This is a genomic window from Amycolatopsis silviterrae (genome assembly GCF_042684085.1).
Lineage (GTDB): Bacteria > Actinomycetota > Actinomycetes > Mycobacteriales > Pseudonocardiaceae > Amycolatopsis > Amycolatopsis silviterrae.
This window is the reverse complement of sequence record NZ_JBHUKS010000003.1, coordinates 1-55,584: the sequence shown is the minus strand read 5'-3', so window position 1 is coordinate 55,584 and position 55,584 is coordinate 1. Positions and strand designations below refer to the sequence as shown.

The following is a 55,584-nucleotide window of genomic DNA, read 5'->3' as shown; positions in this document are numbered from 1 at the left end:
GGGTGAGCCAGTCACGCTGGAGACGGTGGTGGTGCCCGATCCCGGACCGGGCGAGGCGGTCGTGTCGGTGCAGGCGTGCGGGGTGTGCCACACCGACCTGCACTACCGCGAGGGCGGGATCAACGACGAGTTCCCGTTCCTGCTCGGGCACGAGGCCGCGGGACGGGTGGAGCAGGTCGGCGCGGGCGTCACCGATCTCGCGCCCGGCGATTACGTGATCCTCAACTGGCGCGCGGTCTGCGGCACCTGCCGGGCGTGCAAACGCGGCAAGCCGTGGTACTGCTTCTCCACTTTCAACGCCGAGCAGCCGATGACGCTCACCGACGGCACGAAGCTGTCGCCCGCGCTCGGGGTCGGGGCGTTCCTCGGAAAGACTCTCGTCCACAGTGGACAGTGCACGAAGGTCGACGAGCGCGCCGAGCCCGCCGTCGCCGGGTTGCTTGGCTGCGGCGTGATGGCCGGGCTGGGCGCGGCGATCAACACCGGCGCGGTCGGCCGCGGCGATTCGGTCGCGGTGATCGGCTGCGGCGGCGTCGGCGACGCGGCCATCGCGGGGGCGCAGCTGGCCGGTGCGACCACGATCGTCGCGATCGACACCGACGACCGGAAACTCCAGTGGGCCAAGGACTTCGGGGCCACGCACACGGTCAACAGCCGCGGCCTCAGCGAGGAGGACGTGGTCGCCGCGATGCAGGACGCGACGAACTCGTTCGGCCCGGATGTCGTGATCGACGCGGTCGGCCGTCCGGAGACCTGGCGGCAGGCGTTCTACGGCCGCGACCTCGCCGGCACCGTCGTGCTGGTCGGCGTGCCCACGCCGGAGATGAAGCTCAACGACCTCCCGCTGATCGACTTCTTCTCGCGCGGCGGCTCGCTGAAGTCCTCGTGGTACGGCGATTGCCTGCCGTCGCGGGACTTCCCGATGCTCGTCGACCTGTACCTGCAGGGCAGGCTGCCGCTGGACAAGTTCGTCACGGAGCGGATCGGCGTCGACGGCGTGGAGCAGGCCTTCGAGCGCATGCACCACGGCGACGTGCTGCGCAGCGTGGTGGAGTTCTGATTCTCTTCGCCGACGCGGACTACCCGGCCGACCCGTACCCGGGCACACGGCCGGACTGTTCGTACGTGCACCACGACGGCGCTGGCCACGCGTTGGCCACCGCGCCGCCGGGGTGGCGTACGCGCACGCCGGTGCTCGCGTACGGGTCGAACGCGTGCCCGTCGAAGATCACCTGGTTGCGCACGCAGCTCGGGCTGACCGGCCCGGTCGTCGCGGCCCGGGTCCGGTGCACCGGGCTCGCCGCGGTGTGGGCCGCCGGGATGCGCGAACGCGACGGCCAGCGCCCGGCAACGCTCACCGCGCTGCCGGGCTGGACCGAGGACCACTTCGTGTGGTTCGCGACGCCGGAGCAGCTGGCCGTGCTGGATGTCTGCGAGGGCCGCGGAAACCGGTACGACCTGGCGGTGCTGGACAACGCCGACATCCGGCTGGACGGCGAGCTGCTGTCCGGGGTGCACGCCTACGTCGGAGCTGCGCCGGTCCGGTTTCCGTTGCTGGTCAACGGCTCTCCGGTCCTGGTCGCCGACGTCGCGCAGGCCGAAGCCGCGTTGCTCGCCGGTGAGCCAGCGGCGGGGCACGGTCTCGCCTGCACCGTCCTGCCGCCGGAGCACACCTTTAGCTGACCCGAGGGTCCGGAATCGCGCGCACGGTCAGGAAGCCCAGCGGTTCCTGGGCGAGCTTGGCGTGCCGTTCGGGATCGACCGCGGCCGCGGCGTCGGACGGACGTCCCTCGCTCAGCTGCTCGATCAGGAAACCGGCCTCGCGCAGCTCCTCGCAGGTGCGTTCCAGCGGAGCCAGCCAGTACCGGACCTTCCAGCCGCGGCTCCAGACCTCCTCGATCACCCGGACGTCGAAGTAGTTGCCGCCGTGGCGCAGCCAATCGCCGGTCGGATGCTGCCTCGACAGCACCAGCGCGCCATCCGGCCGCAGCACCCGGCGGAACTCGCGCAGCGCGCCGACCCGGTCGTCCACGTACTCCAGCGCGAGGGCGAACAACACCCGATCGACTGACGCGTCCGGCAGCCAGGTCAGCGGTTCGGCCAGGTCCTGCACGCGGAACTCGCCCTCGGGCACCCGCTCGCGGCTCAGCTCGACCATGCGCGGGCTGAGGTCGAACCCGGTCACTCGCGCACCGCGTCCGACCAGCTCCTCGGCGTACAGGCCGGGACCGCACGCGGCGTCGAGGACGTGCTGGCCGGCGACGTCGCCGAGCAGTTCCAGGCAGGCCGGCCGGTCGTAGTGCGCGTTATAGAACCCGTTCTGCGCGTGGTCGAGGAATTCGTCGGCGAACACTTCGTATTGCGGAAAGGAACCCACTGCATCACTCACCCGCGCCAGTCTGCCCGCGCGGGCGCGTTCAGCCGAGCAGTTTTCCGGGGTTCAGGATGCCAGTGGGGTCCACCGCGGACTTGGCCGCGCGCAGGACGTCCAGCCCGATCTTGCCGATCTCCGCCTCCAGGTACGGCGCGTGGTCGACCCCGACCGCGTGGTGATGGCTGATCGTCCCGATGCCGGTGATCGCCTCGCAAGCCGCGGCTTTCGCGCGCTGCCACTGTCCGACGGGATCGCGGTCGTCCCGCGAGGTCAGCACGGTGAAGTACAGCGACGCACCGGTTTCGTAGGCGTGCGAAACGTGGCACATCACGATCGCCTGGCCCAGCGAGGCCACCAAAGCCGCCCGCACGGCGTCGTGCAGTTCGTCCAAATTGGACCAGTAGGCCGCGGTCTCCAGGGTTTCCACGCAGACGCCGAGGTCCAGCAAGGCGTCCCGCTGCCGCGGACCGTTGAACCGCCCGTGCCGCCACGATTCGCCGAGCACCTTGCCGATCCGCAACGCACCCGAGCAGCGCAGCATCGCCGACGTCCGCCGACGCCGGACCACGTCGCCTTCCCATCCGACGATCAGCAGGCACGGGTTCTTGATCCCGCGCGCCTTGAGATAAGCCTTCAGCGCCGCGGTCTTCAGCCCGGCGTTGAGCGAGAACGACACATTCGTCTCGTCCACATCGGACAGTCGGGTGACGTCCGCCAAACCGTGGTCTTGTGCGAGCTTCCGCACCGCCGCCGCGCCGGCCTCCCAGCCGTCGACGATCCAGCCCTCGTAGTGCCGCTGCTCCGGCAACGGCCGGACCCGCAGCGCGACCTCGGTGATCACGCCGAGCGTGCCCTCGCTGCCGACCGCGAGCTGCCGCAGATCCGGCCCGGCCGCGGACGCCGGCGCGACACCGAGCCGCCACTCCCCCTTCGGCGTGGCCAGCCGGATCCCGGCGACCATGTCCTCGAACCGGCCGTAACCGGACGACGCCTGCCCAGCCGAACGCGTCGCCGCGAACCCGCCGATCGTGGCGCGCTCGAACGACTGCGGAACGTGCCCGAGCGTGTACCCGTGCGCCGCCAGCAGCCGTTCCGCCTCTGGACCCCGCACGCCGGCCTGCAGCACCGCGATCCTCGACACCGGGTCCACCGACACCAGTTCGTCGAGCCGCACCAGGTCCAGCACGACCACCGCCGCCTTGTCCCCGCGCAGCGCCGCGACCCCGCCGACCACCGAGGTGCCGCCGCCGAACGGGACCACGCCGATGTCGTGCCGCACGCAGAGGTCCAGCACCGCCTGGACCTGGTCCGGGTCCGCGGGCAGCAGCACCGCGTCGGGCACCGGCACCTCGTCGCCGGCCCGTGCGTGCAGCAGGTCCAGATAGGACAGACCACCGGTGCGCCCCAGCCGTTCCTGCGGATCGACCAGCACATAGTCCGCGCCGAGAAGGTCCTCGAATTCGGTACGGACGGGCACAGTCAGCGCGGACTCGGCGACCGGCGCCGCAGCGCCGGTTTTTCCGCCTCGATCCGGGCCGACCTGGCCGATACGCTGGCCAAGCCACCGGACCGCGCGATCGGGCAGACCGGCCGAGGCCGCGCCCTCCTCGGTCCACGAACGCCGGATGCGGTGGTTGATGAGATCGCTCACGACTACAGTGTGACACATGGACGTCAAACGTCACTCCCGACCGGGAGCGGCCCCCTCCGCGCTCGCGGACGCCCGCAGCCGCCCGACCTCGGCCCGCGTCGCCGACGACGAACTCCTCGACGCCGCGCGCCAGTGCGTGCTCGCCGTCGGCGTCCGGCGCACGACGCTCGCCGAAATCGCCCGAACCGCGCAGGTCAGCCGCATGACGGTGTACCGGCGTTTCCCCGACGTGCGCAGTGTCCTCGCCGCGCTGATGACGCGCGAGTTCAGCGGCCTGCTGCAGCGGGTGAACGAGTCCGGCGACCACACGGCGCACGCCCGCGCACGCATCGTGCACCTGGCGGCGGCGAGCGTCGGCGCGCTGTCGGCCGATCCGCTGTTCCGGACATTGCTGGATGTCGACGCCGAACTAGTGCTGCCGTACATCGTGGAACGGCTCGGCGCGACGCAGCACTTCGCCGAGCGGGTGCTCCTAGGCCTGCTCGAAGAGGGACACCGAGACGGCTCGGTACGCCCCGCCGAGGTGTCCGCACAGGCCCGATCGGTGCTGCTGGTCGTGCAGTCGTTCGCGTTCTCGCTGCGTCCGGCCACCGCGGATGTCGACGAGGCCGCGCTGCTCGCCGAGTTCCGACACCTGGTCGAAGCGGGGTTGAAACCATGAGCACCGGATCCCTCAACGCGCACCGCCGCGAACGCGAACTGTCCCGGCTGGTCGATGGCGAACGGGTGGACGTGCTCGTAGTCGGCGGCGGCGTCACCGGCGCGGGCATCGCGCTCGACGCGGCGGCACGAGGCCTCTCCGTCGCGCTGGTGGAAGCGCACGATCTCGCGTTCGGCACCTCGCGCTGGTCCAGCAAGCTTGTGCACGGCGGATTGCGTTACCTCGCCAAGGGCGAACTCGGACTGGCGCACGAAAGCGCCGTGGAGCGCGGGATTCTCATGACACGCACCGCGCCGCACCTCACACGCGCGATGCCGCAGCTTTTCCCGCTCTACCCGGGTACTTCCGCCGCCCAGCAGGCGTTGATCGCCACCGGACTCCGGGCTGGCGACGGGTTGCGCCGTGCCGCGCGTACGCCGTCTTCGGTACTGCCCGGGCCACGCCGGATTCCCGCTGCTGAAGCACTGGCGCTATCCCCCGGCCTCGCCCCCGCCGGACTGCGCGGCGCGTTGCTGGCGTACGACGGTGCGTTGGTCGACGATGCCCGGTTGGTCGTCAGCATTGCCCGTACGGCAGCCTTGCTCGGGGCTCGGATCCTGACGCACCTGTCGGCGGTTTCCTTGTCTGGCACCGAAGCTCGGGTAAGTGACGGCTCTTCTTCGTACACACTGCACGCACGGCAAGTCATCAACGCGACCGGCGTCTGGGCGGACACCCTGACCGATTCCGTCCAGCTGCGCCCTTCCCGCGGTTCTCACCTGGTCCTCGCGCCGGACACCGTGCGAGTCGGTGCGACGTCGGTGAACATCCCCGTTCCCGGCGAGACCAACCGGTTCGTATTCCTGCTGCCACAGCTCGACGGTCGAGTCTACTTAGGACTCACCGACGAACCGGTCTCCGGCGATGTCCCAGATGTCCCGACGGTTCCGGAGTCCGATGTGGACTTCCTGCTGTCAACCGCTTCTTCCGTTCTGAACCGTCCCTTGACCGCCGCGGACGTGATCGGCTCGTACGCCGGATTGCGGCCGCTGGTCTCCGGTTCCGCCGGACGCAGCGCTGATCTGTCACGGAAACACGCGGTGATCACCGGTTCCGACGGGGTGCTCACCGTGGTCGGCGGGAAGCTCACGACGTACCGGCGCATGGCCGAGGACGCTGTCGATGCCGCCCTGACGCACGCCGGACTGCCCGCTGGCCCGTCCCGCACGTCAAAGCTGCCGCTACTCGGTGCCGCACCACGCTCCCGACTGTCGCTTGTGGACGCTCCCGCGCGACTGGTGGCCAAGTACGGCACCGAAGCACCCCGAGTGGCCGCGCTCGGCGAGGTTGAACCGGAATTCGCCGCCCCACTGTGCGCGTCGACGGAAATCACCGCAGCCGAGGTGGTGTGGGCCGTCCGCCACGAGGGCGCGACGACCGTCGAGGACGTCCTCGAACGCCGCACCCGGCTGGCCCTCGTCCCGGCCGACGCCGAGGCGGCCCGCGAGCGGGTGGCCGAACTGGTCGAGAAAACCCTGGCCGGACTGCCCGGAAAACCTGGGTAACTACCGGCAAGGCAGCTTGACGGGTCGTTGGGTTTTTGCAACAGTGCGGTCCATGAGCCCGGTGCGGCGTGGCAACGAGCCGCCGATTCACAACCGGCTTTCGGTGCTGCGCGCGGAGCGCGGGATGAGCCGGGCGGATCTCGCCGAGGCGGTCGAGGTCAATCCGCAGACCATCGGCGCGCTGGAGCGCGAGGATCACTATCCGAGCCTCGATCTGGCGTTGCGCATTTGCGCGGTGTTCGGCCTGCCGGTGGAGGCCGTGTTCAGCCGCGCGTCGGTTCCGGGCCGGGAGGGGGACGCCTGATGCTCGAGATCGACCGGGTCAGCAAGCGGTTCGGCGCGAAAACCGCGCTCGACGGCGTGAGTTTCACCGCCGCGCCGGGCGAGCTGTTCGGGTTCGTCGGCAGCAACGGAGCGGGCAAGACCACCACGATGCGGATCGCGCTTGGCGTGCTGGCCGCGGACTCCGGTGAGGTGCGGTTCGCCGGCCGGCCGGTCACGCACGACACCCGCGCGCAAATCGGGTACATGCCGGAAGAACGCGGCCTGTACCCGAAAATGAAGGTCCTCGACCAGCTCGTCTACCTCGCCGAACTGCACGGCCTCAGCACCAACGACGCACACCGCGCCGCCGAACTCTGGATCGCCCGGCTCGGGCTCGGGCCGCGGCGCAAGGACGACGTCCAGAAGCTCAGCCTCGGCAACCAGCAGCGCGTGCAGCTCGCCGCCGCGCTCGTGCACGACCCGGCGCTGCTGGTGCTCGACGAACCGTTCTCCGGACTCGACCCGCTCGCCGTTGACGTGCTCAGCGGCGTCCTGCGGGAGAAGGCGGCGACGGGCGTGCCAGTGGTGTTTTCCAGCCACCAGCTCGACCTCGTGGAACGGCTGTGCGACCGGATCGGCATCATCCGCGACGGCCGGATGGTCGCGGTCGGCACGGTCGACGAGCTGACCCGCGACGCCGGACGCCGTCTGGTCGTCACCGCGCCCAGCGCGAATCCCGGTTGGGCCACAACGGTTCCCGGCGCGCGCGTGCTCGAAAACCACGGCCCCACCACCGTGCTGGAGCTTTCGCCAAGCGCCGACGATCAAGCTGTGCTCGCGGCCGCACTGGCCACCGGCCCGGTGACAGAATTCAGCCACCGACGCCGCACGCTGACCGACCTGTTCCGCGATTCGGTCGCGACCCCTGGAGCACCTCGATGAACCGGATCCGTCCTGCCCGCGCGGTGCGGCTGGTGGCCAAACGGGAACTCAACGCGCGGCTGCGCACCCGGTCCTTTGTGCTCAGTACCGCGGTGATGCTGTTGCTGCTGCTGGGTTACGTCACCCTGCAAGTCTTTCTCGCCGGTGACCGGGATACCACCAAGGTCGCGCTCGCCGGGCAGGCGCAGGGCATAGCCATGCAGCTGGAGAACAACGACCGGCACCTCAAGGTCGTCCGGGTCCAGTCCGAATCGGACGGACTGACCCAGGTCCGCGACGGCGACGTCGACGCGCTCATCTCCGGCAGCGCTTCCCGGCCACGGGTGATCGTCAAGTCCACTTTGGATCCTCAGCTGCGGACAGTGCTGGACAACATCGCGCAACAGCAGGTACTGGACGCTCAGCTGTACTCCGCCAACCTCGACCCCGCCGTCGTGCACCAGGCAGTATCCGCCGCCCACGCCGACGTGCAGTCTCTCGAACCGGCGGACCCGGAGGCCGGAGCGAAGCTCGTGACCGGGATCGTGATCGCGATTCTGTTGTACGCCAGCATCATGACCTACGGCATGTTCGTCGCGCAGGGCGTCGTCGAAGAGAAATCCAGCCGGGTGGTGGAAATCCTGCTCGCCACGGTCCGGCCAGCGCACCTGCTGCTGGGCAAGGTCATCGGGCTCGGCCTAGTCGGGTTGACACAGCTCGCGATCCTCGCCGCGGCCGGGTTGATAGCTGGCGGCGTGTCCGGAGTGTTCTCGATTTCCGGCGTCGCGCTGGGCACGCTTGGCTGGGGTCTCGTCTGGTACGTGCTCGGGTTTTTCCTCTACGCCATGCTGTACGGAGCGGCTGGCGCGCTGGTGTCACGGCAGGAGGACACGCAGGCGGTCGTCGGGCCGGTGAATATCGCGCTGGTGATCGGGTTCGTCGCGGGGATCAACCTGCTGACGCAAGCCCCGCACGGAACGGCGACGCGGATTGTGTCACTGATTCCGTTGCTGTCGCCGGTCCTGATGCCCGCTCGGATCGCGCTCGAAACGGTGGAGCCGTGGGAAGTCGCGCTTTCTCTGGCGCTGACCGTGGCGCTGATCGCCGTGGTCACCTGGGCGGGGGCGCGGGTGTATCGGAATGGCGTGCTGCGGGTCGGCAGCCGAATGCGGCTGGCCGACGCACTACGCCGTTGAGCCGAGGACGCACACCACCGGCGGCTCCAGGTCGAGGATTTCGATGCGGAGCTGCGCGAAACCGGCTTCGGTAAGCACTCCCGTCAACTCCTCGACCACCGCGGTCGAAGCGACCCCCGGCATGCGCGGTTGAGACACCAGCGCAACGCGCCCGCCAGGACGCAACAACCGGGCGAGTTCGCGCAGCCGGGCAACCGGATCCGGCCACATGCCTAGCGTGTTGACGGCCAGCGCGGCATCGAACGGCCCGTCACTGAGCAGCAGATTCTCCACCGACGCGCACACCAAACGCACTCGCCCGGCCCGGATCGCCGCCCGATTTCGCCGCTGTGCTTGACGAATCACCACCGCCGAATGGTCAACACCGACCACCCGTTCCGCGTGCGCAGCCAGCGCGGCAACGGCCACCCCGGGACCACAACCGAGTTCGAGAACCCGCTCTCCCGGCTGTACCTCAAGCAACTCGACGGCCCAGCGGTTGCGAACGACATTCGACGAACGCCGCCCCATGATCCAGCCCGCCACCCGCCCCGGAAACCCCGTCGGCCGGTGGAATTGCGCGATCCCGCCGCGCGGGCCCCACCAGCGCAGAACCCGGTCCATAACGTCCATGGGGCGAGCAAACCACTTCGAGTACGCTTGAAGTCAAATGAACGAGCCCACGTTGTCCATCGGCGAACTGGCGGAGCGCACCGGCGTGCCGACGAGCGCGCTGCGCTACTACGACGAACTCGGCCTCGTGCGCCCGGCGGAACGAGAAGCGGGCCGTCGGCGCTACGCCGAGTCCGCGGTCAAAGACGTCGGAGTGCTGCTCTTCTTCCAGGAGATCGGCTTCACGCTGTCCGAAATCGGACGGTTCCTCACCGGCGAACAAGACGGCCGGCAGGAGATGATCGACGGCAAACTCGCCGAACTGACCGAGCAGCAGCGCCGCATCGAGGTCGCCCGCGCCGCGCTCGAACACGGGAAGCATTGCCCGGCCAGCGATCCCCTGAAATGCCCGCGCTTCTGGGCGATCATCGAGGAACGGCAAAACGGCCTATCGCTCGCGGAAAGCCACGAGCGAGCACACGACACTAAGACCCCGTGATCGCCCCGTACCGCTGCAGCGCGACCTGCCGTTCCTCCGCGTGGTCGACGATCGGCTCCGGGTACGCCTCCGGGCGCTCCTTCAGCACGTGTACCGCTTTCCCTGCCACCCCACGCAATTCCGGCACATACCTCCGCACGTAATCGCCCTGCGGATCGAACTTCTGACCCTGGGTGGTCGGGTTGAAGATCCGGAAATAGGGCGCGGCATCCGTCCCGGAACCGGCGACCCATTGCCAGTTCAGCTGATTCGACGCGAGATCGCCGTCCACCAGATGCTGCATGAAGTGCCGCGCGCCCCACCACCACGGCAAATGCAAGTCCTTCACCAGGAAACTAGCCACGACCATCCGGACCCGGTTGTGCATCCAGCCCTCGGCCAGCAACTGCCGCATTCCCGCGTCGACGATCGGGTACCCGGTCCTTCCCTCGCACCACCGCGCGAACATCTCCTGCGCGGTTTTCCCGGTGTCGTAACGCATTCCGTCGAACCGACGGTCGTAGTTCCGCCGGGCGGTTTCCGGCCGGTTCCACAGGACGTCGGCGTGGAACTCGCGCCAGCACAGCTCAGACCGCAACGCCTGCGCTCCCTCTGAGGAGTCCAGGTCGGCCAGCATCGTCCGCGGATGGATCGCACCCCACCGCAAGTACGGCGAAAGCCTGGTGGTGCCGGAATGATCCGGCCGATCGCGTTCGGCCGCGTAATCCGCGATGCCGTCGGAGAGAAACTCATGCCACACCGACAGCGCGGCTTCCTCTCCCGCTGGCGGCAATGCACAATCCACCGAAGGAGATTCCGGCAACGACACCGAAGAAGAAGGCTTAACCCAGTCCACAATAGACACATCGGTGTCCGCCGGACGCGGCCAGCCGTGCTGCGCCCACGCGCGATAGAAGGGAGTGAAAACCCGATACGGGGTACCGTCCGGCTTAGTGACCCGCCCCGGCGTCACCGCATAGGGCGAACCCGTCGGAACCCACTGAATTCGGTGCTCCGCCAAGGCTTCCGCCACCGCTTCGTCCCGCGTTCGCCCGTATGGCGCAGTATCCGCGGAGACATGCACCGCCGCCGCCCGGATCTCCCGCGCCGCGGCGACGACCTCGCGCACTGGATTTCCGCAGCGCACCATCAACCGGCCGGACAACGCATTGTCCAGTTCCCGCAAGGAATTCAGCAGAAACGCGACCCGCGGCGAGCCGGCGGGCTTGAGCAGCCGGTCGTCCAGCACGTACAGCGCCAGCAGGTGTTTGCTGTGCTTGGCCGCTTCAAGCAGGGCGGCGTGGTCCCGCAGCCGCAGATCCCGGCGGAACCACAGCACGACCGGCGCTTCCATCGTCATGCCGCCCAACGATAAACGCCCCGCCGCGCGAAAGCACGGCGGGGCGTTTCACCACGGAAAACCGGGGACTCAGCGCTCCGACATCGGCGTGTAGTCCCGGGACGCGTGCCCGGTGTAGATCTGGCGCGGGCGGCCGATCTTCGTCTGCGGGTCGTTGATCATCTCGCGCCAGTGCGCGATCCAGCCGGGCAGCCGGCCGAGCGCGAACAGCACGGTGAAGAACTTCGTCGGGAACCCGAGCGCGCGGTAGATCAGACCGGTGTAGAAGTCCACGTTCGGGTACAGCTTGCGCTCGACGAAGTAGTCGTCGGACAGCGCGGTTTCCTCAAGCTTCTTGGCGATGTCGAGCAGCTGGTCGCCGCCCTTGAGCTTGCCGAGGATCTCGTCCGCGGTGTTCTTGATGATCTTCGCGCGCGGGTCGTAGTTCTTGTAGACCCGGTGCCCGAAGCCCATGAGCTTGACACCCTGCTCTTTGTTCTTCACGCGGTTGACGAACGTCGCCACGTCGCCGCCGTCGTCGCGGATGCCCTCGAGCATCTCCAGCACCGCCGCGTTCGCACCGCCGTGCAGCGGGCCGAACAGCGCGTTGATGCCCGCCGAGATGCTGGCGAACAGGTTCGCCTCGGACGAGCCGACGAGCCGCACGGTGGAGGTGGAGCAGTTCTGCTCGTGGTCGGCGTGCAGGATGAACAGCAGGTCGAGCGCCTTCGCGACATCCGGGTCGACCTCGTACGGCTCGGCCGGGAAGCCGAACGTCATCCGCAGGAAGTTCTCGACCAGGCCCAGCGAGTTGTCCGGGTACAGCAGCGGCTGGCCGACGGACTTCTTGTACGCGTACGCCGCGAGCGTCGGGACCTTCGCCAGCAGGCGGATGGTGGACAGCTCGACGTTGGGCTCGTCGAACGGGTTCAGCGAGTCCTGGTAGAAGGTCGACAGCGCGGAAACGGCGCTGGACAGCACCGGCATCGGGTGTGCGTCGCGCGGGAAGCCGGAGAAGAACGCCTTGAGGTCCTCGTGCAGCAGGGTGTGCCGCTGGATCCGCTCGGTGAAGTCGGCGAGCTGGGCCTCGGTCGGCAGCTCGCCGTAGATGAGCAGGTAGGACACCTCGATGAAGGTGGACTTCTCCGCCAGCTGCTCGATCGGGTAGCCGCGGTAGCGCAGGATGCCCGCATCACCGTCGATGTAGGTGATGGCCGACGACGCGGCTCCGGTGTTGACGAACCCGGGGTCGTAGGTGATGTACCCGGTCTGCGCCAGCAGCTTTCCCAGTTCGATTCCCGGGGCGCCCTCGACCGGCTTGACGACCTTGAACTCGTGCTCGCCGTTCGGCAGGCGCAGCGTCGCGGTTTCGCCGCCGGACTGCCCCGCATTCGTCGCGTCGGACATGCAGGTCCCTCTCACGTTGGGCACGGAGCGGCGGCGCCTGCAGGTTCCGCAGTAGCCACGTGTTCACGCGAGGAAACACGCGCCTCGCTGCACACCGCCCCGCTGGGTATGAATTCACCACTACGCTAGTCGAAGGGTGGGTCAGTCCGCACTCGCTGCGTTGCCCCAAAAGGCCCCATTGGGACCAGGTTCACACGGTGGCAGCCATATCCGCGACAGTCGGCGGCTCCGCCCCGCTGCGGGAGACCGTGATCGAGGCCGCTTTCGCCGCATAAGCAAGCGCTTCGGTCCACGCGCCGGCGTCGAGTGCGGCCAGGTCGCGCACGGTGCGTTCGTGCAGCCAGGCCAGCAACGCGCCCTGCACGGTGTCGCCGGCGCCGATCGTGTCCGCCACAGTCACCTTGCGGGACGGAACGTGTGCCAGCTCACCAGCCGAAGTGATCACAGCCAAGCCGTCCGCGCCGCGGGTGAGCACGACGGCGTCCACACCGGACTCCACCCACGTTTTCGCGGCGGCCACCGGGTCGGCTCCCTCGGTGAGCCACGCGGCGTCGTCGTCGGAGATTTTGAGCAGCCGGACGTCCGGCAGCCACGAGGCGAAGCGCGCGCGATAGGCCGCCGGGTCGGTGATGAGCGCCTCCCGGATGTTCGGGTCGAGCACCGTCAGCGTCCCACGCGCGGATTCGCGGCGCAGAATTTGCTCGTACGCGCTCGCGCCGGGTTCCAGCACCATGCCGAGGGTTCCGAGCGACAGCGCGGTAGTTTCTTCCGGCAGCGCACCAGGATCGGCGACCAGCCGGTCGGCGGTTCCCTCGACGTAGAAGGTGTATTGCGCGGCGCCGCGTTCGTCGAGCGCCACGACCGCGAGCGTGGTCGGCTCGTCGCCGCGCTGCAGCAACGAAGTGCCGACGTTCGAAGCGGAAAGACGATCCGCCAGCGCGACGCCGAACCGATCGGTGGAAACCCTGGACAGGAACGACGTCGGCACGCCGAGCCGGGCCGCCGCCAGCGCGACGTTGTATGGACCACCGCCGAGCCGGGGCAGCAGCGCGCGCAACCCACCGTCCACAGTGGAATCCAACGGTTCACCCGGAACGAGGTCGACCAGCGCCTCTCCACCCACCACGATCACAGTCGGCGAGTGTAGAGGAACCGGCGCTGACAATTCCTGTCCCAATGCGGACAAATCAGTTCTTGTCCAGTCCGCCGAGCAAAAGTTCGCCGAGCGCGGTGAACGCTTCCGCGTCGGACACGTCGGTGCGCCTGCCGAGCACCCCGGTCTGAATGCCCTCGATGATCAGTCCGGTCATTTCGGCCACGAGCCGCGCGTGCACGTCGCGGAACACTCCGTCGGCGACGCCCTTGTCGATGAACGCGCGGATCCGGCGGGCGGCGGCGCGGCTGTTGAGCTGATAGGTGTCGCGGGCGGGCGCGAACGCGGCGATGTCGGCCATGAACTCCGGTGACGCCCGGTTCAGGTGCTCGGAAACGCCGGAAAGGTACTCGCCGATCAGCTCGCGCGCGTCGTCGATGCCCGCGATCCGCTTCTCGAGGCGCTCCGCGGCGTCGCGGAAGAAGTGCGCGACCACCTTGACCGCGAGCTGCTCCTTGCTCGGCGCGAGCGCGTACAGCGTCGACTTCGAACAGCGCAGCCGGGCGGCCAGGTCGTCGAGCGTGAAGCCGGCGAAGCCCTCCGCCAGGAACAACGCCTCTAACTCGCGCAGCAGCGCCTGCTGCCGCGCGGTGGGCCGGCGACGGGCTTCAGGGGTGGACATCACGCAACTATCTCCTACCGATCCGGGACAGCCCCGCTCCGCATACGGTACTCTCTGATGGCCGTCAGTACTGTTTTCAGTACCGCTGTCTGGGAGGAAGCCATGCCGGTCGACCGTCTGCTGCCGACGCCGGAGTCCGAGGATCTGCTCGCACTCGTCACCGAAATCGCCCGTGACGAGCTGAAACCGCGCGCCGCGGCCGACGAGGAGGCCGAGAAGTTCCCGCGCGACCTGTTCACGCTGATGGGCAAGTCCGGCCTGCTCGGCCTGCCGTACTCGGAGCGCTGGGGCGGTGCCGAGCAGCCGTACGAGGTCTACCTGCAGGCGCTGGAGGAGATCGCCGGCGCGTGGATGAGCGTCGGCGTGGGGCTGTCGGTGCACACGATGTCTTGCTACGCGCTCGCGCACTACGGCACCGAGGAGCAGCAGGACCGCTGGCTGCCGGACATGCTGGGCGGCTCGCTGCTCGGCGCATACGCGCTGTCCGAAACGCACGCCGGCTCGGACGCGGCCGCGCTGTCCACTCGCGCCCGCCTGACCGACGACGAGTACCTGGTCAACGGCACGAAAGCATGGATCACCCACGCGGGGGTCGCGGACTTCTACACGACGATGGTCCGCACGAGCGACGACGGCGGCCACGGCATCTCGTGTCTGCTCGTCGACTCGTCGACTCCGGGCCTCTCAGCGGCCCCGCGCGAGCGGAAAATGGGCCTCACCGGCTCGCCGACCGCCCAGATGCTGTTCGAGGACGCGCGAGTGCCCGCCGACCGGCTCATCGGCGGCGAGGGCGCGGGCCTGAAGATCGCCCTGTCGTCACTCAGCTCCGGCAGGCTCGGCATCGCCGCGTGCGCGGTGGGCCTGGCGCAGGCGGCGCTGGACGAGGCCGTGGCGTACGCGAAGGGCCGCACGCAATTCGGCCGTCCGATCGCGGATTTCCAGGGCCTGGAGTTCCTGCTGGCCGATATGGCGGCGACCGTCGAATCGGCCCGCGCGACTTACCTGGACGCCGCTCGCCGCCGTGACCGCGGGCTGGACTTCCAGCGGCAGTCGTCGATCGCGAAGCTGGTCGCGACCGACGGCGCGATGAAGGTGACGACGGACGCCGTACAGGTGCTCGGCGGCGCGGGCTACACGCGTGACTTCCCGGTGGAGCGGTACATGCGCGAAGCGAAGGTGCCGCAGATCTTCGAGGGAACGAACCAGATTCAGCGGATGGTGATCGCGCGTTCGCTGAAGAACGCCTAGCCTCTTCGCTCGTCATAAGCCGCGCGGGCCGCTTGGACGCGGCCCGCGTTGGCTTTCGACCAGTCGGCGATCGCCCTGGTCAGCTCACCGACCTCGACGCCAAGGTCGGTGAGCGCGTACTCGACCCGCGGCGGAATCGTCGGGTAGATCGTGCGGCTGACCAGCCCGTCGCGTTCGAGATTGCGCAACGCCTGGGTGAGCGATTTCTGTGTCACGCCCTCGACGCCGCGGCGCAGTTCGGTGAACCGGAGCGGCCGGTCGTACTGCCGGAGCAGGCCGAGGACGTAGAGCGTCCACTTGTTGGCCAGCACGTCCATCACGGTGCGCGATGGGCAGCTTTTCGCATACTTGGTATCCACTAGGTACCTATAGATCGATGAGGTGCCTTCTTCACAAACGATACCGGCAGCGAGCAGTCTCTTTCTCATGATCTTGGTTACCGGTGCCACCGGCAAAATCGGCAGTGAAGCAGTCCGGCTGCTCGGACCCGTCCGAACGCTCGTCCGCACCCCCTCGGGCGGCCCCGACGAGGTGATCGGCGATTTCGACCGTCCGGGCACCCTGGACACAGCCCTGCGCGGCGTCGACACTCTGTTGCTGATCGGGCCCGCGGTGGCGGAGCAGCAGATCGCGGTCCTCGATCGTGCGGCCACGCACGGGGTACGGCACGTTGTGCGAGTCACGAACCACAAGGCTTACCCCGATTCGCCCGTCGAGCGACGGCGGGCCCATGCGCGGATCGATGCGCATCTCAAGGCGTCGGGGATGGCGTACACGCTGCTCGCGCCGAACTTCTTTATGCAGAACCTGCTGGCGATCGTGCCGGAGACCGGCAGTTTCTCGGGGTCCGCGGGCGACGGCCAGATCGGGATGATCGACGCCCGGGATGTCGCCGCCGCGGCGGCCGTGATCGCCGCGGCTCCGGAGGAGCATGCCGGACGGACCTATCTGCTGACCGGACCGGAGCTGATCACGTTCGCCGATATCGCACGGGAATGGACTGCGGCGACGGGGCGGCCGGTGGAGTATCGCCCGATTTCGGTGGAGGAGCACCGCGCGGCGATGGTGTCGCAGGGGGTGCCGGAGGCGGGGTCGAATGCGCAGGTCTTCGGGCTGCTGGCGGAGGGGGACGGGGCTTGGCTGAGTGCGGATTTCGCTGCGATTACCGGGTCTGAGCCGCGTGGGCTGCGGGAGTTCTTGGCGGACTTCGTTGGCGGAAAGTGTCGTACCCCTCGCTTACCGTGAGCGGCATGGACACCACGACCCTGCCTCGGCAACTGCTCTCGATCAAGGAATACCTCGCGCTCGGCGAGGTCGAGCCGGGATTCACCGAACTCGTGGAAGGCCGCCTGGTGTTCTCGCCGAGCCCGGGTGCCTGGCACAACCACGTGACGTACGCGCTCGCCTTCCAACTGCACGAGCAACTGCCGTCCGGCTTCTCCGTGGTGCCGCGCGTCGATATCGATCTAGGTCTCGCACCGGACGGGGCACCGGGTTTCTCCCGATGCCCCGATCTCCTGGTCACCACGTCAGCCGCGATCGCCAGGACTCCCGAAGAGGCCGCCCTCCGCGCCGAAGACCTCGTCTTGGTGGTCGAAGTCGCGGCACCGGATTCGAAGCGCACCGACTACGTCACGAAACACCAGGAGTACGCCGACGCCGGGATCCTGTTCTACTGGATCCTCGACCTCGACGACCCGATCTCGCTCGTCGCCTGCCACCGAGCCGGGGAACTCGGCTACCAGGATGCCCCGGCCGTCACCGGGAAATTCCGCGCTGCCGAGCCATTCCCGTTCGAACTGGACCTCGCCGCACTGCTTCGGTGAGGGTTTATCAAGCGTTGCGGGTGGCGGCCCCGCCAGGACGATGCGAAACACCCGGCTGCGGCAAGGCACGCCGCGCGGCTCCGTCTCCGAAGGTCCGTGAGGGGAACCCTGAGGGAATCTGATTCCCTCAGGGTTCCCCTCACAGACGACAAACCCCACCCCCCGCGAAAGGCCTCGGCCTCAGCGAGCTTCCCGGTACCGCCGATCCGCCGAAACCCCCTCGCCGGTCGCCTCGTCGAAGTGGTAAACCTCCTGCCCCCGCACGAACACCCGCATCGCGCGGTTCATCACGTCCAGCGGGTCGCCCGACCACACCACCACGTCGGCGTCCAGCCCAGGCGTCAGCGTGCCGACCCGGTCGTCGAGCCCCAGCATCTGCGCCGGGTGCAGCGTCAGCGCCTTCAAAGCGGTCTCCGGGTCGAGACCGTCCTTCACCGCCAAAGCGGCTTGGTACACCAGGAAGTTGATGGGAACGACCGGGTGGTCAGTGGTGATGGAAATACGAACCCCGGCCCGCGCGAGAATCCCCGCCGAGCGCAGGCTTCGGTTGCGCAGTTCCACCTTCGACTTCGTGGTGAACAGCGGGCCGAGGATCACCGGGACGTCGCGTTCGGCCAGCAGGTCCGCGATCAGGTGGCCTTCGGTGCCGTGGTTGATCACCAGTTTGTAGCCGAATTCGTCGGCGAGCCGGATCGCGGTCACCATGTCGTCGGCGCGGTGCACGTGCTGGTCCCAGTACAGCTCGCCGTCCAGGACCTTCGCCAGCGTTTCGTTGGTCAGGTCCGTTTCGAACGGCTTGCCCTCGGCCAGCGTGTGGTCGCGCTTCGCCTGGTAGTTGCGGGCCTTCGTGAACGCCTCGCGCAGGATCGCGGCCACGCCGAGCCGCGTCGAGGGCGTGACCTTCTTCTCGCCGTACACCCTCTTCGGGTTCTCGCCCAGCGCGCTCTTCACGCTCACCTGCTCGGCGAAGACCATGTCCAGAATGGACCGGCCCCACGTCTTCACGCCGATCGTCTGCCCGCCGATCGGGTTGCCCGACCCCGGCTTGATCACCACGCTCGTGACACCACCGGCCAGCGCGTCGTCGAAACCCGGTTCGTACGGGTCGATCCCGTCGACCGCGCGGAACCGCGCGCCGTTCGGGTCGGTCATTTCGTTGGTGTCGTTGCCCGACCAGCCTTCGCCGTCCTCGTGCACGCCGAGGTGCGCGTGCGCGTCGATGAATCCCGGCAGGACCCAGCTGCCGGACGCGTCCACCAGTTCCGCGTCCTCCGGGACCTCGACGTCGGCCTCAGCCCCGACGTGGGTGATCCGGCCGTCTTCGATGAGCACAGTGCCGCCCTCGATCGGAGCGGCGCCGACGGGGACGACATAGCCCCCGACAATCGCCTTGTAAGCCATAGTTTGACACGCTAACGAACTCACCCGGGTTCGCGCACCCGGGGTTTTTCCAGATGCACCAACTGATAGTCCGCCTCCGGCGACCGGTGCGTCTCGCGGTAACCGAGCTTTCGGTACAAATAGAGCGGCCCGGCCGAACGTTCGCCGGTGAACAGCCGGAACACCGTCACCTCCGCCGGGGTCGCCTCCTCCGCGGCGGCCAGCAGCGCGGTACCGAGTCCCTCGCCCTGGCGATCCGGTGCCACCACCAGCCGCCCGATCTCGCCGACCGGACCGTCCACCCGCATCCGCACGCTCGCCACGAGCCGTCCGCCGTCGAGGAAGCCCCAGACCGTGATCGACGGATCGGCGATGGCCGCCCGCACGTCGTCGAGGGTGTCCAGCAACGGCGGCAGCTCGAAGTTCTGGTGTGCCCGCGCCTCGGTGATGTACGCCGCCTGCTGCAGAGTCAACAGTTCGCCGGCCGCGGCTTCGGTCAGCAGCTCGAGTTTCACGGGACCCGGATCCCCCAGCTGCCCGTCCACGACGTGGCCGGCTCCAGTTCGATCAGGTCGGTGCGGGTGTTGAGCGCGTCCGCCGGGCAGGTCATCGGCTCGATCGCCACCGCGCGGCCGCGGCCGGTCAGATCGTCCGGGGTGAACACCTGCACCCAGCGGAAGTCCGGACCGGTCCAGACCACCAGCTGCCGGTCGCCGTGGGACAGCACGTGGTGATGGGTGCCGTCGGCGGCGAGTTCCAGCCCGCCGAACGCGGTGTCCAGGTCGACGCCTTCGAGCAGCTTGCCCTGGCGGAAGTCGTATTCGGTGCCCTCGACGTCCTGCTCGTCCGCGTACGGCATCTGCTCGTCGCCCTCGTACGGCCGGACGCGCGTGGCGGGCAGCGTGAGGGTCAGCTCGTCCGTCGGCGCGTCGCCGATCCGGAAGTACGGGTGGGTCCCGACGCCGACGCCGATCGGCTTCTCCCCCTCGTTGCGGATCTCGTGCGTGATCACGAGTTCGCGCGGCTGCAGGTCATACGTGATGGTGGCACGCAACGGGACCGGCCAGCCGGCCTGTGCCTCGATGTCGATGGCGAGCGTGATCGACGTTTCGGCGTGCTCCAGCAGCTCCCATTCGAGATGCCGGGTCAGGCCGTGGATGGCGTTGCCGCGCGCTTCCTCGGTGATCTCCAGCTGCTGCTCTTCGCCCTCGAACTCCCACTTGCCGCCCTTGGTCCGGTTCGGCCACGGCAGCAGCACCTGGCCAAGGCCCTTCGGCGGCTTCTCGTCCTCGGCGAACGTCTCGATGTACGGCACTCCGCTGATCTCGAACGCGCGCAGTCCGGCACCGATCTCGGTGATGACGGCGCGTGCGTTGCCGCGGGTGATCTCGAACTGCTCTCCGGTGGGGTTCGCCATGGCGCTGAGGTTACCGATCAGCGTCGCCACCCGGCCACGCCGCGAACTAACTAGACCGGTCGTCATAGTTTGAGTTACGGTGGGCGCATGGTCCACCGCACCGACACGCGCCGCCGGATGCTCGAATCGGCGGCCGAGCTGTTTCGCACCCAGGGCTATCACGCCACCGGGATGACCCAGCTCGTGTCCGAAAGCCGGGCCCCGAAGGGCTCGCTCTACTTCCATTTCCCCGGCGGCAAGGAACAGCTGGCTGCCGAGGCGGTCCAGCTTTCCGGCGAGCGGCTGGCCGAGCTGTTCCGTGAAATCACCGCCGGTGCACCGGATCCGGCCACGGCTATCGATCTCATCGTGACCGCGCTGGCCACCTCACTGTCCGAATCGGACTTCCGCTGCGGCTGTCCAATCGCGACTGTCGCGTTGGAAGCCGCCGAGAGCGAAACGATCCGCGCCGCCTGCGACCAGGGTTACGAAGGCTGGCTGCGCGACATTTCCGCTTACTTCACCGGGCGCGGTCTGCCCGAGGATCGCGCCGCATCGCTGGCGACGGTCGTGCTGTCCGCGATCGAAGGCGCGCTTCTGCTCGCGCGCACTCGGCGGGATACCGCGCCGCTGCAAGCCGTCGCCGCCCATCTGCACACCACTGTCGAACGGGAGTTCGCCTAATGCGCGTACACCATTTCAACTGCGGCACCATGCGTCCGATCGGCGGCAAACTGGTCGACGGAAAGCCCGGGCTGCTGCGCCGCGCCACCCTCGTGTGCCACTGCATGCTGGTCGAAACCGGCACCGGACTGACCCTCATCGAAACCGGAATGGGTTCGCCCACCGTCACCGATGCCGCGCGCTGGCTCGGCCCGCGCTTCCTTCGCACGTCGAACCCGATGAGGGATGAAAGCGAAACCGCGCTGAGCCGCATCCGCGCGCTCGGCCTCGACCCGGCCGACGTCCGCGACATCGTCCTCACCCACCTCGACCTCGACCACGCGGGCGGGCTCGTCGACTTCCCGCAGGCCCGCGTGCACCTGTACGGCAAGGAACTCGACGCTTACCGCACCGGAAACCCGCGCTACCGCGACGTGCAGTTCCGGCACGGTCCACAGTGGAAGTCCTATTCGGACACTGGCGAAAGCTGGTTCGGCCTCGACGCGGTCCGCGAGCTGGACGGGGTCGAGGGTGTCGCGCTCGTGCCGCTTGCCGGGCACACCGCCGGACACGCCGGGGTGGCCGTCGACACCGGGTCCGGCTGGGTGCTCAACGCCGGTGACGCGTATTTCTTCCACCAGGAGATTGACACCGATCCCTATTGCCCGCCCGGATTGGCTATGTTCGAACGGCGGGTCCAGACGCTGCCCGGGCCGCGGCGCGAAAACCAGCGCCGGCTGCGCGAGCTGCGCCGGGACCACGCCGACGAGGTGACCGTGTTCGCCTCGCACGACCTGACCGATTTCGTCCGGCTCAGCGAGAGGAGCACGGTATGAAGGTGCACCACCTCAACTGCGGCACGATGCGCCCGTTCGGGGGCAAGGCGCTCGACGGCCGTCCCGGCATGCTGCGGCGCAGCACGATCGTGGCGCACTGTTTGCTTGTGGAGACCGACAGCTCGCTCGTGCTGGTCGACACCGGATTCGGCACCCGCGGCGTCACCGAATCGCGGAGCTGGCTCGGCGGCCCGTTCATGGCGATGGTCGGCGCGAAGCCGACGATGGAAGAGACCGCCGTGGCGCAGATCCGGGCGCTGGGCCACGATCCCGCCGACGTCCGCCACATCGTGATGACCCACCTCGACGTCGACCACGCCGGCGGCCTCGCCGATTTCCCCGACGCCACCGTCCATGTCCGCACCACCGAACGCCGGGCCGCGGACCACCCGAAGAGCTTCCCGGAGAAAACACGGTACCGGGCCGAGCAATTCGCGCACAGTCCACTGTGGAGCACCTACGACGAGGCCGGCGAAAAGTGGTTCGGCTTCGACGCGGTGCAGCCGTTGCGCGGTCTGCCGCCGGAGATCCTGCTCGTCCCGCTGCCCGGGCACACGCACGGCCACTCCGGCGTCGCGGTCGACACCGGCGACGGCTGGCTCCTGCACGCCGGCGACGCGTATTTCTTCCACGGCGAAGTCGCCCCGGTGAACCCGCACTGCCCGCCGGGCATGCGCGTGTTCGAGGCGATTAACCAGATGGACGGAGCGACCCGCCGCGCCAACCTCGCCCGGCTGCAGACCCTCGCCCGCGAACACCAGGACGAGGTCTCGGTGTTCAGCGCGCACAGTCCGGTCGAGTTTCAGGCGTTGCGCCGGAATACCGCGCAGCCGTTCCCCGGTTGAGTACCCGCATGACGCTCATCCGGTACGTCGGCGGCCCGACCGCCCTCATCGAGTACGGCGGGACCCGCCTGCTCACCGATCCCACCTTCGACGCCCCCGGCGACTACCCGATCGGCGCTCGCAAACTGGCGAAAACCGCCGGCCCCGCGCTCACCGCGGCGGAGGTCGGCGCGGTGGACGCTGTGATTCTTTCTCACGACCACCACCCCGACAACCTGGACGCGGCGGGGCGCGAGTACGCCCTCGAAGCCCCGCTCATCCTCTCCACCGCCTCGGCGCGGGAACGGATCGGCGACCCCGTTCGAGCGCTGGCCAACTGGGAGTCGTACGACCTCGGCGGCGTTCGCATCACCGGAGTGCCCGCGCAGCACGGGCCCGACGGCAGCGAACATCTCGTCGGCGAAGTCACCGGTTTCGTGCTCGAAAGCGAGGGCCAGCCAACCGTTTACGTGAGCGGGGACAACGCTTCGCTCGACGTGGTCCGCCGGATCGCCGAGCGCTTCGACCGGATCGACATCGCCGTCCTGTTCGCAGGCGGAGCCCGGACGCCGCTGGTCGGCGACGCGTACCTGACCCTGCCCAGCGAAGGCGCGGCCGAGGCGGCCCGGATCCTCAACGCGCACCAGGTGGTCCCCCTGCACTTCGAGCATTGGGAACATTTCACACAGGGCCCGGACACCCTCCGTTCAGCGTTCACACAGGCCGGCCTCGCCGACCGGCTGCACCTGCTCCAGCCCGGAGAACAGGTCAGCTTCCCGTAAGCACGAGCCCTCCGTCGACGGTGATCACCGCACCGGTGACGAAACTGTTCTCCATCAAGTACACATTCGTCGCCGCCACCTGGTCTGCCTCGCCGACCGACTTGGTGAGCGTTCGTTCCGTGAACGCGGCGATCATCGCGTCCAGCTGCGGTTGCGGAAGGCCGTCCCACATCGGCGTATGGACCGGCCCCGGGCGGACCGTGTTGACCCGCACCGGGGCCAGCTCGACCGCAAGACCTCGGGCCAGCCCCTCGATGGCGGCCGCCGAACTGGCCGCGAGCGCCGCGCCGGGCGTCGGCCGGACGCCGATGATCCCGGAGGTCAGCACGATCGAACCGCCCGGCCGGATCCGCGGCGCGGCGTGCTTCACCGCCGCGACCACACCCCAGAAGCGGACGTCGAACAGGCTCCGGGCGGCATCGAGCGGCAGCTCCGCCAACGGCCGCTGATCCAGTACGTCGCCCGCGGTGTACACGAGGTGGTCCAGCGTGCCGACGTGCTCGAAGAGGGCCGCGACGTTCGCGTCATCGCGCACGTTGGCGACGAATCCGTCGCTGGTGTCCGGCAGTTCGGCCAGTGCCGCGTCCAGCCGTTCCTTGCCGCTCGACGCGATCGTCACGGACGCGCCCGCCGTCGCGGCGGCCTGAGCGGTCGCGAGCCCCATGCCGGAGCTGCCGCCGATGACGACTACCCGCTGGTCTGTCAAAGACATGATCGGTCCTCTCAAGGTTGATGACTCAGTGAGACATCAACAGTAGCAGTGATGACCCACTGAGTCATCACTGCTAGACTCGCCGCATGCCGCGCTGGGATCCGGAAGCCAAGGAGCGGCTCCGCGCGGCCGCGCTGGAGCTGTTCGCCGAGCACGGCTACGAGAACGCCACCGTCACGCAGATCACCGAGCGCGCCGGGCTGACCCGCCGCACGTTCTCGCGCTACTTCACCGACAAGCGCGATGTGCTATTCGCCGGGTCGGAACAACTCCCGGCCGCGATGGCCGACGCCGTCCGGCGTGCCGACCCCGTCCTCCCGCCCTTTCCCGCGCTGCTGGCCGCGATGATCGACGTTGGCGAATTGCTCGCCGACATGGCACCGCACGCCGCCCAACGCCGCGCCGTCATCGCGTCCAGCCCGGAACTGCAGGAACGCGAACGGACGAAACTCGCGGCCGTCACCGAAGCAGTAGTCGAAGCTCTACAGGAGCGTGGGGCGACCGAATCAAGCGCGAAGCTGCTCGCACAGGTCGGCATCGCCGTCTTCCAAACCGCATTTGAACGGTGGTCCGATCAGCCCAAGGACACGGATTTCGCCGCGCGAGTGCGAGAAGCGGCCGCCGAACTCACCGCCAACCTGGCCACTTGATCAGGCCTCCTCGCGCACCAGCGTCGAATCCTCCAGTTCCGCTTCAGCGGCCTGTTTCGTGCGCCCAGTCATGCGCAGCACCAGATAAACCAGCACCAGCACGACGAAGAACGGAATCCCGAACTTCCACGCCGGGTCGAGTCCTTCGATCCAGAACGTCGAAACCAGTACGGTGGCAAGGAAAGCGATCACGACCGCGTTCACCACTGGCCCGCCCCACAACCGCACCGGCGAAGGCGGCAAACCCGCGCGGCGACGGCGGATCCGGAACGCCAGGTGCGTCACCAGAATGATCATCCACACCACAAGCGCGGCGAAGATCGAAATGCCGAACAGCACGAGGTACGCGTTGGAATCGGAATTCTTGGACAGGATGGTCGCGATCACGAGGCCAGCGGTGGACAGCACCAGCGCGTTGCGCGGCACCCCGGACTTGGTCAGCCGTCCCGCCCAGGACGGGGCGAATCGGTGCTCGGCAAGGGAATGCAGCATGCGCGTAGTGAGGTAGAGGTTGGTGTTCGCGCTCGACAACGCGGCGGTCAGGACCACGAAGTTCATGATCGTCGCCGCGGCGGGAACTCCGGCCGCCTGGAAAACGCGGACGAACGGGCTGGCCGTAATGGATCCGCCCTCGCCGGTGACCGTCCACGGCACGACCAATACGACGATGAGCATGGCGGCGACGTAGAAGATCGCCAGCCGCACCACCATTGCCCTGGCCGCGCGCGGGATGTCGCGAGTCGGGTTTTCGGATTCGGCCGCGGTCACCGAAACCACCTCGGTGCCGATGTAGCTGAACAGCACGAACACCATGGCCAGCAACAGCCCGGACATCCCGTTCGGCAGGAACCCGCCGCCCGCCGTCAGATTCGCGAAACCGGGCGCGGGTGCCTTCGGCAGTCCGAAAAAGACGAGAATCAGGCCGAGCGCGACGAACACCAGGATCGCGCACACCTTGATCATCGCGAACCAGTACTCGAACTCGCCGAAAATGTGCACCGCAGCACCGTTGACCACGATCACCAGCAGCGAGAACACCGCGACCGGCACCCACAACGGAATCTGCGGCCACCAGAACTGGACGTACACGCCGGCCGCGATCGTCTCGCCGCCGATCGCGATCACTTGCATGGCCCAATACGCCCAGCGCACCACGAACCCGCTGCCCGCGCCGAGATACCGCTGCGCGATGCTGCCGAACGCGCCCGCGGTCGGATGCACCACCACCATTTCGGCCAGCGCCCAGGAAATCACCAGCGCCACGAGTCCACAAAGGACGTAGGCGAGCACCACGGCCGGTCCCGCGTGCGAGATCGCCAGGCTCGATCCGAGGAAAAGGCCGGTGCCGATGGCCCCGCCGATTCCGATCATCGTCAACTGCCTGCTGCGCAGCCTTCGCTGCAACCGGTGCGGGGACGGGGACTCGGCCACTGCTGCTCCCTACTGGCTCGCCCGGTACTCGGCGATCGCCGCGACAACGGCGTCGAGATCGGACTCGTCGTTGTAGTAGTGCATGGACATCCGCAGCACGTCGCCGCGGGCACTGCACACGATCCGCCGCCCGGCGAGGAACGCCGCCAGCGCGTCGGGATCCCGGTCCCGCAAGGCGACGAGCGGACCGCGCCGCGCGTCGTCCAACGGAGACCAGAGTCGCTCCCCAGCGTCGAGCAGCCGCTGCTGCAGCTGCCCGGTCAACCCTCCAATGTGGTCACGCACCCGATGCGCATCCACCTGGTGCACCAGTTTCAGCCCGGCGACCGCACCGTACGCGGACGGAATCGACGGCGTGCCGGTCTCAAACCGGCGGGCATGCTCGGGGTAGTCGAGGTGCCGCGGGTCGAATTCAAACGGGTTCGTGCGGCCGAACCAGCCGGTCAGCGGCGGGGAGACGGCGTCACGCAATCCCGGCCGCACATAGAGAAATGCGATCCCGGAGATGCCGAGCAGGTACTTCAGGCTGCCGCTGACGAGATAGTCGCACCCGAGTTCGGCGACGTCGACCGGCTCGACACCGAGTCCCTGGTACGCGTCGACAAAGCTGCGTGCGCCGTTTTCCCTTGCCAGTTCGGCAACTTCGCGCACCGGGAACCGCAAACCGTTGGCGTAGCTGACCAATGGTACGGACACCAGCTGCGTTTGCTCAGTGATGACCGCAGCGTAATCCTCGGTGTCGACCAGACTGTCGTGGTGCGCGGCGAACTGAACGTCCGCGCCGCGACCCTGCTGCGCCAGCCAAACATGACCCAGCGACGGGAATTCCAGGTCAGTCGTGACAATTCCCGACCGCTGCGTCCAGTCCTGAGTGGACGCGACCTGATACGCCCCTTCGGACGCGGACGGCACGACGGCGATGTCGTCGACTTCAGCGCCAATCAGCCGGGCGAACAACTCCCGCGCCTCGGCGACCTTCACCATCCACTTGTCCCACGGCGCCCCGTGCTCGCGAATCGTGTGCTGGAACTCGAAAAGCTCGGCGGTCAGCACGTCCGAAAGGGCACCCTGACTACAGCTCGCGAGATGCACCGAATCGGCGAAGGCGGGGAACTGCGCCCGGAAAGCGGCTGGGCTGGGCTGGTCGGTCACGACACTCCGTTCCGTAACTGGCGGGCGAGGCCGCGGAACCGGTCCGTTCGCCACCGTAACGGCGCGAGCACCATGCGTCGATGCTCCGTCTGGCGGTCGATCACCGCCGGACGCCCTGGTTGAGGCTCCGCGTTCACCCTGACTGATCTTCGGCAGCTATTCCGTCAGTGCTGCTGAAACCGGTACTGTAGATATGGCCTTCCGCGCTGTCAACGACCGTCAAGGATCCGCAATAGCGCGCCCCGCGACCGAGAGGACGCACCGATGAGCATCCCCGCCGAGACCGCGGTCGACCAGCTCCTGACTCAGCTGGCCGAGGGCCGGCTCCAGGTCGTCGACCTCACCAACAAACTCAGCGCCGATACCCCGACCCTGCGGCTGCCGGAGCCGTTCGCGAACCTGATCGACTTCAGCCTCGAATCGGTCAGCGAGTTCGACGACTCCGGCCCGCTGTGGCGGCACAACAACATCCACACCGGCGAGCACATCGGCACCCACCTCGACGCGCCGCGGCACTGGATCTCCAACCGCGACGGTGCCGACGTTTCGGAGCTGCCGGTCAGCAGGCTGATCGGACCCGCGCACGTCCTCGACATCTCCGCGCGCGCCGCCGAAGATCCGGACTTCCTGCTGGAGGTCGACGACATCCGCGCCTGGGAGGCCGAGCACGGGCCGTTGCGCGAAGGCGGCTGGCTGCTCGTGCACTCCGGATGGGACCAATACGCGCAGGACCGTGACGCGTTCCTCAACTTCTCCGACGGTGCCAGCCACACCCCGGGCATCTCGGCCGCGGCTGCCCAATGGCTCGCCGAAGAGACGCCGATCGCCGGCTACGGCGTAGAAACCGTCGGCATCGACGCCGGGAACGGCTTCGCGCTCGACCCGCCCATGCCCGCACACCACCATTTGCTCGGCGCGGACAAATACGGCATCACCTCGTTGCAGAACCTCGGTTCACTGCCGCCGACCGGTGCGCTCGTCGTGGTCTGCCCGCTGCCGATCGTCGGCGGAACCGGCAGCCCGGCGCGGGTGCTCGCGGTGGTGCCCGGGGGCCAGCTGTGAACGTTGCACAAGCCGTCGGGATCGCGTTGACCAAGTTTGGCGTCCGCAAGGCGTTCGGCGTGGTGGGCAGCGGGAACTTCCACTTCACCAACGGCCTGATCCAGGGCGGGGCCGAGTTCGTCGCGGCCCGGCACGAGGGCGGCGCGACCACCATGGCCGACGCGTATGCACGGTGCAGCGGCGAAGTCGCGGTGGTGTCGGTGCACCAAGGCTGCGGGCTGGGCAACGCGACCACCGGGATCGGCGAGGCGGCGAAGAGCCGGACCCCGTTGATCATCGTGACCGGCGAGGCGACCGACCCGCTGTCAAACTTTCACATCGACCAGGACGCGCTCGCCCGGTCCGTGGGAGCGAGCAGCATCCTGGTCCGCTCGGCGAAAACCGCGCTGGCCGACGTGCGCCGCGCGTTCACCCAAGCCCGGCGCGACCGGCGGACTGTCCTTTTGCGACTCCCGCTGGACGTGCAGGCCGAGCCGATCGAGGAAAGCCTTCTCGACGGCCTGGGCGCCATCTTGCCGCTGCCACAACCACGAGCCGCCGATCCGGAGGTGCAGGCCCTCGCGGAGATTCTGCAGCACGCCGAGCGTCCGGTATTCCTTTGTGGACGCGGCTCCCGGACAGCCCGTCCCGAACTGGTCGCACTGGCCGATCGCTGCGGAGCGCTGCTCGCCGAAGGCGCAGTCGCGAAAGGACTGTTCACCGGCGAACCGTGGGCGATCGGGGTGTCCGGCGGGTTTTCCTCACCGCTGACGACCGAACTCATCCAGGGCGCGGACGTCGTCGTCGGCTGGGGTTCCGCGCTCAACGACTGGACCACCGCGCACGGCCGGTTGCTTTCCCCGGAAACGACTCTCGTGCAGGTCGACCTGGAATCCGCCGCACTGGGCCGGAACCGGCCGGTCAACCTGGGCATCGTCGGCGACGTCGCCGGTACCGCCGCTGCGGTCGCCGCACTGCTCGAAGTCCACAGTGGATACCGCAACGATCAGCTCAAGGACCGGATCGCCCGGGAAATCCGCTGGCGCGACAACGCACACGACGACGCCGGGACCGCCGACGTCATCGACCCGCGCACGTTGTCCGCCGCCCTGAACGAGATCATTCCGGCCAACCGGGTCGTCGGCGTCGATTCCGGGAACTTCATGGGCTACCCCACGATGTACCTCGACGTCCCGGACGAGAACGGCTTCTGCTTCACCCAGGCGTTCCAGTCGATCGGTCTCGGACTGGCGACCACGACCGGCGCGGCACTCGCCCAGCCGGACCGCTTCCCGGTCGCGGCCTGCGGCGACGGCGGGTTCCTGATGAGCATCGCCGAGCTGGAAACCGTGGTCCGGCTGAAGCTGCCGATGCTGATCGTCGTTTACAACGACCACGCCTACGGCGCCGAGGTGTACTTCTTCGAGCCCGGCGGACACCCGGCCGACACGGTGACCTTCCCCGACACGGACATCGCCGCCATCGCCCGCGGCTACGGCTGTGATGCGATCACAGTCCGCGCCAAGGAAGACCTCGACGAAGTGGCAACGCGGATCGCAGCCGGGCTCGACCGGCCGCTGGTGGTCGACGCGAAGATCGCCGGGTTCAGCGCTTGGTGGCTCCAGGCCGCGATGACGCACCACTGACCGCGCGCTTCACCAGGAGGTTCACCACCCACAACACGACGCCGACGGCGAGCAGGATGCCGGCCACCCGGTAATCCTGCGCCGGACGGCCGGACAGCGGGCTCACCAGGTACAGGCAGAACACCGCCGCGAGCACCGGGATCGCCGTCGGCGCGCGGAAGTGCTTGTGCGCCACCTTGTCCTTGCGCAGCACCAGCAACGCGATGTTGACGATGGCGAACACCACGAGCAACAGCAACGCGGTCGTGCCGCCGAGCGCACTGATGTCCACAAAGGACACCAGGCCGATGGCGATGACACTGGTGAAGATGATCGACACCCACGGCGTCCGGCGAGCCGGGTGCACGCGACCGAACACCGGCGGCAGGACGCGTTCGTTCGAGAGGCCGTACAGCAGCCGGCTGGCCATCAGCATGTTGATCAGCGCCGAGTTGATCACAGCGAACAGACCGATCGCTGAGAAAATTTCACGCGGGAACCCGGGCGCGCCGACGTCGAGCACCTTCAGCAGCGCGTCGCTCTTCGCGCCGGCCAGCTCGGCGGCCGGGACGAGCAGCGAGGACGTCACCGAGACCAGCACGTAGATCGTCGCGGCGATGACCATGCCCCACAGCATCGCGCGCGGGAAAATCCGTACCGGGTCATGGCATTCCTCGGCCATGTTCACCGAGTCCTCGAAGCCCACCATCGCGAAGAACGCCAGCGAGGTGGCCGACGAGATGGCGACCAGCCACGTCTTGTCCGCGGTGTCGATCTCGACCAGCCGGGACGGTTCGCCGTCACCGTTCAGCACCGCCCAGACGCCGACGCCGATAATGATCAACAGCCCGGCCAGCTCGATGCAGGTGAGGACGACATTGGCCTTCACCGATTCGCCGATGCCGCGGAAGTTGATCAGCGCCAGCAGCACCACGAACGCGATGCCGACCAGCACCGTCGGCAGCTTCACGAACGCCGCGAGATAGGTCGCGCCGAAGGCCACCGCGGCCGACGACGCCGAGGTGATCCCTGAACACATCACCGCGAACGCGACCATGAAGGTCAGGAACGGCACCCCGAACGCCTTGTTCGTGTACAGCGCCGCGCCGGCCGCGCGCGGGTACTTGCCGACCAGTTCGAGATAGCTGAACGCGGTCATGAACGCGACCACGAAAGCCAGCAGGAACGGCAGCCACAACGCGCCGCCGACGCGTCCGGCGACCTGCCCGGTCAGCGCGTAGACGCCGGTGCCGATGATGTCGCCGACCACGAAGAACAGCAGCAGCTTCGGCCCCATGACCCGCAGCAGCGCCGGCTCGGCGACCTTGGATGTGTCCTCGCTCACGTCCGTCATGGGCGGTTAGTGTGCCTTGTCCGGACGCGCGCGGGAAGTGGGGGTGATCAGGCCTTGCCGACCGCCGTGTGCACTAGGGGGGTCATCATTTCCTTGGTCATCTTGACCGGTCCGGTGTAGTTGACCAGCACCGGAACGCCGTTGGACACCTTGGCCGCGGCGAGCGTGGCGGTCTTCTGCTGGTCCACATAGAACACCGCGCCGTCCGGGAAGCCCGGCACGTCGACCGCGCCCGGCTTGGCCTTCTTGATCGCCGCGATCATGTCGGCGGGCTTGGCCTTGCGCCCTTCGTAACGGGTCACCGCGAGCGCGCCGGCGGTCTTGCCTTCGACGACGTACTCGCAGCTCGTGGCCTTGCCGCCGTTGCTCGGGTTGTCGTGGGCGGGGCCGGCCTTCGAGGTGATGCCGGGGATCTTGATCGCCTTGCTGACGTCGTCGGACGACAGCAAGGAGCAGGTGTCCGCCGCCTTCGTGGCGGGCGCGGACGAGGAAGCCGGAGCCTTGGACGCGGGCGGCGGAGCCGGCGCGGCGGCCTTCTGCTCACCCGAGGAGCAGGCGGTGAGGACAGCAGCGGCGGAGATCAACAAAGCGATCGGGTATGCACGCATATCGGGCATGCTATTCCGATCGGAGTAACGCCACTGTCAGTGGTCCTCTTCGAGCGGCGCGCGATACCTCCAGAACCCAGGCAGAACCGCCAGCGAAGCCACCACCAACACGATCACCAGCACCCCGCCCCCAGTCGCCGCGGCCTTCGTCCCCCAGGCCGCGGCCGCCCAGCCGTGCGTGAGGTCAGCGATCCGCGGCCCACCCGCGACGACCACGGTGAACACCCCTTGGAGCCGCCCGCGCATCTCGTCGGTGGTGGCGGTCTGCAGGATCGCCTGCCGGTACACCGCGCTGACCATGTCCGCCGCGCCGCCGAGCGCGATGAACACCAGCGCCAGCCACAGCGAATGCGCGAGCCCGAACGCCGCCATCGCCGCACCCCAGCAGCAGATCGCGATGACGACCGCCGCGCCCTGCCGGTACACCCGATGCAGCCAGCCGGAGAACAACCCGATCAGCATCGCCCCCGCCGGCAGCGCGGCGTAAAGCATGCCAAGCGCCGGCCCGCCGCCGGGCGGATCGCCGAAGGTCCGCTCGGCCATCTCCGGAATCAACGCCCGAGGCATGCCGGCGACCATCGCGATAATGTCCACGACGAACGACGCCAACAGCACTTTTTGCTTGGCCAGATAACGGAATCCGTCGATCACCGAGCCAATGCCCGCCTTGCGCGCCCCCTCGCCAAGCGGCGGAATGGACGGCAGCCGCCACACCGCAATCAGCGTGATCATCAGCGCGCAGACGTCCACCAGGTACAAAGTGGACAGTCCGATCACCGGAATCAGCGCCCCGCCGAACAACGGCCCGAACACCGCGCCGAACGTGCCCATCGTGGTGTTGAGCGCGTTCGCCGACGGCAACAACGAGGCAGGCACCAACCGCGCGACCACCGCACCGCGAGTAGGGAAGTTGATCGCGAAAAACGCCTGGTTGAGGGCAAGCAGCCCCAGCACAAGCCACACCGAATGCAGCCCGGCGAACGCCTGGAGCCACAACAACGCGGACGTAACCGCGACCCCGACGTTGGTCACGAACAACAACTTCCGCCGGTCCACCGCATCGGCGATCGCCCCGCCCCACAGCCCGAACACAAGCAGCGGCACGAGCGCGACCGCTCCGGTCAACCCGACATATCCGGACGATCCGGTAATATCGAAGACCTGCTTCGGCACCGCGACCGCAGTGAGCTGCGACCCGACCGCAGTGACCGCGGTAGACATCCACAGCCGCCGAAAAGCCGGAATCTTCAGCGGACGAGTATCAACGACAATCCGGCCGAGGAGCTTGCGGGCCCCGTTACGGGGCGGGCGTATCCCCGGTTCTGAAGTCACGAGCTATCAGCTTAGTTGTGCTAACGAACCGGGCGCAGGTGATTTTCCCCGCACCCGGGCAGAGGTGATGGGACAGCGCCCCATGCCACCTTGAGGTCTCTCCCAGCAACTCCGCGCACGGCGGGGTCCGCACCCGCTAGGCGACCCACATGGCCCTCCCTCCTGCGGGAAGTCCGTGAGGGCCACCTTCACAGCCCCAGGGTTCCCCTCACAGCCCCCTACCGCCACCGGAGTCTGCGAGGGCCACCTTCACAGCCCCAGATTCCCCCGGGGTTCCCCTCGCAGCCCGCCACCGCCGCCGGAATCCGTGAGGGCCCCCTTCACGGACCCAGATTCCCTCAAGGAGTCCTTCACGGACCTTGACCGCCCGCCGGATGCACCCAATGCGGCATTGGGTGCATCCCACGCACCCAATGCGGCATTCGTTGCGCCTAACGCACCCAATGCCACATTGGGGCGCAAGCCCCACCCCCACCCAGCCGCCGCCGACGCACCCGCCCAACCCACCAAGGCACCCACACCCCCCGCACCCCGATACGAAGCCAAAAACACGGCGCGGGGGTGCTTGTCAAGGCATCTTTCCCGCCTTGACAAGCACCCCCGCGCCGTAGTCACAATCGGGCTTCGGGGTGCCCCACGCAAGAACCCAGAGCAATGTCGCCGCCAGGCGACGAGCCCAAGCCCAAGCCGAAAACCTCAGGGAGCCAACCGCTCCACCTGCCACCCATCAAGCGTCCGATGGAACCGAAGCCGGTCATGCAACCGGTCCTCCCGCCCCTGCCAGAACTCCACAAAATCCGGCCGGATCCGCCATCCACCCCAATGCGGCGGAGCAGGAATCTGCTCAACATCCGCAAACCGCCGCTCAATATTGCGCAGCGCGTTGTCCAACGCCCGCCGCCCCTCAACCACCCGAGACTGCGGCGACGCCCAAGCCCCCAACTGCGACCCACGCGGCCGCTGAGCCCAATAAGCAGCCGTCTCGTCCGCACTAACCTTCTCAACCTCCCCCCGCACCGTCACCTGACGATGCAGCGGATACCAAGGGAAGGTGGCCGAGGCGTAGCGAGTAGCCGTGAGGTCATGGCTCTTCGCCGAGGTGTAGTTCGTATAGAACACAACACCGCGCTCGTCGAAGCCCTTGCACAGCACCGTGCGCGAAGACGGCTTGCCGTCGGCGTCGGCGGTCGCCAGCACCATCGCGTTGGGTTCCGCGAGCGCTTCGGACACCGCCTGGCTCAGCCAGCTTTCCAGCTGCTCATGCCAGGTCCCCGCGAGCGCCGACTCGTCAAACGGCGCACCGTCGTACGCCACCCGCATGCCGGGCAGCCGCACGACCGCCTCGTCGATCTCCGGTGTCATCCGGCCCAACCTCCGTTACCCCTGGTGAGGGTGTCGAATCACGGCTATCCGCCGACGGTATTGGGTCGCCGGTCCCGGCGAAACCCACCGAACGGTGACTCCTGCCACGCCCGGACCGCCATCGGGCCGCAATCCGCTGTTCACCTGCTGGTCCATGATCGATCCAGAGCTGTGGCGGTCACGACGTCCGGGGCCAATGCGGTGGTCAGCATCCCGCCCGCGGCCAGCGGCGTCCGCGACCACCACGGGCCTGATTCCGCAGGTCCGGGCGGTCCGCCGAACTCGACGTCGGTCACCAGCACGCGATGTCCGGCCAGCACTGCGAGGCTCGCGTCCAGGGCGGCGTCGCCGACGGTCTGCGTTTGCCGGAGCGCGGGGACTCCACCGCAGGTCACGTGCACTGTCGAGGACAGCTGACCAGGCCGTTCACCTTCGCGGCCGAGGACGAGCACTTCCCGGGTACGGAACCGGGCGGTCGACGCCAGGTCGGCGCGCAGCACGGCGACGTGGTCCGCCCGGGCGGTGACGACAGTCGGCTCCGGCAGGTACTCGCACGAACCGCCGTCCTCGACGGTGACCTCCACAGTGGACAAACTCGGCCCGCCGCGCAGGCCAGGCAACGCGAGCGTCGCCGCGACCCCGGACAGCTTCAGCTCCGCGCCCGCCTCGACCCGGATCTCGAGCCGCAGCTCGTCTCCGCCGAGCGGGGCGGTCGCGGAGTTGACCAGGTGCACCATCGCGCCGAGGCCGCTTCGGCGACGCGGGACGAGCGTGAGCGGGGCCATCGATTTCAGCTCCCGCAGCGCCGTCCGTCCGCCGTCGAAGGCCGCGACCAGGCGCGCGTGCGCCTTCACCCCTGCCGGACCGGCACCAGCGAACGCACCCAGTCCGCCACGCCCGGGGCGTCCGGAGTGTCCACTAGCGACTGCGCGAGCACCGGCAGTTCGCCGCGCATCCGGTGCGCGTCCGAGGTCATCACGGTCAGGTCGGCGCCGACCAGCGGGGCGAGGTCCGTTTTGTTGATCACCAGCAGGTCAGCGGTCGTCACGCCGGGGCCGCCCTTGCGCGGCACCTTGTCCCCGCCCGCGACGTCGACCACGAAGATCTGGCTGTCGGCCAGCCCGCGGCTGAACACCGCGGTCAGGTTGTCGCCGCCGCTTTCCACGATCACCAGCTCCAGGCCGGGGAACTTCTCCTCCAGCCGCTCCACCGCGTCGAGGTTCGCGGTGATGTCGTCGCGGATCGCGGTGTGCGGGCAGGCTCCGGTCTGCACCGCCTCGATCCGTTCCGGGTCGAGGACGCCCGCCCGGCGCAGGAAGTCGGCGTCCTCGGTGGTGTAGATGTCGTTGGTGACCACGGCGAGGTTCAGCTCGTTGCCCAGCGCGCGGCACAACGCGGCGGTGAGCGCGGTTTTGCCGCTGCCGACCGGGCCGCCGATGCCGATCCGGTACGCCCGCCCGGCGGTCGGCGCGGCGTCGTAGTGGTCCGGTTCGGTGGCGGTCGGGTCGAAGTTGACCGCGTGGAAATGCCCGTGACCGTGTTCAGCTGGCAAAGAGACGCACCTCTTCCTGGTGATGCCGAGCGTGTTCCTCGGCGAACAAATCCAGCGCCGGCGACGCTGGAGCTGGCAAATCGACCGGATCGGCACCGGCGGTCTCGGCCGCCCGGTCGCTTACCTCGCGCAACGGCCCGGCGAGCCGCATGACCACGGCGTTCACCGCGAACGGATCCAGCCCGAGCAGCCGTACCGCCGCGCTGGCCGGACCGCTCACCGCGAGGTAGGCGACTGCCATCGCCGCGTCGAACGGGCTGCCGCCGCCGATGCCGACAAGAGCCCCGCTGACGATCGGATGATGCGGACGCGGAGTCTCGCCGAGCAGCTGCGACAGCACTGGCGACGGCCACGCCACCCGCCCAGCCCGGGCCGTACCCCGGCCTTGCGCTCGCGACGCTTCCCGTTGCGCGAGCGATGGCGTACGAGCGTCGAGTTCCTGATCGAGCCGACGCCAATGTCCACTCTCGACACCCCGAGCAGCGGCGTGCGCCGAGGCAGCTGCGAAGGCCGCAGCGAGGAAGCCCGCCGTGCACAACCGTCCAAAGAGGAATCCCGGCAAGTCGCGTTCGGACCGTACGAGGCCACGTGCCGCTATCTCTTCGAGCCCGCCGGAATGCACGTGCCCGCCGCCAGGGAAGCGGGAGTCCGCGAGAATGAGCGCGACCGGGTCCATCAGAACAGGAAATACCGTTGCGCCATGGGCAATTCGGCCACCGGATGCGGTTCGATCAGCTCTCCGTCCACACGTACCGCGAAACTGTCCGGATCCACCCGTACCTCCGGTGTCGCGTCGTTCAGCACCATGTCCGCCTTAGTCCGGCGACGGGTGTTCGCCACCGGCACCAGCGGCCGACTAATGCGAAACCGTTCGGACAGCCCGGAATCCAGCGCTTCCGGGGCCACGAAATGCAGACTGGACGCAGCCGCCACCGCGGGCGCGGCACCGAACATCGGCCGCGCGAGCACCGGTTGCGGCGTCGGGATCGAAGCGTTCGCGTCCCCCATCGCCGCCCACGCCGGGAACCCGCCCTTCAGCACCACATGCGGGCGGACACCGAAGAACTTCGGTTCCCACAGCACTAAATCAGCGAGCTTGCCGATTTCGACCGAGCCGATCTCCGCGTCCATTCCATGCGCGATCGCCGGGTTGATCGTGTACTTCGCGACGTAACGGCGAGCGCGCAGATTGTCCGCGGGCCCGTCGCCGGGAAGCGCGCCACGGCGGCTTTTCATCACATGCGCGGTCTGCCAGGTCCGGATGATCACCTCGCCGATCCGCCCCATCGCCTGCGAATCGGAACTCATCATCGAGATCGCGCCGAGGTCGTGCAGCACGTCCTCGGCGGCGATCGTGCTCGGCCGGATCCGGCTTTCCGCGAACGCCAGATCCTCGGGCACCGACGGATTCAGGTGGTGGCACACCATGAGCATGTCAAGATGCTCGTCGAGGGTGTTGACCGTATGCGGCCGGGTCGGATTCGTCGAGGAGGGAAGGAAATTCGCCATCCCGGAGACCTCGATGATGTCCGGCGCGTGCCCGCCGCCCGCTCCTTCGGTGTGGTAGGCGTTGATCGACCGGCCGCCAATCGCCTCCACAGTGGACTCCAGGAAGCCAGCCTCATTGAGCGTGTCCGTATGAATCGCGACCTGTACACCGGATTCGTCCGCGACAGTAAGGCAAGCGTCGATCGCAGCCGGGGTCGAACCCCAGTCCTCATGCAGCTTGAACCCGCCCGCGCCGGCCGCCAGCTGCTCCCGCAACGCATCGTGGCGGACGGTATTCCCCTTGCCCAGCAGCAGCACGTTCACTGGCTGACTGTCCATTGCGGACAGCATCCGGCCCAGATTCCAGGCCCCGGGAGTCACCGTCGTCGCCTTGGTTCCCTCGTTCGGCCCAGTCCCGCCACCGACCAAAGTGGTCAGTCCGGCCGCGAGCGCGGTGTCCACCAGCTGCGGGCAGACGAAGTGCACGTGACAGTCGATGCCACCAGCGGTGAGGATCTTCCCGTTTCCCGCCAGCACTTCCGTGGACGGCCCGATCACCAGCGCCGGGTCGACCCCGTCCATCGTGTCCGGATTACCCGCCTTGCCGATCCCGACAACGCGCCCGTCGCGAACGCCGACGTCGGCCTTCACCACTCCCCAGTGGTCAAGAATCACCGCACCGGTGATCACCAGATCGGGCGCCCCCTCGGCGCGGGTGGCCATCCCCTGGCCCATCGACTCGCGAATCACCTTGCCGCCGCCGAAGAGCACCTCGTCACCGCTGCCGCCAGGCCCCATGGACCGGTCCTCGGTCACCTCGATCAGCAGATCGGTGTCCGCGAGCCGGATCCGGTCGCCGGCCGTCGGGCCGAACAGCTCGGCGTAGCGGGCGCGGTCGATTTCCGGCATCAGAACTCCCCGGCGTATTCCGCGCGCAGCCCCGGCACCCGCCGGTTTCCGCTGAGCGGCACGAGGTCCACCTCGCGATCGATGCCCGGCTCGAACCGCACCGAGGTCCCGGCCGGCACGTCAAGCCGGTGCCCGCGGGCGGCTTCGCGGTCGAACTCCAGGCCGGGATTGACCGCCGCGAAGTGATAATGCGAACCGACCTGCACCGGCCGGTCGCCGAGATTGCGCACCCGCAACCGCACCCGGGCCCGCCCCGGATTCAGCGGGACCGATTCGGCACCGGGAATGATCTCGCCTGGCCGCACGGATTCCTCCTCACGCAATCGGATCGTGCACGGTGACGAGCTTCGTACCATCCGGAAAAGTGGCCTCCACCTGGACGGAATCCACCATTTCGGGCACTCCGGAAAGCACCTGCGCACGAGAAAGCACCGAACGCCCGCCCGCGGCGAGTTCAGTGACCGTGCGCCCGTCGCGAGCGCCTTCGAGGACATAGTCGGTGATCAGTGCGACGGCTTCGGGGTGATTGAGCCGGACACCGCGCTCGAGCCGTTTGCGAGCAACGTCCGCCGCGACGTGCACCAGCAATTTGTCGCGTTCCTGCGGGCTCAAGTGCATAGCCAAGGTCTTACCACCGGAGTACGGGGTGCGCCCGATTCGGATACACGGTGTTTACTTTTCGAGCCGGCGGCACTGAATACCTTTCGGGCGAACTTCGCTCTCACGACATTCACGGAGCCGTGCCGGTTCGATTACCGAGCGTGACACTGACCCCTCGCTCAGCTCCCTCCGCAAGCCGGGATTCACCTCCCGTCCACCGGGGTACCAGTCTGCGGTCACGTCACCGAACGGAAGAAAGTGGCGTCCCGGCCCCACCTGGACTGAATCGTTCTCGTAATCGTGACCGAAACCACCACATCTTCCGTTGCCCCAGCCGGGCAAAGGGAGCATGGTTTGTCCCACCGTGCGATGAGGCGCGCAAGGAGCCAGCGTGTATCCCGTCCGCGCGTGCACAACACAGCCGGGGAATGCGCATCGAAAGGGTTCGCGAAGAGTGACTACCTCCACGATCAGCAAGACCAACGAAGCCGACGACGGGTTCCGGCCTGGCCTTGAGGGCATCGTCGCGTTTCGGACCGAAATCGCCGAACCCGACCGGGACGGCGGCGCACTGCGCTATCGCGGCGTCGACATCGAGGATCTCGCCGGGAAGGTGACCTTCGGTGACGTATGGGGACTCCTGGTCGACGGCCGGTTCGGGCACGGGCTGCCGCCCGCCGAGCCGTTCCCGCTTCCGGTGCACACCGGTGACGTCCGGGTCGACGTCCAGGCCGCGCTCGCCATGCTCGCCCCGATCTGGGGATACCGCCCGCTGCTCGACATCACCGACGAGGAGGCGCGCGACCAGCTCGCCCGTGCTTCGGTGATGGCGCTGTCCTACGTCGCGCAGTCCGCGCGCGGCATCGGCCAGCCCGCGGTGCCGCAGTCGCGGGTCGACGAGGCGAAGTCGATCACCGAGCGGTTCATGATCCGCTGGCGCGGCGAGCCGGACCCGGCGCACGTCAAGGCGGTCGACGCGTACTGGGTTTCCGCCGCCGAGCACGGCCTCAACGCCTCCACCTTCACCGCGCGCGTCATCGCCTCCACCGGGGCGGACGTCGCGGCGTCGCTGTCCGGCGCGATCGGCGCGATGTCCGGCCCGCTGCACGGCGGGGCCCCGGCGCGCGTGCTGCCGATGATCGAGGAGGTCGAGCGTTCGGGTGACGCCCGCGCGCTGGTCAAGGGCATCCTCGACCGCAAGGAGCGGCTGATGGGCTTCGGCCACCGCGTGTACCGCGCGGAGGACCCGCGCGCCCGCGTGCTGCGCCGCACCTGCAAGGAACTGGGCGCCGAACGCTACGAGGTGGCCGCCGCGCTGGAGCAGGCCGCGCTGGCCGAGCTGCGCGAACGCCGTCCGGACCACCCGATCGAAACGAACGTCGAGTTCTGGGCCGCGGTGATCCTGGACTTCGCGAAGGTGCCGCCGCACATGATGCCCGCGATGTTCTCGTCCGCGCGCACCGCCGGCTGGGCGGCGCACATCCTGGAGCAGAAGCAGACCGGCCGCCTGGTCCGCCCGTCGGCGAAGTACGTCGGCCCCGGCCCGCGCACGCCTTCCGAGGTCGACGGCTGGGACGCCATTTCCCAGGCCTGACCTGCTTGTCCGTGAAGGACTCCTTGAGGGAATCAGATTCCCTCAAGGAGTCCTTCACGGCTTTGCGGCTAGGTGCGTATCGGTGGCGGCGAGCATCGCGGTGAGCTGATCGACCAGCCAGCCGTCCAGCGTTTCCCTCGGCACGGTGCCTTCCTGCAGCCACGACAGCAAAGCTCCCTCGACCACTGCCGTCCAGCAGCGCAGGGTCAGCAGCACCAGCGGGGACGGCTCAGGAATCGCCAGCGCTTCCAGGATCAGTTCGACAGCACGGTTGCGGACCTCGTCGATCGCCGCGTCCGTCTCCGAAGTAGCGATCACTGAACCGGTCCGCAGTAACGCGACGTAGCCCTCGCGGTAATGCGCGGCGACGTCGACGAGCCCGCGCACCGCCGCGCGCAGCCGTTCTTCCGGCGGGCCTTCCTCCAGCGTCGCGAGCCGGTCGACCAGACCGTCGGTAACTGTCCGCAACGCCTGCATTTGCAATTCCCGCAGGCTCGGGAAATACCGGTAGAACAATGGCCGCGACACTTCGGCGCGGGCCACGATGTCGTCCACCGTGACCAATTCCGGGGCCCGGCTGCCGAACAGATCCAGCGCGGCCGCGATGAGATCGTCCCGCCGGGCCTGTGCGGTCATCCGGCGTGGACGGCTCACGGCGTGACGTCCAGCTTCGCCGCCGCGCGCAGCAAACCCGGTGTCAGTCGCGAAAGGACCAACGCGACCTTCGCTTCCGGAGTGGACGGTTGGATCGCGACGTTCTTCTCCACCGCGCGCAGAATGTCCCGCGCCACTCGTTCCGGACCGAAATTGCGCCGCGCGTAAAGCTTCGACGATTCCTTCTGCCGTCGCTTCTCCTCGACCTGGTCCACGCCGACGAACTTGGTCGTCTTAGTGATGTTCGTGTTCACCAGCCCCGGGCACACCGCGGTAACGCCGATGCCCTCGGAAGCCAACTCTGCCCGCAAGCCATTGCTCAATGCGAGCACAGCCGCTTTCGTGGTGCCGTAGGCGGTGAGAATCTTCGACGGCAGATACGCCGCGGCAGACGCGAGATTCACGATCTGCCCGCCCTCGGCGCGTTCCTTCATCATCGGCGCGAACGCGCGGCACCCGTGGATCACGCCCCACAGGTTGACGTCCACGACCTTCTCCCAGTCCTCGATCGTCGTGTCGAGGAACGGGCCGGACATGCCGATCCCGGCGTTGTTTACCACGATGTCCGGCACCCCGAACTCGTCTCGCACCTGCGCGGCGAACCGAGCGACCGCATCGCCGTCCGAAGAGTCCACTGTGTACTCACCGGCGTCGACCCCGCGTTCCCGCACCAGTTTCGCGGTTTCCGCGGCAGAATCGCCGTTGATGTCGCTGACGACCACGTCCGCTCCCTCAGCGGCGAACGCCAGCGCGGTCTCCCGCCCGATGCCGCTGCCCGCGCCGGTCACGACCACGAGATGGTGCGCGAAGCGACCCCGGCCGCCGTCGACCCGCGCCCGCCGCAGCGCCCGCGTTTCCTCACCGGTTTCCACCGACGCGATCAGCTCAGCCGCCGCGGCAGCAACCACCGCAGGCTTCGTCCGGGTGATCCAGTGCGACCCGACCACCCGCCGGACGTGCAGGTCCGGCACCCAGCGTTCGACCTCGGTCTGCAGCGGCGTGGTGACGTACGAATCGCCGGTCGGCGCGAGCACCTGCACCGGGATTTCCGCCGGACGCGGGCGCGGCCGGGAAAGCCGCGGCCCCATGTTCGCCCGGTACAGCTTCAGCCCGTGCACGCCGTCGGCCGTTTTCGGCGACGACTCGGCAGGCTCCAGCTTCCGGATCATCGTGCGCATGATTCCGGTGCGCCACAACAGTTCCGGGATCAACGGCACCTGGAACGCGACGATGTAGTACGAGTGCAGGAACTGCCGCAACGCGTGCCCGAGACGACGCGGCGTCGGCCGGGTCAGCTGCGCGCGGAACCAAGCGCCGGCGTGATCGAGGCTGGGCCCGGAAAGCGAGGTGTACGAAGCGATCCGGCCACGCAGCCGGTCGCCGGTGACCGCGTGCCAGGCCTGGATCGAACCCCAGTCGTGCGCGACGAGGTGGACCTTGCGCAGCGGCTGCACCTCGTCGACCACCGCGGCGAGGTCGTCGGCAAGCTGGTCCAGCCGGTACGCCCGGCGCGGCCGCGGCTTGTCGGATTCTCCCGCGCCGCGCACGTCGTAGACGACCACGCGGTGCTCGCGGCGCAGCTCCTCGGCGACGCCGTCCCACATCGAGCTGTTGTCCGGATACCCGTGCACGAGCACGACCGTGGGCCCGTCCGGGTTGCCGCTCACCCGGACCGAAAGGCGGACTCCGTCGCTGGCAGTCACCTGCTTGTGAGACATCTTGTCATGTTAGACAACTTGTCAACAGCGAGCCCCGTGGTTCCACGGGAAACCAGCGTGTCCACCGTTCGACGGACAGCCGGTTTCCGTCATCCGGACGTCCCGCCGACCGGCCCGAGAGGCGCACGCTCAACCCATGAGCACAGCAGTGCGAGTGCGCGGACTGCGCAAGGAGTACCCGGGCCACCTCGCCGTGGCCGGGATCGATCTCGACATCCCCGACGGCGAGGTGTTCGCCCTGCTCGGGCCCAACGGCGCGGGCAAGACGACCACCGTCGAGATCCTGGAGGGGCACCGGCAGCGGACGGCGGGGGAAGCCACTGTCCTCGGCGAGGACCCGGGTACCGCGGGACGCGCGTGGCGCGCCCGCCTCGGCATCGTGCTGCAAACGGCCACCGACGCGGCGGAGCTGACCGTCGCGGAGACCGTGCGGCACTTCGCGAAGTACTACCCGAATCCGCGGGATCCAGAAGAGGTGATCGACCAGGTCGGCCTCACCGCGAAGGCGGGCGCGCGGGTGAAGTCGCTGTCCGGCGGGCAACGCCGGCGCGTGGACGTCGCGCTCGGCATCATCGGCCGTCCGGAGCTGCTGTTCCTCGACGAGCCCACCACCGGATTCGACCCGGAGGCGCGGCGGCAGTTCTGGGCGCTCATCGACGGGCTCGCCCACGAGGGCACCACGATCCTGCTGACCACGCATTACCTGGACGAAGTCGAGGCGCTGGCCGATCGGCTTGCGGTGCTCGCGCGCGGTTCGGTCGTCGCGGAGGGGACGCCAGCGACGCTCGGCGGCCGCGAACGCGCCGAGGCCGTCGTGCGCTGGCAGGACGACCGCGGCAGTCACGAGGAACGCACGCAGTTCCCGACGAAGCTCGTCTCACAACTCGCCGCCGAGCGCGGGGAACTCGCCGGCCTTACCGTGACGCGGCCCAGCCTGGAAGACATCTATCTCGACCTGATCGGGGAAAAACCGTGACCACGACCATGGCCTTGCCGGGGACGTTCAGCCTCGGCCTCGCCCGCGGCGCGCTCGAGCTGCGGCAGTTCTTCCGCAACCGCGAGCAGGTGGTGTTCACCTTCTCGCTGCCCGCGGTGCTGATGATCCTGCTCGGCTCCATCCTCGACGGCCCGACCGGGCAGACCGGGGTGTCGTCCGGACAGCTGCTCGCCGCCGGGATGATCGGCGCGGGCATCGTGTCGACGTCGTTCAACAGCGTCGGCATCGGCCTCGCCGCGGACCGCGAAATCGGTGCGCTGAAACGATTGCGCGGCACGCCGATGCCCGCGGCCTCCTATTTCGTCGGCAAGATGGTGATGGTCGCGGTGACCAGCGTGTCGCAGACCGTCCTGATGGCCGCGGTGGCGATGCTGCTCTTCCGCCTCGAGCTGCCGTCCGACCCGGCGAAGTGGCTGACCCTGGTCTGGGTGCTGCTGCTCGGGATCGTCTCCTCGACGCTGCTGGGCATCGCGATCAGCTCGGTGACCCGCACCGCGAACGGCACCGTGGCACTGGTGCAGCTGGTGTACTTGGTGCTGCAGTTCATTTCCGGGGTGTTCGTCACGCCGATCACGAATCTGCCGAGGATCATGGTCGACGTCGCGTCGTTCTTCCCGCTGAAATGGATCTGCCAGGGCTTCCGCTCGGTGTTCCTTCCGCCGGAGGCCGCGACCCAGGAAATGGCGGGGGCATGGGAACTTCCGAAGGTGGCGCTGGTGCTGGCGGTGTGGTGCGTGGTGGGCCTGGTGCTCGCGAGGGTGACGTTCCGGTGGACGAACGAAGCGAAGTGAACCAGGCCGACGCGTGGGAGCGGTCGTACTGGTCCTGGGAAGTGCTGTTCGCGGTCGCCTACGTGGCGACCGCCGTCCTGGTGCTCGTCAACGACGGTTCAGCGGCGACGAAGATCGTGTCCGAAGCAGCGCTGGGCGCGATCGCCGCCGGATACCTGGCCGTGGGACGGCGCGTCGTGCACGGCGAGGACAACGGGACCGCCCGCGTCGTCGCGGCGGTGGCGCTGATCGCGTTGACCGCCACCGCCATTCTCGCGACCACCGCGGCGAGCTTCGTGCTGTTTCTCGCCTGCCCGCTGCTGTTCATGCTGCTGGAGCTGCGGCCCGCGGTCGCCGCGACGACGCTGCTGATCCTGCTCGAACCCGTCTCCGCGGTGCTGAACGGCGGCTGGGACAACCAGTTGCTGTCGGTTCTGCTGCCGATGACCGCGATCCTCATCGTCTTCAGCGTGCTGGCCGGGAAGTTCACCAGCGACGTCCTGCAGCAGAGCCGCGCCCGCGCCGAGCTGATCCGCGAACTGGAGTCCAGCCAGGCCGAGGTCGCCCGGCTGTCGCGGGAAGCGGGCACCGCGGCCGAGCGCGAACGGCTGGCCCGCGAAATCCACGACACGCTCGCGCAGGGGTTCACCAGCATCATCACCCTGACCCAGGCGATCGAGTCCGAACTGGACACTGATCTGTCCACAGTGCGCAAGCATCTCGCGCTCGCCGGGCGCACCGCGCGCGAGAACCTCGCCGAAGCCCGCGCGATGGTCGCCGCGCTCGCACCGTCCGATTTGGCCACTGGCTCGTTGCCGGAAGCCGTGCGGCGACAGGCGGAACGGCTCTCGGAGGAAATCGGCGTCCCCGTCGAGTACGAAGTGGACGATCTGCCGACGCTGCCCACCGCGGTCGAAGTGGTGCTGCTGCGCGCGGCGCAAGAAGCGCTGTCGAACGTGCGCAAGCACTCGGGCGCGACCTTCGTCCGTGTGCGACTGTCCGCTGTGGACGGAGCGATACGGTTGCGGGTGGAGGACAACGGGTGCGGCTTCGCCCCGGACGCCGACGGAGCCGGATTCGGATTGCGCGGCATGCGTTCGCGGGCCGAACAGGTAGGCGGCACGCTGGAAGTGCGGACCGGCGAGAACGGCGGCACCGAACTGGAACTGGAGGTGCCCGCGTGATCACGATCATGCTCGTCGACGACCATCCCGTGGTGCGCGAAGGGCTGCGCGGCATGCTCGAAGCCGAGGACGATCTCACCGTGGTCGGCGAGGCCGGTTCCGGCGACGAGGCGGTGGCGCTCGACCGCGTGAAACAGCCCGACGTCGTCCTGATGGACCTGCGTATGCCGGGCCTCGACGGCGTCGGCGCGATCCACGCGATCCTGAAGGAGACGCCCGCGCGCCGGATCGTCGTGCTCACCACGTACGAGACCGACGCGGACATCCTGCGCGCGGTCGAGGCGGGCGCGTCGGGCTATCTGCTGAAAGACGCGTCGCGCACCGAATTGGCCGGCGCGATCCGGGCCGCGCATCGCGGGGAGACCGTGCTGGCACCGTCGGTCGCGGGCAAGCTCATGCACCGGATGCGGAACCCGGAACCGGTGTCGCCGCTGTCCGCGCGCGAGGTCGAGGTGCTGCGGCTGGTCGCGAAGGGGCACACCAACGCCGAAATCGGCCGCGAGCTGCACATCGGCGAGGCGACGGTGAAAACGCACCTGCTGCGGGTGTTCTCGAAGCTCGGCGTTTCCGACCGCACCGCGGCGGTGACGACGGCGCTGGACCGGCAGCTGCTCGACCGCTAGACCCTGGACAGTACAGGTACGGTACAGGTACCGTCCGCCACTATGGTGGAGCATGAGAGCCCGGACCAGCCGCGGCGCGGGGCGCTGAAGCGCCAGGAAATCGCCGGGGAACTGCGGTCGCAAATCCTCGCCGGCACGTACGGCAACGGCGCGCTGCTGCCCGGGGAGAACGAGCTGGCGCAGCGGTTCGGGGTCAGCAGGGGCACGATCCGGCGCGCGCTCGGCTCACTCGCCGAGGAAGACCTGATCGACACCCAGACCGGGGTCGGCTCGTTCGTGACCTTCGACGGACAGCCGCTCGGGGCGGAATCGAGCTGGGGCCACGCCTTCGCGGTCATCGGCGCGGCGGTGCAGGCCGAGATCGTGCGGGCGCAACTCGTCGTCGACCCCGAACTCGCCGCGTCGGTGTCGTCGGCGGGCATGGAATTCCTCGCGCTGGACCGGGTCCGCAGGCTCGCCGACGGCACCGCGGTCTCGCTGGAGCGCAGCCGCGTCCCCGCAGTCGGCCGGATCGCCGACGTGCCGGTCGAGGGCCTGGTCGGCGACTCACTGACCGCGACGATGGCCGAGGCGGGCCTGACCCCGGCCCGCGGCGAACAGTGGATCGCGGTGGCCCCGCTCGAACCCGCCGACGCCGAACTGCTCGGCAGACGCCCGGACGAGGCGTTCCTGCACGCGGTGCGGATCTCCTTGGACGCGGAAGGCCGGTTCGCCGAAAAGGTCACGAGCTGGCTCGACCCGAAACGGTTCCGGCTCCACACGGCCTTCGGCGGCGCCAGGTGAGCGCGGCCGATCGCGCGCTCGGCGCGTTGGAGGGCCTCGCGTTCGGCGACGCGCTCGGAATGCCGACCCAGTCGATGTCCCGGCAGCAGATCCAGGAGGACTACGGGCCGATCCGAGGATTCCTCGCCGCCGGTCCCCGGCAGAAGATCGCCGCGGGCATGCCCGCCGGGTCGGTCACCGACGACACCGAACAGGCCGTCCTGCTCGCCGAACTGCTGATCGAGGGCTCCGGACAGGTCGACGTGACCGCGTTCGCCGAGCGGCTCCTCGGCTGGGAAGCCGCCATGGCCGAACGCGGATCGCTCGACCTTCTCGGCCCCAGCACCAAATCCGCGCTGCGCAGGCTGTCCGACGGTCTCCCCGCCGAGGAAGCTGGCCGCTACGGCACGACGAACGGCGCGGCGATGCGGATCACTCCGCTCGGCATCGTGCGCTCGACCCGCTCGGTGCCGAAATTCGTCGACGCGGTCGAGGCGACCAGCGTCGCCACGCACAACACCTCGCTCGGCATCGCGAGTGCCGCCGCGGTGGGCGCCGCGGTGAGTGCCGGTGTCGACGGCGCCGACCTGGCCGGAGCAGTGGAGATCGCGATCGCCGCGGCCGACGAAGGAGCCCGCCGGGGACATTGGGCGGCAGGCGGCGGGATCGGCCCGAGACTGCGCTGGGCAATCCCTTACCTCCAAACGCTTCCGGCCTCCCGCCGCGCCGACGCGGTCGCCGAAGTGATCGGCACTTCGGTGGCGGCGCAGGAATCCGTCGTCGCCGCCTTCGCGCTCGCCGCGACGGCCGAGGATCCCTGGGACGCGCTGTGCGTCGCGGCCGGGCTGGGCGGAGACACCGACACGGTCGCCGCGATGGCCGGCGCGGTTCTCGGCGCGACGCACGGCACGGCGGTGTGGCCGGACCGGGAACGCGTCGTCCTGCACGAGGCGAACGACCTCGACCTCGCCCGCATCGCCCGCGAACTGCTCGCGCTGCGCGCCTGACCCTCCCCCGAACCACCGACGATGTTGGGAATCCCGATGCGCACTCTTTCCGCCGTCGAACAACGCGGCATCGAACCGGTACCCGAGAACCAGCGGAACGGAAGCCCGCTCCAGCTGTTCTGGGTGTGGTTCGCCGCGAACATCTCCATTCTCGGGCTGCCGCTCGGCGCGACACTGGTCGCGATACAGGGCCTGGACATCTGGCAGGCGCTGGTCGTCGCGGTGATCGGCGCGGCGGGCTCGTTCGCCGTGGTCGGGGTGATCTCCACCGCCGGACGCCGCGGCGGTGCGCCGAGCATGACGCTCTCGCGTGCGGTCTTCGGCCCGCGCGGCAACGCGGGCCCGACGTTCGTGTCACTGCTCTCCCGGCTGGGCTGGGAAACGGTGAACACGACGACCGGGGCGTTCGTGCTGCTGTCGTTGTTCTCCTTGCTGTTCGGGAGTTCCGCGGACAGCAAGACGGTGCCGTTGCTGGCGCTGGCCGCCATCGCGATCTTCGAGATCTGCACGCTGCTGGTGTCCGGGCTCGGGCACGCCGCGATCCTCGTCATCCAGAAATGGGCCACGTGGATCTTCGGGGCGCTCAACATCGTCGTGGCGGTCGCGCTGATCGCCACCGTCGACTGGTCCGCGGTCACCGCGATCCCCGGCGGCTCGTTCGGCGCGGTTCTCGTCGGCATCGGCACAATGGCCGCGGGAACCGGGATCGGCTGGGCGAACGCGGGCGCGGACATGGCGCGCTACCAGAAAACCAGCGCCAAAACCGCGCATCTGGTCGCGGCGAGCGCGGCGGGCGCGGGCATCCCGCTCGTCATCCTCATCGGCCTCGGCGCGCTGCTGAGCGCGGGCGACAAGGCACTGGCGACCGCGGGCGACCCAGTGGCCGCCATCCGGGACCTGCTGCCGTCGTGGATGGCCGTGCCGTACCTGATCGCCGCGTTCGGCGGGCTGCTGCTGTCGAACCACCTGTCGGTTTACTCGGCGGGGCTGACGACCCTCACTCTCGGCGTGCGCATCCCGCGCGTGTGGGCGGTGGCGGTCGACGTGGTCGTCACCTTCCTCGGGTCGATCTACTTCATGCTGATCGCGGACTCGTTCTACGGACCGTTCATCAGCTTCATCTCGTTGCTGGCCATCCCGATCACCGCGTGGCTCGCGGTGTTCCTGGCGGACATGCTCAAGCGCCGTTGGTACGACGCGGACGCGTTGCTGGACATGGGCCGCGGCGGTCGCTACTGGTACACCGGCGGCATCGAGTGGCGGGCGGCCGGTTCCTGGCTCGCGGCAACGGTTTGCGGCTACGTGCTGCTCGCCGCGGGGCAGAGCGGGATCGCCTGGATCGTCGCCTTCGCCGTGGGAGCAGCGGGATATCTCGCGCTCGGCGGCGCCCGCGGCGAGCTGCGCGCTCCCGCGCTGGCCGACGCGGAGCAGACCCGTGGCTGAACCCCGTCTCGTCTTCACCGGAAACGTCATCGTCGACCTCGTCCTGACCGTCGACGCGATCCCGGAACCCGGCGGCGACGTCGTCGCTTCCTCCAGCTCTCTCACCGCGGGCGGCGGCTACAACACGATGATCGCCGCGCACCGGGACGGGCTGCCGGTGGTCTTCGGCGGGCAGTACGGCACCGGCCCGTTCGGCGACGTCGTGCGGTCGGCGCTGGCCTCGTCCGGGTTCGAGGTCGTGCAGCCCGGACTGGCCGAGGCCGACAGCGGCTACTGCGTCGCGATGGTCGACGCGGCCGCGGAACGCACTTTCGTCACCTCGGCCGGAGCGGAAGGCCACCTGACCCGCGACGATCTCGACCGGATCGCCGTGCGGCCCGCCGATCTGGTCTACGTCTCGGGATACAGCCTCGCCCACCGCGCCAACGCGCAGGCGCTGCCGGGCTGGCTGGCGGCTCTCCCCGACACGGTCCGCGTGCTGTTCGACCCGTCTCCGCTCATCCGCGACCTCGATCCGGACACCGTCGCCGCGGTGCTGGCGCGCACGGACATCGTCACCGGGAACGCTCGGGAAGCTCGCCTCCTCACCGGCGTCGAAGATCCCGCATCCGCCGCGCTCGCGCTGGCGGAACGGGTGCGCGGCCGCGCCGCGATCGTGCGCACCGGCGGCACCGGCTGCTGGGTCGTGCCCGCGGAGTCGCCGGGCTCGGTCACGAACGTGCCCGCCTATCCGGTCACCGCCGTCGACACCAACGGCGCCGGCGACGCACACGGCGGTGTGCTCGCCGCGGCGCTGGCTCGAGGAAACGACCTGACGACGGCCGCCCGGCGCGCGAATGTGGCCGCGGCACTCGCCGTGACCAAGCGCGGACCGGCGACCGCCCCGACCGCCGAGATGATCGACGAAGCACTCCGGCTCGCCCGCTGACGGCCACGCCGACCGCCGCTGCCCGGGCTGAGCTGCCCGGGCAGAATGACGGCCATGCTCGACACCACCGAACTCGCCCTGTACCGACGGCTCGCACACGAGCAGTCCGTCAGCCGCGCCCCGTCCCTGCTCGCTGCCGTGGTGCGCGGCGGCGAAGTCGTCTGGTCCGGAGCCCGCGGCCGCGTCGGCGACCAGCGCCCGGACGACAACACGCAGTATCGGCTGGGGTCGATCACCAAGACGATGATCGCGACCGCGGTCATGCGGCTGCGCGACGAGGGCAAACTCGACCTCACCGACCCGCTGGAACGGCACCTCCCGGGCACCGCGTTCGGCTCGGTCACCGTCGCGCAGCTGCTGTCGCACACCTCGGGCCTCACGTCGGAATCGCCCGGCCAGTGGTGGGAGCGCGCGCCCGGCGCGGACTGGGCGGCGCTCGTCGCGAGCCTGGAGAAGGGCGCGACGAAGCTGCGTCCCGGCTTCAAATTCCACTACTCGAATGTCGGCTACGGCGTCCTCGGCGAGCTGGTCGCCCGGCACCGCGAGCGGCCGTGGTTCGACGTCGTGCGCGACGAAATCCTTACCCCGCTGGGCATGAACCGCACGACCCCGCACCCGGAAGGCGCGCACGCCGAAGGATTCGCCGTGCACCCGTTCGCCGACGTGCTCCTGCCCGAGAAGTGGCCGGACGCCGGCGCGATGGCCCCGGCCGGCCAGCTCTGGTCCACGATCACCGACCTCGGCCGCTGGACGTCGTTCCTCGGCGGCCACACCGGCGACGTGCTGTCCGCCGACACCGTCGACGAGATGCGGACGATGAACACCGTCGACGACACCGAGGTGTGGTCGACCGGGTTCGGCCTCGGCCTGATGGTCGTGCGCTACCAGGGCAGGCACCTGGCCGGGCACACCGGCTCGATGCCCGGTTTCCTCGCCGCGACCCTGGTCGACCCGCGCAGCGGCACCGGCGCGCTGTGCCTCGCGAACTCCACCGGAGGCGTCGGCATCACCCAGCTCTGCCTCGACCTGCTCACCACCGCCGACGACCTCGAACCCGCGCTGCCCGACGAGTGGTTCCCGTCCACTGTGGACCCGGAGCTGCTCGCGCTGACCGGGCTGTGGCACTGGGGCCCGTCGCCGTACTTCCTGCGCGTGCAGGGCGACGGCCTGATCTCGCTGAACCCGGCCGTCGGCGCCGGGCGCGCGTCGCGGTTCCGTCCCGAGGGGCCAGACACCTGGATCGGCCTCGACGGGTACTACGCGGGCGAAACGCTCACCGTCGGCCGCGACGCGGACGGTACGGCGAACCACCTGAACCTCGCGACGTTCATCTTCAGCCGCACCCCGTACGACCCGGCCGCGCCGATTCCCGGCGGGCTGGACGAGGCCGGCTGGCGCTGAGTCAGCTACCGACCTCGACGCTGGGCTCCGCTTCGGCGTCGAGGTCGGCCGGCCGTCCGGTCGGGGACAGCCACGCCTTCGCGTAGAAGTCCTGCCCCGGCAAGCCCACCAGGACCTCGCCGATCCGCGGCGTGCCGTACACCCAGAGCCGCCGGTGCTCGATCAGCTCGGCCGCGAGTTCCGGCGGGCAGTGCTCGATGCCGAACCGCCCTGGCCAGCCGGGTTCGAGCACGAGCCAGCCGGTCACCGAGTCGTCCGGCCACACGTTTCGGTCCGGCAGCGCCGCCCAAACCGGACTGAGCGAACCCCGCCCCGACCGCCAGGTCTCCCGGGTCTGCGCGGCCCACGCCACCGCGACCCCGCCCCAGACCAGCGCGGGAATCAGCACCGGCCAGCCGGAGCCGCCGAGGAACCAGAACGCCGCGACCACGCCACCCACCGCGATCGCCACCGCGAGCACCGCGGCGGACACGGCGACGGCGGCCTGCCAGCGCAGCCTTCGCAGCGAGCGCTTCCGAACGGGCAGTCCCGCCGGGTCAGTCGTGTAGCTCCCCGGCATCGCCACCCCGCCGATCTCCACCGTGACCCGGCCGCGGGCGTCCGGCTCGTCCAGCCGCAGCCGACCGGTCCGGCGGAGTTCGCGGGCCTGCTCCGGCGGGCAGTCGAGCAGCGTCAGATAGCCGCGCGGACGGACCGTGAGGCGCAGCAGGCTCGGCGGCTCCTGCCCGTAGTCCCACTGGGTGGTATCCCCGTCGAGCACGACGCGGACCTCGCGCGTTGATCCTTTCGGCCGCACCCGGCCCCACGGCCGCCACCACCACAGCGACCCGGCGAGGAACGCGACAGCGGGCACGAGCGCGAAAACGGCGGAGGCGACCTCGTCCGGGTTCGGCGGCTCGACGAAGAACCCGACGACGACGAACGCGGTGAACGCCACCGAAAGTGCGAACAGCGCAGCGGGGATCACTCGACGGCGGAACCACGCGCGCCGCCACGGCACGAAAACCAGCACCACCGTCGCCGCCAGTCCGACCGGAAGGCCGATCAGCGCACTCGAGTCCCACGGGTGCACCAACACCGTCAGCGCGAAGAGCGCAAACCATCCCCAGCGCGGCCGGTAACCGTGCGTTTCCGTCACGATTCCACATGTCGGACACGCGCCAACCGCCGTTACCTGCGTTGTCCCGACCTGAGAGACTAAGCACATGACCGACGCTGAGTTGACGATCCCCGCAGACCTCAAGCCGGCCGACGGCCGCTTCGGCTGCGGACCCTCGAAGGTCCGCGAAGAGCAGCTCGCCGCCCTCGCCCGGTCCGGCTCCACTTACCTCGGCACCTCGCACCGGCAGAAGCCGGTCAAGTCGCTCGTCGGCCGCGTGCGCGCCGGCCTGTCCGAGCTGTTCTCGCTTCCGGACGGGTACGAGGTCATCCTCGGCAACGGCGGCACGACCGCGTTCTGGGACGCCGCCGCGTTCGGCCTCGTGCGCGAGCGCGCCCAGCACTTCACCTACGGCGAGTTCTCCTCGAAGTTCGCGACCGTCACGAACAAGGCACCGTTCCTCGGCGAGTCGATCGTGGTGAAGGCCGACCCGGGCAGCGCGCCGGAGATCGCCTACCAGCAGGGCGCGGACCTCGTCGGCTGGGCGCACAACGAGACCTCGACCGGCGTCGCGGTGCCGGTTCAGCGTCCCGAGGGCAGTGACGGCGCGCTGGTCGCGATCGACGCGACGTCCGGCGCCGGCGGCCTTCCGGTCAAGGCCGAGGACTTCGACGTCTACTACTTCGCGCCGCAGAAGTCGTTCGCGTCCGACGGCGGGCTGTGGATCGCCCTCGCCTCGCCCGCCGCGATCGAGCGGATCGGCGAGATCGGCGGCGGCGACCGCTGGATCCCCGAATTCCTGTCGCTCACCACGGCGCTCGACAACTCGCGCAAGGACCAGACCTACAACACCCCCGCCGTCTCGACGCTTTTCCTGCTCGCCGAGCAGATCGAGTGGATGAACGGCGAGGGCGGCCTCTCCTGGACCACCGCGCGCACCAAGGAATCCTCGACCCGGCTGTACGAATGGGCCGAGAAGACCTCCTACACCACGCCGTTCGTGACGAACCCGGACCTGCGCTCGCAGGTCGTCGGCACGGTCGACTTCGCCGACGAGGTGGACGCCGCCGCGGTCGCGAAGGCATTGCGCGCCAACGGGATCGTCGACACCGAGCCGTACCGGAAGCTGGGCCGCAACCAATTGCGCGTCGGCCTGTTCCCGGCGATCGACCCGGACGACGTCACGAAGCTCACGCAGAGCATCGAATACGTCGTGGAACGGCTCGGCTGAGCCAAAACCACGCATACCGCCCCGCCAGCCACCCGGCTCGCGGGGCGGTTTTGCGTTGATGACCACTCGTTCGTGACACACCGTGGTCGGCGTGTCACGAAGGCGGCCGGTAACCGTGCCGGAGAAAATAGCCCGGAAAGGGTCGTCGGATTGAGTTCGGTTGGGTGAGGCGTCGGCGCGCCTCGCACGTCAAGCCGACGCGCCGTTCTAACGTGGGCACCCACAAAGGTGAACACCGGGGAGGCGAGAAATGCGGGCGTTGCGGGTGGTCGGGCTGCACGAGGACGGGAAGTCCCTCGTGCTGGAGGACCCGGCGAGCCGTACCCGCTTCCTGCTCCCGGCCGACGAGAGACTGCGTGCGGCGGCGAGGGGGGACATAGCCCGGCTGGGCCAGATCGAGATCGAGTTGGAGAGCCAGATGCGGCCACGCGAGATCCAGGCGCGAATCCGCGCGGGCGAGTCCGTCGAGCAGGTCGCGAGCAGCGCGGGCGTCTCGACGCAGCGGGTGGAGCGCTTCGCCTATCCGGTGCTGCTCGAACGGTCCCGCACCGCCGAACTCGCGCAGTCGGCGCACCCGGTCCGCGAGGACGGGCCCGACGTCCAGACGCTCGGCGAGGTCATCGCCTACGCCTTCGGCGTCCGCGGGCACGACTACAACCAGGCCACCTGGGACGCCTGGCGCGGCGACGACGGCAAGTGGGTCGTCGTGCTGCGCTGGAAAGCCGGCCGCTCCGACAACCGCGCGCACTGGTCGTTCTCGCCCGGCGCGCACGGCGGAACGGTGCACGCGCTCGACGAGAACGCCGAAGTCCTGCTGAACCCGAACTCGTACGTCGCCCCGCGCACCGTGCGCGCGCTGGCACCAGCGCGTGATTCGGTGGTGCAGCCGACGCTCGACGCCGTCGAAGAGCCGCGTGCCATCGAGGGTCCCGAAGAGGGCGACGACGACACGCGCGAGATTCCGCGCGTCCCGGGCGAGTCCGACGGCGACGACGCCGAACAGCCGCGCACGAAGGCCAAGAAGAACCATCCGATCGTGCCATCCTGGGAGGATGTGCTGCTCGGAGTCCGCACCCAGCGCGGCTGACCCGGGCCCGCTTCAAGCGCCCCAATGTGGCATTGGTTGCGCTGAGCGCACCCAATGATGCTCCTATGGTGTGTCAAGGGGTGAGGTGGTGGATTGCGGCGAGGTCTGCTGTGA

57 protein-coding genes (1 of these 57 only partly in view) are annotated in these 55,584 nt (G+C 68.9%); 30 read left to right on the top strand and 27 right to left on the bottom strand.

Features of this window, described 5'->3' with window-relative positions; genetic code table 11:
* A protein-coding gene (locus ACFSVL_RS01935; RefSeq protein WP_378299792.1) for an S-(hydroxymethyl)mycothiol dehydrogenase crosses the window boundary here: on the top strand, positions 1-1,060 show its 3' portion. Its footprint begins 38 nt before the window's first position; 1,060 of the gene's 1,098 nt are visible here — the last part of the coding sequence; its start codon lies beyond the left edge, outside the window; its stop codon occupies positions 1,058-1,060.
* Between the two features lie 65 nt (positions 1,061-1,125).
* Positions 1,126-1,683, top strand: a complete 558-nt coding sequence (locus ACFSVL_RS01930; RefSeq protein ID WP_378299790.1) for a gamma-glutamylcyclotransferase — start codon at positions 1,126-1,128, stop codon at positions 1,681-1,683.
* On the opposite strand, the gene ACFSVL_RS01925 is transcribed toward ACFSVL_RS01930, so the two are convergent.
* On the bottom strand, positions 1,676-2,389 hold the full coding sequence (locus ACFSVL_RS01925; protein WP_378299788.1) for a class I SAM-dependent methyltransferase: 714 nt from the start codon (positions 2,387-2,389) through the stop codon (positions 1,676-1,678). The genes ACFSVL_RS01930 and ACFSVL_RS01925 overlap by 8 nt on opposite strands.
* A gap of 28 nt (positions 2,390-2,417) precedes the next feature.
* Positions 2,418-4,025: an FAD-binding oxidoreductase gene (locus ACFSVL_RS01920; RefSeq protein WP_378299786.1), complete on the bottom strand. Its 1,608-nt coding sequence runs from the start codon at positions 4,023-4,025 to the stop codon at positions 2,418-2,420.
* A 16-nt stretch (positions 4,026-4,041) separates the two neighbouring features.
* Here ACFSVL_RS01920 and ACFSVL_RS01915 point away from each other — a divergent pair, with 16 nt between their 5' ends.
* From ACFSVL_RS01915 to ACFSVL_RS01895, 5 genes are read left to right on the top strand one after another with little or no spacing between them, the layout of a single operon-like run.
* Positions 4,042-4,686, top strand: coding sequence for a TetR/AcrR family transcriptional regulator (locus tag ACFSVL_RS01915; RefSeq protein WP_378299784.1), 645 nt, complete (start codon positions 4,042-4,044; stop codon positions 4,684-4,686).
* Positions 4,683-6,230: a glycerol-3-phosphate dehydrogenase/oxidase gene (locus ACFSVL_RS01910; protein ID WP_378299782.1), complete on the top strand. Its 1,548-nt coding sequence runs from the start codon at positions 4,683-4,685 to the stop codon at positions 6,228-6,230. The genes ACFSVL_RS01915 and ACFSVL_RS01910 overlap by 4 nt, the downstream gene beginning before the upstream one ends.
* A gap of 52 nt (positions 6,231-6,282) precedes the next feature.
* Positions 6,283-6,534 (top strand): helix-turn-helix transcriptional regulator, encoded by a 252-nt coding sequence (locus ACFSVL_RS01905; protein ID WP_378299780.1) that lies wholly within the window; start codon positions 6,283-6,285, stop codon positions 6,532-6,534.
* Positions 6,534-7,436 (top strand): ABC transporter ATP-binding protein, encoded by a 903-nt coding sequence (locus tag ACFSVL_RS01900; protein WP_378299778.1) that lies wholly within the window; start codon positions 6,534-6,536, stop codon positions 7,434-7,436. Before ACFSVL_RS01905 ends, ACFSVL_RS01900 begins: the two co-directional genes overlap by 1 nt.
* A complete protein-coding gene (locus ACFSVL_RS01895) occupies positions 7,433-8,611 on the top strand; it encodes an ABC transporter permease (RefSeq protein WP_378299776.1) in 1,179 nt (392 codons plus the stop codon). The genes ACFSVL_RS01900 and ACFSVL_RS01895 overlap by 4 nt, the downstream gene beginning before the upstream one ends.
* On the opposite strand, the gene ACFSVL_RS01890 is transcribed toward ACFSVL_RS01895, so the two are convergent.
* Positions 8,600-9,223, bottom strand: a complete 624-nt coding sequence (locus ACFSVL_RS01890) for a class I SAM-dependent methyltransferase (RefSeq protein ID WP_378299774.1) — start codon at positions 9,221-9,223, stop codon at positions 8,600-8,602. The genes ACFSVL_RS01895 and ACFSVL_RS01890 overlap by 12 nt on opposite strands.
* 37 nt (positions 9,224-9,260) lie before the next feature.
* On the opposite strand from ACFSVL_RS01890, the gene ACFSVL_RS01885 reads away from it, so the two are divergent.
* The gene (locus tag ACFSVL_RS01885; RefSeq protein ID WP_378299772.1) at positions 9,261-9,701 is read left to right on the top strand and encodes a MerR family transcriptional regulator; all 441 of its coding nucleotides are present in this window, start codon (positions 9,261-9,263) and stop codon (positions 9,699-9,701) included.
* On the opposite strand, the gene ACFSVL_RS01880 is transcribed toward ACFSVL_RS01885, so the two are convergent.
* From ACFSVL_RS01880 to ACFSVL_RS01865, 4 genes are all read right to left on the bottom strand, one after another.
* Positions 9,688-11,040 carry a cryptochrome/photolyase family protein gene (locus ACFSVL_RS01880; RefSeq protein ID WP_378299770.1) on the bottom strand — a complete coding sequence of 451 codons (1,353 nt, stop codon included), beginning with the start codon at positions 11,038-11,040 and terminating at the stop codon, positions 9,688-9,690. The genes ACFSVL_RS01885 and ACFSVL_RS01880 overlap by 14 nt on opposite strands.
* A 69-nt stretch (positions 11,041-11,109) precedes the next feature.
* Positions 11,110-12,426, bottom strand: coding sequence for a citrate synthase (locus tag ACFSVL_RS01875; RefSeq protein WP_378299768.1), 1,317 nt, complete (start codon positions 12,424-12,426; stop codon positions 11,110-11,112).
* Between the two features lie 190 nt (positions 12,427-12,616).
* Positions 12,617-13,558: a carbohydrate kinase family protein gene (locus tag ACFSVL_RS01870; RefSeq protein WP_378299766.1), complete on the bottom strand. Its 942-nt coding sequence runs from the start codon at positions 13,556-13,558 to the stop codon at positions 12,617-12,619.
* A 55-nt stretch (positions 13,559-13,613) separates the two neighbouring features.
* Positions 13,614-14,201: a TetR/AcrR family transcriptional regulator gene (locus ACFSVL_RS01865; protein WP_037369544.1), complete on the bottom strand. Its 588-nt coding sequence runs from the start codon at positions 14,199-14,201 to the stop codon at positions 13,614-13,616.
* Between the two features lie 102 nt (positions 14,202-14,303).
* Between ACFSVL_RS01865 and ACFSVL_RS01860 the strand changes: the two genes are divergently transcribed.
* Entirely contained in the window at positions 14,304-15,449 is a 1,146-nt protein-coding gene (locus tag ACFSVL_RS01860; RefSeq protein ID WP_378299764.1) for an acyl-CoA dehydrogenase family protein, read from the top strand.
* Here the strand turns inward: ACFSVL_RS01860 and ACFSVL_RS01855 are convergent.
* On the bottom strand, positions 15,446-15,766 hold the full coding sequence (locus ACFSVL_RS01855) for a winged helix-turn-helix transcriptional regulator (protein ID WP_378300376.1): 321 nt from the start codon (positions 15,764-15,766) through the stop codon (positions 15,446-15,448). The genes ACFSVL_RS01860 and ACFSVL_RS01855 overlap by 4 nt on opposite strands.
* Before the next feature lie 64 nt (positions 15,767-15,830).
* On the opposite strand from ACFSVL_RS01855, the gene ACFSVL_RS01850 reads away from it, so the two are divergent.
* Complete coding sequence (locus ACFSVL_RS01850; RefSeq protein WP_378299762.1) at positions 15,831-16,694, top strand: NmrA family NAD(P)-binding protein; 864 nt, start codon at positions 15,831-15,833, stop codon at positions 16,692-16,694.
* 5 nt (positions 16,695-16,699) lie between these two features.
* Positions 16,700-17,275: a Uma2 family endonuclease gene (locus ACFSVL_RS01845; protein WP_378299760.1), complete on the top strand. Its 576-nt coding sequence runs from the start codon at positions 16,700-16,702 to the stop codon at positions 17,273-17,275.
* A 180-nt stretch (positions 17,276-17,455) separates the two neighbouring features.
* Here the strand turns inward: ACFSVL_RS01845 and ACFSVL_RS01840 are convergent, their stop codons facing one another.
* Genes ACFSVL_RS01840 through ACFSVL_RS01830 form a run of 3 tightly spaced genes read right to left on the bottom strand, consistent with a single transcriptional unit; the run spans position 17,456 to position 20,072 of the window.
* The gene (locus ACFSVL_RS01840) at positions 17,456-18,676 is read right to left on the bottom strand and encodes an amidohydrolase (RefSeq protein ID WP_378299758.1); all 1,221 of its coding nucleotides are present in this window, start codon (positions 18,674-18,676) and stop codon (positions 17,456-17,458) included.
* A gap of 20 nt (positions 18,677-18,696) precedes the next feature.
* Positions 18,697-19,200 (bottom strand): GNAT family N-acetyltransferase, encoded by a 504-nt coding sequence (locus ACFSVL_RS01835; protein WP_378299756.1) that lies wholly within the window; start codon positions 19,198-19,200, stop codon positions 18,697-18,699.
* Positions 19,167-20,072 carry an aldose 1-epimerase family protein gene (locus tag ACFSVL_RS01830; protein ID WP_378299754.1) on the bottom strand — a complete coding sequence of 302 codons (906 nt, stop codon included), beginning with the start codon at positions 20,070-20,072 and terminating at the stop codon, positions 19,167-19,169. Before ACFSVL_RS01830 ends, ACFSVL_RS01835 begins: the two co-directional genes overlap by 34 nt.
* Positions 20,073-20,159: 87 nt before the next feature.
* Here ACFSVL_RS01830 and ACFSVL_RS01825 point away from each other — a divergent pair, with 87 nt between their 5' ends.
* Genes ACFSVL_RS01825 through ACFSVL_RS01810 form a run of 4 tightly spaced genes read left to right on the top strand, consistent with a single transcriptional unit; the run spans position 20,160 to position 23,156 of the window.
* Entirely contained in the window at positions 20,160-20,735 is a 576-nt protein-coding gene (locus tag ACFSVL_RS01825; RefSeq protein ID WP_378299753.1) for a TetR/AcrR family transcriptional regulator, read from the top strand.
* Positions 20,735-21,550 (top strand): MBL fold metallo-hydrolase, encoded by an 816-nt coding sequence (locus tag ACFSVL_RS01820; protein ID WP_378299751.1) that lies wholly within the window; start codon positions 20,735-20,737, stop codon positions 21,548-21,550. The genes ACFSVL_RS01825 and ACFSVL_RS01820 overlap by 1 nt, the downstream gene beginning before the upstream one ends.
* Positions 21,547-22,395: an MBL fold metallo-hydrolase gene (locus tag ACFSVL_RS01815; RefSeq protein WP_378299749.1), complete on the top strand. Its 849-nt coding sequence runs from the start codon at positions 21,547-21,549 to the stop codon at positions 22,393-22,395. Before ACFSVL_RS01820 ends, ACFSVL_RS01815 begins: the two co-directional genes overlap by 4 nt.
* An 8-nt stretch (positions 22,396-22,403) precedes the next feature.
* Positions 22,404-23,156 (top strand): MBL fold metallo-hydrolase, encoded by a 753-nt coding sequence (locus ACFSVL_RS01810; RefSeq protein ID WP_378299747.1) that lies wholly within the window; start codon positions 22,404-22,406, stop codon positions 23,154-23,156.
* Here the strand turns inward: ACFSVL_RS01810 and ACFSVL_RS01805 are convergent.
* Entirely contained in the window at positions 23,143-23,868 is a 726-nt protein-coding gene (locus ACFSVL_RS01805; protein WP_378299745.1) for an SDR family oxidoreductase, read from the bottom strand. The genes ACFSVL_RS01810 and ACFSVL_RS01805 overlap by 14 nt on opposite strands.
* Positions 23,869-23,954: 86 nt before the next feature.
* Between ACFSVL_RS01805 and ACFSVL_RS01800 the strand changes: the two genes are divergently transcribed.
* Positions 23,955-24,518, top strand: coding sequence for a TetR family transcriptional regulator (locus tag ACFSVL_RS01800; RefSeq protein WP_378299743.1), 564 nt, complete (start codon positions 23,955-23,957; stop codon positions 24,516-24,518).
* On the opposite strand, the gene ACFSVL_RS01795 is transcribed toward ACFSVL_RS01800, so the two are convergent.
* Entirely contained in the window at positions 24,519-25,949 is a 1,431-nt protein-coding gene (locus tag ACFSVL_RS01795) for an amino acid permease (protein ID WP_378299741.1), read from the bottom strand.
* A gap of 9 nt (positions 25,950-25,958) precedes the next feature.
* Positions 25,959-27,101, bottom strand: coding sequence for an aminotransferase class V-fold PLP-dependent enzyme (locus ACFSVL_RS01790; protein WP_378299739.1), 1,143 nt, complete (start codon positions 27,099-27,101; stop codon positions 25,959-25,961).
* Positions 27,102-27,365: 264 nt separating this feature from the next.
* Between ACFSVL_RS01790 and ACFSVL_RS01785 the strand changes: the two genes are divergently transcribed.
* Together ACFSVL_RS01785 and ACFSVL_RS01780 are read left to right on the top strand one after the other, a co-directional pair.
* Positions 27,366-28,163 carry a cyclase family protein gene (locus ACFSVL_RS01785; protein ID WP_378299737.1) on the top strand — a complete coding sequence of 266 codons (798 nt, stop codon included), beginning with the start codon at positions 27,366-27,368 and terminating at the stop codon, positions 28,161-28,163.
* Positions 28,160-29,788, top strand: a complete 1,629-nt coding sequence (locus ACFSVL_RS01780; protein ID WP_378299735.1) for a thiamine pyrophosphate-binding protein — start codon at positions 28,160-28,162, stop codon at positions 29,786-29,788. Before ACFSVL_RS01785 ends, ACFSVL_RS01780 begins: the two co-directional genes overlap by 4 nt.
* Here the strand turns inward: ACFSVL_RS01780 and ACFSVL_RS01775 are convergent.
* From ACFSVL_RS01775 to ACFSVL_RS01730, 10 genes are all read right to left on the bottom strand, one after another.
* A complete protein-coding gene (locus ACFSVL_RS01775; protein WP_378299733.1) occupies positions 29,748-31,121 on the bottom strand; it encodes an APC family permease in 1,374 nt (457 codons plus the stop codon). The genes ACFSVL_RS01780 and ACFSVL_RS01775 overlap by 41 nt on opposite strands.
* Positions 31,122-31,168: 47 nt before the next feature.
* Complete coding sequence (locus ACFSVL_RS01770; protein ID WP_378299731.1) at positions 31,169-31,729, bottom strand: hypothetical protein; 561 nt, start codon at positions 31,727-31,729, stop codon at positions 31,169-31,171.
* 36 nt (positions 31,730-31,765) lie between these two features.
* Positions 31,766-33,043, bottom strand: a complete 1,278-nt coding sequence (locus ACFSVL_RS01765) for an MFS transporter (protein ID WP_378300374.1) — start codon at positions 33,041-33,043, stop codon at positions 31,766-31,768.
* A gap of 714 nt (positions 33,044-33,757) precedes the next feature.
* Positions 33,758-34,423 carry a pyridoxamine 5'-phosphate oxidase gene (gene pdxH, locus ACFSVL_RS01760; RefSeq protein ID WP_378299729.1) on the bottom strand — a complete coding sequence of 222 codons (666 nt, stop codon included), beginning with the start codon at positions 34,421-34,423 and terminating at the stop codon, positions 33,758-33,760.
* A 140-nt stretch (positions 34,424-34,563) separates the two neighbouring features.
* A complete protein-coding gene (locus ACFSVL_RS01755) occupies positions 34,564-35,277 on the bottom strand; it encodes an urease accessory protein UreD (RefSeq protein ID WP_378299727.1) in 714 nt (237 codons plus the stop codon).
* Positions 35,274-35,975, bottom strand: a complete 702-nt coding sequence (gene ureG, locus ACFSVL_RS01750; RefSeq protein ID WP_378299725.1) for an urease accessory protein UreG — start codon at positions 35,973-35,975, stop codon at positions 35,274-35,276. The genes ACFSVL_RS01755 and ureG overlap by 4 nt, the downstream gene beginning before the upstream one ends.
* Positions 35,965-36,651 carry an urease accessory protein UreF gene (locus tag ACFSVL_RS01745; RefSeq protein WP_378299723.1) on the bottom strand — a complete coding sequence of 229 codons (687 nt, stop codon included), beginning with the start codon at positions 36,649-36,651 and terminating at the stop codon, positions 35,965-35,967. The genes ureG and ACFSVL_RS01745 overlap by 11 nt, the downstream gene beginning before the upstream one ends.
* The gene (locus ACFSVL_RS01740) at positions 36,651-38,372 is read right to left on the bottom strand and encodes an urease subunit alpha (protein ID WP_378299721.1); all 1,722 of its coding nucleotides are present in this window, start codon (positions 38,370-38,372) and stop codon (positions 36,651-36,653) included. Before ACFSVL_RS01740 ends, ACFSVL_RS01745 begins: the two co-directional genes overlap by 1 nt.
* Positions 38,372-38,677, bottom strand: coding sequence for an urease subunit beta (locus ACFSVL_RS01735; RefSeq protein ID WP_378299719.1), 306 nt, complete (start codon positions 38,675-38,677; stop codon positions 38,372-38,374). The genes ACFSVL_RS01740 and ACFSVL_RS01735 overlap by 1 nt, the downstream gene beginning before the upstream one ends.
* A 10-nt stretch (positions 38,678-38,687) precedes the next feature.
* On the bottom strand, positions 38,688-38,990 hold the full coding sequence (locus ACFSVL_RS01730) for an urease subunit gamma (RefSeq protein ID WP_378299717.1): 303 nt from the start codon (positions 38,988-38,990) through the stop codon (positions 38,688-38,690).
* A 436-nt stretch (positions 38,991-39,426) separates the two neighbouring features.
* Here ACFSVL_RS01730 and ACFSVL_RS01725 point away from each other — a divergent pair, with 436 nt between their 5' ends.
* A complete protein-coding gene (locus ACFSVL_RS01725; RefSeq protein WP_378299715.1) occupies positions 39,427-40,566 on the top strand; it encodes a citrate synthase 2 in 1,140 nt (379 codons plus the stop codon).
* Positions 40,567-40,620: 54 nt separating this feature from the next.
* Here the strand turns inward: ACFSVL_RS01725 and ACFSVL_RS01720 are convergent, their stop codons facing one another.
* On the bottom strand, positions 40,621-41,202 hold the full coding sequence (locus ACFSVL_RS01720; RefSeq protein ID WP_378300372.1) for a TetR/AcrR family transcriptional regulator: 582 nt from the start codon (positions 41,200-41,202) through the stop codon (positions 40,621-40,623).
* A gap of 14 nt (positions 41,203-41,216) precedes the next feature.
* The gene (locus ACFSVL_RS01715) at positions 41,217-42,923 is read right to left on the bottom strand and encodes an SDR family oxidoreductase (protein ID WP_378300370.1); all 1,707 of its coding nucleotides are present in this window, start codon (positions 42,921-42,923) and stop codon (positions 41,217-41,219) included.
* 151 nt (positions 42,924-43,074) lie between these two features.
* Between ACFSVL_RS01715 and ACFSVL_RS01710 the strand changes: the two genes are divergently transcribed.
* Genes ACFSVL_RS01710 through ACFSVL_RS01670 form a run of 9 tightly spaced genes read left to right on the top strand, consistent with a single transcriptional unit; the run spans position 43,075 to position 52,053 of the window.
* Entirely contained in the window at positions 43,075-43,914 is an 840-nt protein-coding gene (locus tag ACFSVL_RS01710; protein ID WP_378299713.1) for an ABC transporter ATP-binding protein, read from the top strand.
* A complete protein-coding gene (locus ACFSVL_RS01705; protein ID WP_378299711.1) occupies positions 43,911-44,726 on the top strand; it encodes an ABC transporter permease in 816 nt (271 codons plus the stop codon). Before ACFSVL_RS01710 ends, ACFSVL_RS01705 begins: the two co-directional genes overlap by 4 nt.
* On the top strand, positions 44,705-45,889 hold the full coding sequence (locus tag ACFSVL_RS01700; RefSeq protein WP_378299709.1) for a sensor histidine kinase: 1,185 nt from the start codon (positions 44,705-44,707) through the stop codon (positions 45,887-45,889). The genes ACFSVL_RS01705 and ACFSVL_RS01700 overlap by 22 nt, the downstream gene beginning before the upstream one ends.
* A complete protein-coding gene (locus tag ACFSVL_RS01695) occupies positions 45,886-46,512 on the top strand; it encodes a response regulator (RefSeq protein ID WP_378299707.1) in 627 nt (208 codons plus the stop codon). Before ACFSVL_RS01700 ends, ACFSVL_RS01695 begins: the two co-directional genes overlap by 4 nt.
* A 42-nt stretch (positions 46,513-46,554) precedes the next feature.
* On the top strand, positions 46,555-47,295 hold the full coding sequence (locus tag ACFSVL_RS01690; RefSeq protein WP_378299705.1) for a GntR family transcriptional regulator: 741 nt from the start codon (positions 46,555-46,557) through the stop codon (positions 47,293-47,295).
* A complete protein-coding gene (locus ACFSVL_RS01685) occupies positions 47,292-48,281 on the top strand; it encodes an ADP-ribosylglycohydrolase family protein (RefSeq protein WP_378299704.1) in 990 nt (329 codons plus the stop codon). Before ACFSVL_RS01690 ends, ACFSVL_RS01685 begins: the two co-directional genes overlap by 4 nt.
* 36 nt (positions 48,282-48,317) lie before the next feature.
* On the top strand, positions 48,318-49,724 hold the full coding sequence (locus tag ACFSVL_RS01680; protein WP_378299702.1) for a purine-cytosine permease family protein: 1,407 nt from the start codon (positions 48,318-48,320) through the stop codon (positions 49,722-49,724).
* Positions 49,717-50,652 carry a PfkB family carbohydrate kinase gene (locus ACFSVL_RS01675; RefSeq protein WP_378299700.1) on the top strand — a complete coding sequence of 312 codons (936 nt, stop codon included), beginning with the start codon at positions 49,717-49,719 and terminating at the stop codon, positions 50,650-50,652. The genes ACFSVL_RS01680 and ACFSVL_RS01675 overlap by 8 nt, the downstream gene beginning before the upstream one ends.
* A 54-nt stretch (positions 50,653-50,706) precedes the next feature.
* On the top strand, positions 50,707-52,053 hold the full coding sequence (locus ACFSVL_RS01670) for a serine hydrolase domain-containing protein (RefSeq protein WP_378299698.1): 1,347 nt from the start codon (positions 50,707-50,709) through the stop codon (positions 52,051-52,053).
* Between the two features lies 1 nt (position 52,054).
* Here the strand turns inward: ACFSVL_RS01670 and ACFSVL_RS01665 are convergent, their stop codons facing one another.
* Entirely contained in the window at positions 52,055-53,191 is a 1,137-nt protein-coding gene (locus ACFSVL_RS01665; protein WP_378299696.1) for a hypothetical protein, read from the bottom strand.
* Positions 53,192-53,258: 67 nt separating this feature from the next.
* Here ACFSVL_RS01665 and serC point away from each other — a divergent pair, with 67 nt between their 5' ends.
* Entirely contained in the window at positions 53,259-54,383 is a 1,125-nt protein-coding gene (serC, locus tag ACFSVL_RS01660; RefSeq protein ID WP_378299694.1) for a phosphoserine transaminase, read from the top strand.
* A gap of 250 nt (positions 54,384-54,633) precedes the next feature.
* Positions 54,634-55,470: a septation protein SepH gene (gene sepH, locus ACFSVL_RS01655; RefSeq protein ID WP_378299693.1), complete on the top strand. Its 837-nt coding sequence runs from the start codon at positions 54,634-54,636 to the stop codon at positions 55,468-55,470.
* The last annotated feature ends 114 nt before the right edge of the window (positions 55,471-55,584 follow it).

Excerpts from the sequence above, each read along its gene's own strand:
- ACFSVL_RS01775 (WP_378299733.1), bottom strand. The coding sequence starts at position 31,121 with ATGACGGACGTGAGCGAGGACACATCCAAGGTCGCCGAGCCGGCGCTG.
- pdxH (WP_378299729.1), bottom strand. The coding sequence starts at position 34,423 with ATGACACCGGAGATCGACGAGGCGGTCGTGCGGCTGCCCGGCATGCGG.
- ACFSVL_RS01830 (WP_378299754.1), bottom strand. The coding sequence starts at position 20,072 with ATGGCGAACCCCACCGGAGAGCAGTTCGAGATCACCCGCGGCAACGCA.
- ACFSVL_RS01690 (WP_378299705.1), top strand. The coding sequence starts at position 46,555 with ATGGTGGAGCATGAGAGCCCGGACCAGCCGCGGCGCGGGGCGCTGAAG.
- ACFSVL_RS01820 (WP_378299751.1), top strand. The coding sequence starts at position 20,735 with ATGCGCGTACACCATTTCAACTGCGGCACCATGCGTCCGATCGGCGGC.
- ACFSVL_RS01910 (WP_378299782.1), top strand. The coding sequence starts at position 4,683 with ATGAGCACCGGATCCCTCAACGCGCACCGCCGCGAACGCGAACTGTCC.
- ACFSVL_RS01825 (WP_378299753.1), top strand. The coding sequence starts at position 20,160 with ATGGTCCACCGCACCGACACGCGCCGCCGGATGCTCGAATCGGCGGCC.
- ACFSVL_RS01845 (WP_378299760.1), top strand. The coding sequence starts at position 16,700 with ATGGACACCACGACCCTGCCTCGGCAACTGCTCTCGATCAAGGAATAC.
- ACFSVL_RS01855 (WP_378300376.1), bottom strand. The coding sequence starts at position 15,766 with ATGGACGTGCTGGCCAACAAGTGGACGCTCTACGTCCTCGGCCTGCTC.
- ACFSVL_RS01915 (WP_378299784.1), top strand. The coding sequence starts at position 4,042 with ATGGACGTCAAACGTCACTCCCGACCGGGAGCGGCCCCCTCCGCGCTC.
- ACFSVL_RS01905 (WP_378299780.1), top strand. The coding sequence starts at position 6,283 with ATGAGCCCGGTGCGGCGTGGCAACGAGCCGCCGATTCACAACCGGCTT.
- ACFSVL_RS01860 (WP_378299764.1), top strand. The coding sequence starts at position 14,304 with ATGCCGGTCGACCGTCTGCTGCCGACGCCGGAGTCCGAGGATCTGCTC.
- ACFSVL_RS01880 (WP_378299770.1), bottom strand. The coding sequence starts at position 11,040 with ATGACGATGGAAGCGCCGGTCGTGCTGTGGTTCCGCCGGGATCTGCGG.
- ACFSVL_RS01745 (WP_378299723.1), bottom strand. The coding sequence starts at position 36,651 with ATGGACCCGGTCGCGCTCATTCTCGCGGACTCCCGCTTCCCTGGCGGC.
- ACFSVL_RS01710 (WP_378299713.1), top strand. The coding sequence starts at position 43,075 with ATGAGCACAGCAGTGCGAGTGCGCGGACTGCGCAAGGAGTACCCGGGC.
- ACFSVL_RS01875 (WP_378299768.1), bottom strand. The coding sequence starts at position 12,426 with ATGTCCGACGCGACGAATGCGGGGCAGTCCGGCGGCGAAACCGCGACG.
- ACFSVL_RS01805 (WP_378299745.1), bottom strand. The coding sequence starts at position 23,868 with ATGTCTTTGACAGACCAGCGGGTAGTCGTCATCGGCGGCAGCTCCGGC.
- ACFSVL_RS01900 (WP_378299778.1), top strand. The coding sequence starts at position 6,534 with ATGCTCGAGATCGACCGGGTCAGCAAGCGGTTCGGCGCGAAAACCGCG.
- ACFSVL_RS01810 (WP_378299747.1), top strand. The coding sequence starts at position 22,404 with ATGACGCTCATCCGGTACGTCGGCGGCCCGACCGCCCTCATCGAGTAC.
- ACFSVL_RS01895 (WP_378299776.1), top strand. The coding sequence starts at position 7,433 with ATGAACCGGATCCGTCCTGCCCGCGCGGTGCGGCTGGTGGCCAAACGG.
- sepH (WP_378299693.1), top strand. The coding sequence starts at position 54,634 with ATGCGGGCGTTGCGGGTGGTCGGGCTGCACGAGGACGGGAAGTCCCTC.
- ACFSVL_RS01865 (WP_037369544.1), bottom strand. The coding sequence starts at position 14,201 with ATGTCCACCCCTGAAGCCCGTCGCCGGCCCACCGCGCGGCAGCAGGCG.
- ACFSVL_RS01785 (WP_378299737.1), top strand. The coding sequence starts at position 27,366 with ATGAGCATCCCCGCCGAGACCGCGGTCGACCAGCTCCTGACTCAGCTG.
- ACFSVL_RS01670 (WP_378299698.1), top strand. The coding sequence starts at position 50,707 with ATGCTCGACACCACCGAACTCGCCCTGTACCGACGGCTCGCACACGAG.
- ACFSVL_RS01890 (WP_378299774.1), bottom strand. The coding sequence starts at position 9,223 with ATGGACGTTATGGACCGGGTTCTGCGCTGGTGGGGCCCGCGCGGCGGG.
- ACFSVL_RS01800 (WP_378299743.1), top strand. The coding sequence starts at position 23,955 with ATGCCGCGCTGGGATCCGGAAGCCAAGGAGCGGCTCCGCGCGGCCGCG.
- ACFSVL_RS01680 (WP_378299702.1), top strand. The coding sequence starts at position 48,318 with ATGCGCACTCTTTCCGCCGTCGAACAACGCGGCATCGAACCGGTACCC.
- ACFSVL_RS01840 (WP_378299758.1), bottom strand. The coding sequence starts at position 18,676 with ATGGCTTACAAGGCGATTGTCGGGGGCTATGTCGTCCCCGTCGGCGCC.
- ACFSVL_RS01815 (WP_378299749.1), top strand. The coding sequence starts at position 21,547 with ATGAAGGTGCACCACCTCAACTGCGGCACGATGCGCCCGTTCGGGGGC.
- serC (WP_378299694.1), top strand. The coding sequence starts at position 53,259 with ATGACCGACGCTGAGTTGACGATCCCCGCAGACCTCAAGCCGGCCGAC.
- ACFSVL_RS01730 (WP_378299717.1), bottom strand. The coding sequence starts at position 38,990 with ATGCACTTGAGCCCGCAGGAACGCGACAAATTGCTGGTGCACGTCGCG.
- ACFSVL_RS01770 (WP_378299731.1), bottom strand. The coding sequence starts at position 31,729 with ATGCGTGCATACCCGATCGCTTTGTTGATCTCCGCCGCTGCTGTCCTC.
- ACFSVL_RS01740 (WP_378299721.1), bottom strand. The coding sequence starts at position 38,372 with ATGCCGGAAATCGACCGCGCCCGCTACGCCGAGCTGTTCGGCCCGACG.
- ACFSVL_RS01885 (WP_378299772.1), top strand. The coding sequence starts at position 9,261 with ATGAACGAGCCCACGTTGTCCATCGGCGAACTGGCGGAGCGCACCGGC.
- ACFSVL_RS01720 (WP_378300372.1), bottom strand. The coding sequence starts at position 41,202 with ATGACCGCACAGGCCCGGCGGGACGATCTCATCGCGGCCGCGCTGGAT.